Genomic DNA, 55,531 nt, shown 5'->3' with positions numbered 1-55,531 from the left:
TGGCGCGCGTGCACGCCAAGGTCGAGGTGCTCAAGCTGATCAACTGGGAGTTGGCGTCGGCGGCCGACGCCGCCCCGTCGCCGGCGGATGCGTCGGCCGCCAAGGTGTTCGGCACCGAGCTGGCCACCGAGGCCTACCGGCTGCTGATGGAGGTGCTCGGCACCGCCGCGACGGTGCGGCAGGATTCGCCCGGCGCGTTGCTGCGCGGTCGGGTCGAGCGGATGCACCGGGCCTGCCTGATTCTCACCTTCGGCGGCGGCACCAACGAAGTCCAGCGCGACATCATCGGCATGGTGGCGCTGGGTCTGCCCCGAGCCAACCGGTAAAGGATTCTGATGGACTTCTCGACAACCGAAGCGGCGCACGACCTCGGTGATTTGGCCGGCACGATCGTCGACGCCGTCTGCACACCGGAGCACCAACGAGAATTGGACGGCCTGGACCAACGGTTCGACCGCGACCTTCTGCGCAACCTCATCGAGGCCGACATTTTGAGCACCGCGGCTCCGGAGTCGCTGGGCGGCGGCGGGTACGGGGTGTTGGAGCAGACCGCCGTGCTGGTTGCGCTGGGGCGGGGGCTGGCCGCAGTGCCGTATCTGGAGTCGGTGGTGCTGGCCGGTGGCGCGCTGGCCCGGTTCGGCTCGGCGGAACTTCAGCAGCAGTGGGGTGCGCCAGCGGTGAGCGGCGAGAAGATCCTCACCGTGGCGCTGGACGGTGAAATGGGCGACGGGCCGGTGCAGGCCACGCGTTCCGGTGAGGGCTACCGGCTGACCGGAACGCGTACTCAGGTCTTTTACGGGCCGGTTGCCGATGCATTTTTGGTGTCGGTCGAAACCGATTCCGGCACAGCAGTCTTCCTGGTTACTGCTGAAGAGGTATCGGCGACCGCGCTGGAGACCACCGGTCTCGGCAGTGTGGGACACCTGCGGCTCGACGGAGTCGAGGTGGGCGATGCGCGGCGGGTCGGCGGCGACGAGGTGGTCGCTTGGCTTTCCACGCATGCTGCGTTGGGTCGCAGCGCATTTCAGCTCGGTGCGCTGGACCGCGGGCTGCAGTTGACCGCCGAATATGCGCGCACCCGCGAACAATTCGATCGTCCGATCGGCAGCTTCCAGGCGGTCGCCCAGCGGCTGGCGGACGGCTACATCGACGTCAAGGGTTTGCGGTTGACGCTCACTCAGGCAGCATGGCGGCTGGCTGAGGACTTGCCTGCCGACATCGAGGTGGCGACCGCGGCGTTCTGGGCTGCCGACGCGGGACACCGCGTGGCGCACACCATTGTTCACGTACACGGCGGTGTCGGTATCGACATCGACCACCCGGTGCACCGCTACTTCCTGGCGGCCAAAGAGACCGAGTTCGCGCTGGGCAGCGCCACCGGGGCGCTGCGCAAGATAGGTCGTGAACTGGCGGACACGCCTGCGTGACTCACGATCTCCCGACTGTCACCGACCTACTCAAGCCGTTGGTCGACGTCGACGATCGTGGCGTCTACTTCGAAGACTCGTTCACCAGTTGGCGTGAGCACCTTCGGCACGGCGCAGCGGTGGCCGCCGCGTTAGGCGAGCGGCTCGACCCCGTGCGGCCACCCCACGTCGGGGTGCTACTGGAAAACACTCCGTTCTTCTCTGCCCTGCTGGTCGCGGCCGGGCTATCGGGCATCGTGCCAGTCGGACTCAACCCCGTCCGCCGGGGCGCCGCGCTGGGCCGCGACATCGACCACGCCGATTGCCAGTTGGTGCTGGCCGATTCGAAATCCGCTGCGGCACTGGGTGATATGCCGCATATCGACGTTGACTCGACGGCCTGGGCGGACGAGGTGGCCGCACACGCGGATGCACAGGTGCGGTTCCGGTCCGCGACGCCCGCCGATCTGTTCATGCTGATCTTCACCTCCGGCACCAGTGGTGATCCGAAAGCAGTGAAATGCAGTCAGGGCAAGGTCGCGATCGCCGGTGTGACAATGACCGAACGTTTCGGGCTCGGTCGCGATGACCGCTGCTATGTGTCCATGCCGTTGTTCCACTCCAACGCGGTGCTGGTCGGGTGGTCAGTGGCCGTGACGTGCCGCGGCTCAATGGTGTTGCGCCGCAAGTTCTCGGCCTCGGGATTCATTCCCGATATCCGACGCTACGGCGTCACCTACGCCAACTATGTGGGCAAGCCGCTGTCGTATGTGCTCGCCACTCCCGAGCTGCCCGACGACGCCGGCAACCCACTGAAAGTGGTGTACGGCAACGAGGGCGCGCCGGCAGACGTGGAGCAGTTTGCCCGCAGATTCGGCTGTATCGCCGTCGACGGCTTCGGTTCTACCGAGGGCGGAGTCGCGATCGCCCGCACACCGGACACGCCGGAGGGCTCGTTGGGTCCGCTGCCCGACGGCATCGGGATCATCGACGTCGACACCCGTGTCCCCTGCCCGCCCGGAGCGATCGGCGAGTTGGTGAACATCGCCGGCCCGGGCCGGTTCGAGGGTTACTACAACGATCCGGAGGCTGACGCGCAGCGGATGGCCGACGGTGTCTACCACAGCGGTGACTTGGCTTACCGCGACGAGAATGGCTACGTGTATTTTGCTGGGCGGCTCGGTGATTGGTTGCGGGTCGATGGGGAGAACCTCGGCACAGCGCCGATCGAGCGGGTGCTGGCCCGCTACCCGGGGGTCAGCGAGGTCGCGGTGTACGCCGTGCCCGACCCGGCCGTCGGTGACCAGGTGATGGCCGCAGTGGTAATGGCCCCGGGCACGGAATTCGATGCCGACACGTTCCGCGCATTCCTGGCCGAGCAGTCCGATCTGGGGCCCAAGCAGTGGCCGTGCTACGTCCGCATCAGTACGGCGCTGCCGCGCACCGCGACGTTCAAGGTGCTCAAACGCGAGCTCTCGGCCGAGGGGGTCGACTGTGTGGATCCTGTGTGGGCGATCAGGCGCGAGTAGGCGCCACCGAGATCGACTTGGTGTCCAGGTAGCTCTCAATTCCTTCGCGGCCCAATTCCCGCCCGTAGCCGCTGGACTTGACGCCGCCGAACGGCGCGTAGGGGTCCATCGTGTAACCCTGGTTGATACCGAAGGTGCCGGTGCGGATGCGGGCAGCCAACTCCACCCCACGGTCGGGGTCGTCGGTCCATACCGACCCTGCCAGACCGTAATCGGAGTCGTTGGCGATGCGCACCGCGTCGTCGTCGTTGCGGTAGCCGATAACGGTGAGCACTGGTCCGAAGATTTCTTCGCGGGCAATCCGCATGGTGTTGTCGGCGTCGGCGAACAGCGTGGGCCGTACGTACCATCCGCGCTCGACGCCATCCGGCATGCCGATGCCGCCGGTGATCAGCCGGGCACCTTCGGCCTGGCCGGTCTGGATGTAACCGGTCACCCGCTCCTGTTGCCGCCGCGCGACCAGCGGGCCCATCTGGGTCGCGGAATCGGTAGGGTCACCGACGACAATCGTCTGCATCTCGGTCGCCAGTGCGTCGATGAAACCGTCTCTTCGACTGTCCGGCACCAGGATTCGGGTTAACGCGTTGCAAATCTGTCCGCTGTTGGACAGGCTGGCTGACCGGATTCCGGCCGCCACCGCGCCCGGGTCGGCATCGTCGAGGACGATTGCCGCGGATTTGCCGCCAAGCTCCAGGCTCACCTGTTTCAAACCGGCGGCACAGGTTTCGGCTACCCGCCGGCCCGCATCCGTCGATCCGGTGAACGACACCTTGTCCACGCCGGGATGGCCGACCAGGTACTCGCCGATGTCGGCCCCGCCGGGCAACACGCTGACCACACCGGGCGGCAGCTCGAGTTGCTCGATGAGCTCAGCGAGCAGCAGGGCGTCCAGCGGCGATTCCGGCGCCGGCTTGAGTACCACGCAACAACCGGCCAGCAGCGCCGGCACCAGCTTGGTGACGATCAGGAACTGCGGCATGTTCCACGGCACGATCGCGGCGACCACCCCGACCGGTTCGCGGCGAATGTGGATATCGGCGCCGTAGCGGCCGGCCCGAAGCTCGTGCCACGACAGGCTTTCGGCCAGATCACAGAACGCGGCCATCATCATCCACGGCAGTCCGACCTGGGCGCGCTGGGCGAAGCTGATTGGAGCGCCGATCTCAGTGGTGATGAGCTCGGCCATCTCCGAGCGGCGCTCACCGTAGCGTTTGGCCAGTCGCCGCACCGCGGTAATGCGTTCGGCGGGATCGAGCCGCGGCCACGGCCCCTGGTCGAATGCCTCCCGCGCGGCCGCCACGGCAGCGTCGACGTCCGCAGGTCCGGCCGACGCCACGTGCGCGACGGGTGCTTCGGTGGACGGCGAGATCACCTCGATCACGGAATCGCTGCGCGGCGATGACCAGCTCCCGCCGATGAACAGTGCGTCTTGTCGCTGCACACAAACCTCCCCGCGCGCCCCGGAATATCAACTACTTGCGATTGCGGTCTCGAGCATATACGGTCAGCGCTGCAGGCGGGTGGTCGTGAGCGACAGGAGTAGACATGGCTCGTTTCCCCAAGCCGCCGGAAGGCAGCTGGACGCAGCACTACCCGGATCTCGGAACCGGTCCGGTGTCCTACGAGGATTCGATTTCACCGGAGTTCCACGAACTCGAACGGGCGGCGATCTTCAAGCGGGCCTGGCTGAATGTCGGCCGTGCCGAGCAACTTCCGCGCAAAGGCAGCTACTTCACCAAGGAGCTGAAGGTTGCCAACACCTCGATCATCGTGGTGCGCAACATGACCGGTGACATCACAGCGTTCCACAACATTTGCCGCCACCGCGGCAACAAGCTGGTGTGGAACGACATGCCGCGGGAGGAAACCAGCGGCTTTTGCCGCCAGTTCCGGTGCAAGTACCACGCGTGGTGTTACGACCTGGACGGCCACCTGACCCATGTCCCGCAGGAAAACGAGTTCTTCAACCTCGACAAGAACCGTTACGGGCTGGTGCCGGTGCACTGCGACGTATGGGAAGGCTTCATCTTCGTCAACTTCGCCGCCGAACCCGAGCAGTCGCTACGGGAGTTCCTGGGCCCGATGATCACCGACCTAAAGGGCTATCCGTTCGGCCAACTAACGTCGCGGTGGTGCTATCGCTCAGATGTCAAAGCGAACTGGAAGCTTTACCTGGACGCGTTCCAGGAGTTCTATCACGCCCCGGTGCTGCATGCCAACCAGTCACCGACCAAATACTCCAAGGCGGCGGCGGAAGCCGGCTTCGAGGCGCCGCACTACCGCATCGACGGGCCGCACCGGCTGGTGTCGACTTCGGGTGTGCGGGCGTGGGAGATGGATGACGAGATGCGCAAGCCCATCGAAGACATTTGCCGCAGCGGGCTTTTCGGGCCGTGGGACAATCCGGATGTCGGCACGCTGCCGGCCGGCGTCAACCCGGCGAACTGCAACCCGTGGGGACTCGACTCGTTTCAGATCTTCCCCAACTTCGTGATCCTGATCTGGGGACAGGGCTGGTATTTGACCTATCACTACTGGCCGACCTCGTATAACAGCCATGTCTTCGAGGGCACCCTGTACTTCCCGCCGCCGCGCACTCCGCGCGAACGTGTCGCCCAGGAGCTGGCGACGGTGACCTTCAAGGAATTCGGTCTGCAGGACGCCAACACACTGGAGGCCACTCAGTCGATGGTCGAATCGCGTGCGGTTGACCGATTCCTCCTCAACGACCAGGAGGTGCTGCTGCGGCACCTGCACCACGAGACCGCACTGTGGGTCGACGACTACCAGCGCAACTCGGTGGGGGTCTGATGACGGCTCACCTGCCACCCGAATTCGCAGACCTGGAACAGTTTTCCGATTGGTGTCTGGCAAGCGAACCCCGGCGCTACCACAAGCGGCTCACCAGCACGATGGTCCAGATGCAGTCCTTCTACGACGCCATCACACCGCGCGCCGAGGATGCGCTGGCTTATTGCGACATGTTCAGCCTTGACGACATGCCCGACGACGTCATGAACCTGATGTATCTGCTGTACTCGATGATCATGGTGTCCTTCCCGGTCGAATGCTGGAAGCAGCCGCGCATTCCCGACTCGGGCGCATCGACGTTGGATTGCGTCAGCGAACCCGTGCCGTGATCGTTCTGCGAGCCGCCCGCTGGGCGGACGTCGACTCCGGACAGGTGCACTCACCGGCGGTGATCGTGATTGACGATGACCGGATCACCGCGGTCAATCCGCCTGAGCTACCGTCGGATTCGGCGTCCGAGATCGACCTCGGCGATGTGACGCTGCTACCCGGGCTGATGGACATGGAACTCAACCTGCTCATCGGCGGCCCCGGCGGACCGGAAGGGTTGCCGTCGCCGATGCATGGCGTGCAGGACGACCCGGCCTACCGCACCCTGCGCGGCGCGGTAAACGCCCGCACCACCCTGGATGCGGGTTTCACCACAGTGCGCAATCTGGGCCTGATGGTCAAGACCGGCGGTTACCTGCTCGACGTAGCACTGGAACGCGCGATCGATCAGGGCTGGCATGCCGGTCCACGGATCGTGCCGGCCGGGCATGCCGTCACACCCTATGGCGGTCACCTGGATCCGACCGTCTTCCAACGCCTGGCCCCAGGCATCATGCCGCTGTCGGTAGCCGAAGGCATCGCCAATGGTGTACCCGACGTGCGCGCCTGCGTGCGCTACCAGATCCGCCACGGCGCCAAGGTAATCAAGGTGTCGGCCTCAGGCGGCGTCATGTCGCACAGCACCTCGCCGGGCTCGCAGCAGTACTCCGACGAGGAGTTCGCCGCGATCGCAGACGAGGCCCACCGCGCCGGGATCCGGGTGGCCGCCCACGCGATCGGCGACAGCGCGATCCGGGCCTGCATCAACGCCGGCATCGACTGCATCGAACACGGTTTCCTGGCCACCGACGACACCATCCAGATGATGGTCGACCACGGCACCTTCCTGGTTTCAACCACGTATCTCACCGAGGCGCTTGCGGTCGACCGGGTGGCACCCGAGCTTCGCAAGAAGGCCGCCGAGGTATTCCCGCAAGCTAGATCCATGCTGCCCAAGGCAATTGCCGCCGGGGTGCGGATTGCGTGCGGCACCGATGCGCCCGCAATACCGCATGGCCAGAACGCCAAGGAACTCTGCGCACTGGTCGATCGCGGCATGACACCGATGCAGGCGATCCGCGCGGCAGTCGTGACCAGCGCCGAGCTCATCGACGCGGACCACGAGCTCGGCCGGCTGGCGCCTGGCTATCTCGCCGACATCATCGCTGTACCCGGCGACCCGTCCCGCGACATCACCGCCACTTTGGACGTGTCGTTCGTCATGAAAGACGGTCGCGTTTACAAGCAGCCGTTAGTCCGCTGAGGAAAACGAGCATGGAACTCACCGACAATATCTTGTGGCTGCTGAAGCAGGCCTTCCACTTCTCACTCAAAACCGTCAATGATGCGATCAGCAGCCACGGGGTGACCACCGCACAGATCGGCCTGATGCGTCAATTGGCCAATGAACCCGGCCTGTCCGGTGCCGAGCTGGCGCGCCGGCTGCTGATCAGTCCGCAGGGCGTGCAGTTGGCGATCACCGCGCTGGAAAGCCGCGGCCTGGTGGAGCGCAAACAGGACCCGCAGCACGGCCGGATCCTGCAGTCCTATCTCACCGACCAAGGCCGCGCGGTGGTCTCGGCCGTACTCGCCGATGCGCTGGCCGCTCACGAAAGGGTTTTCGGCGTGCTGGATGCAGACGAGCAACAACTGCTGCACGACCTGCTGGCCCGGGTGGTCGAACAGGGCACCGGCAATCCGCTCTACACGGATCATCATGAATCAAGTACTTGATACTAGTCGCAAGTACTTGATATCCTGCTGTGTGATGGAGCAGACGACGAACGACGCTGTCACGGAGGAAGTGACGATTCAGCTTGAGCGGCACACCACCGTAGTCCCGTATCGAGACGGCAACACCGTTCTGCAAACCGCTCGCATGGCTGGGCTGTCGGCGCCGTCGTCGTGTGAAACCGGCTCGTGCGCAACCTGTATGGCTCGCTTGGTGGGGGGCAGCGTGCGGATGCTCAACAACGACGCGTTGAGCGAGGAGGAAGTCGCCGACGGCTGGATACTCACCTGCCAGTCGCTGCCGACCAGTCGTTCGGTGCGGGTGGTCTATGACTAGTCAGCGAGTTGCTGCGGTGACCGGCGGCGCGTCGGGCATGGGTGAAGCCACCTGTCACGAGCTTGGCCGCCGCGGGCACAAGGTCGCCGTTCTCGATCTCAACGGCCAAGCGGCCCAGCGGGTTTGCGACGAGCTGCGAAGCGATGGCGTCACCGCACTGGCGGCGGAGGTGGATGTCACCGATCGCCAAGCGGTCGAGGAGGCGTTCGCCAAGGTACGCAGTGAGCTCGGCCCGGTAGGCGTTTTGGTGACCAGCGCGGGGATGGTGGGTTTCGAGCCGTTCAGCGAGATCACCCCGGAGTCGTGGCAGCGGATCATTGATGTCAACCTCACCGGCACGTTTCACTGCTGCCAGGTGGCGCTGCCCGACATGGTGGCCGCGGGCTGGGGCCGCATCGTGATGATCTCGTCGTCGTCCGCCCAGCGCGGTTCTCCGGGCATGGCCCACTATGCCGCTTCGAAGGGTGCGCTGATCAGCCTGACCAAATCGCTGGCGCGCGAATATGCCGGTGCGGGAATCACGGTCAACAACATCCCGCCGTCAGGCATCGAGACCCCAATGCAGCGCCAATCACAAGCCGACGGAAACCTGCCGTCGAACGAGACGATGGCCGCTCAGATTCCGGTGGGACACCTCGGCACCGGTGATGACATCGCGGCGGCGGTCGGGTTCTTATGCTCGCAGGAGGCGGGATTTATCACCGGACAGGTGCTCGGCGTCAACGGCGGAGCAGTGATGTGACAGGAGATGATTCACGTGGCGAGATGGCCTAAACCAGCGGAGGGCAGCTGGACCGGCCACTACCCCGATCTGGGGACCGGGCCGGTTTCCTTCCGAGATTCCACGTCACCGGAGTTCTATGCGGCCGAACGCGAGGCGATCTTCCAGCGCGCCTGGCTCAACGTCGGCCGCATCGAGGACGTCCCGCGCGTCGGCAGCTACTTCACCAAGGACATCGCGGCAGCAGGCACGTCGATCATCGTGGTCAAAGGCAAAGACAAGGTGGTGCGCGCCTTCCACAACATTTGCCGCCACCGCGGAAATAAGTTGGTGTGGAACGACTTCCCCAATGCGGAAACCAAGGGCGTGTGCCGACAGTTCACCTGTAAATATCACGGCTGGCGCTATGACCTGGACGGTGCGCTGACGTTCGTACAGCAGCCAGGAGAGTTCTTCGATCTCGACACCGACTGCTACGGGCTGCGTTCGGTGCACTGTGACATCTGGAACGGCTTCATCTTCGTCAACTTCGATCCCGAACCGCGGCAAAGTCTGCGGGAGTTTCTCGGACCGATGATCACCGGACTTGACGATTACCCGTTCCATAAGCTCACTGAACGCTACGACTGGGTGGCCGACAACAACAGCAACTGGAAGATCTTCGCCGACGCGTTCCAGGAGTACTACCACGTCCCCGCGTTGCACCCACAACAGGTTCCACCCGCGGTGCGCGACCCCAACGCCGGATTCGAATGCGCCCATTTCCAGATCGACGGGCCACACCGCTTGGTGTCCACCGCCGGCACCCGCCGCTGGCTGATGGCACCGGAGTACATGTATCCGATCGAACGAGCCACTCGCAGTGGTCTTGTCGGGCCCTGGCGGACCCCGGATTTGGGTGACCTGCCCGCCGGGCTCAACCCCGGCGGCATCGATCCATGGGGCATCAGCAACTTCCAGATCTTCCCCAACCTGGAGATCCTGATCTACGGCGGCTGGTACCTGATCTACCGGTATTGGCCGACCTCCCACAACACCCACCGGTTCGAGGCCTACACCGCATTTCACCCCGCTCGCAGCGTGCGTGAGCGCATCGAACATGAGGTCGCCGCCGTGGTGCTCAAAGAGTTCGCGCTGCAAGACGCCGGCATGCTGGGCGGCACCCAGGCCGCACTGGAAACCGGCATCGTCGACGACTTCCCACTCAACGATCAGGAAGTCCTGGTCCGCCACCTGCATAAGGCGGTCGGCGACTGGGTCGCCGAATACCAACGCGAGCACGAACCTGCGGGTGTGGCCCATGTCTGAGCCGCTTCTGCCCAGTGCCTTCGCCGAACTCGAGCCCTACGCCGAAACCTGGTGTCTACCGACGGAATCCGAGCGGTGGGATAGACGAATGGCCAGCAGCATGGCCGACATGCGGGAGTTCTACGACGCCTTTTTCCCGCGGCTGGAAGAGGCAATCGAGTACTGCGACAAGTTCTCGCTCGACGACCTGCCCGACGACGCGCTGCATCTGCTGCAGCTCATCTACTCGCTGATCATGGTCGCCATGTCAGTCGAGGTCATGCATCAAATCAAACCCACCGACGCCGCCGACGCCGTCATGACTCGAATCAGCGAACCGGTGCCGTGAGGAAAGGACAGACGATGAGTCTGCTTGCCATCAATAAGCTCATGACCACGGTGGGCGCCGAGGTCGACGGTATTGATCCCGATCGACTGGCCACCGACGGCACCCTCGGGGAAGCGGTCCTCGACGCGCTGGAAGAAAACGGCGTGCTGGTCTTTCCCAGGCTACACCTGAATCCTGAAGCACAGGTGGCGTTTTGCCGTCGACTTGGCGAGGTCGACTACTCCTCCGATGGGCACCATCGGGTGCCGGGAATCTACCCGATCACCCTGGATGTGTCGAAGAACTCCTCGGCGGCCTATCTACGAGCCACCTTCGACTGGCATATCGACGGCTGCACCCCGATCGGCGACGAATGCCCGCAGAAAGCCACTGTGCTGTCGGCCGTCCACGTCGCCGAACGCGGCGGCGAAACCAAGTTTGCCAGTTCATATGCCGCCTACGACGCGTTGAGCGACGACGAGAAGCAACGTTACGGATCGTTGCGCGTCGTCCACTCCCTGGAAGCCTCGCAGCGGCGTATCACCCCCAATCCCACACCCGAGCAGCTGGCGCGGTGGCGGGCGCGCCGCACCCACGAACACCCTCTGGTGTGGACGCATCACAGCGGCCGCAAGTCGCTGGTGCTCGGCGCCTCTGCCGATTACGTCACGGGCATGGATCTCGGCGAGGGCCGCGAACTGCTGACCGAACTGCTGGACCGCGCCACCGTGCCCGACAAGGTCTACAGCCACCGGTGGTCGGTTGGCGACACGGTGATTTGGGACAACCGGGGCGTACTGCACCGGGCTGCACCCTACGACCCGGACTCACCACGAGAGATGCTGCGCACCACCGTACTCGGCGACGAACCGATCCAGTAGCCCGTCATCCCAGCATTGAGGGCACCATCGCCTCGACGAGGTGCGGCCCTGGTTCGTTAAACGCCGCGCGCAGCGCGTCGGCGAACTCCTCGGCGGTGCCGACCCGCCGCGCCGGCACCCCCATTCCCTCGGCGATCTTGACGAAATCCATTCTTGGGCTGGCCAAGTCGAGCAATTCGCGCGCTTTGGGGCCGGGCGCACCCTCGGCGCCGACGCGTTGCAGTTCGAGCCGCAGAATGTCGTAGGCGCCGTTGCTGTAGATGACGGTGGTGACGTCGAGGTTCTCCCGCGCCTGAGTCCACAGGCCCGAAATGGTGTACATCGCCGAGCCGTCGGATTCCAGGCACAGCACCGGCCGGTCCGGTGCAGCGACCGCAGCGCCCACCGCGGCGGGGATGCCGTAGCCGATCGCTCCCCCGGTTAGGGTGAGCCAATCGTGTGCCGGCGCCCCGGCCGTCGCAGCAGCCAGTGGCAGCCCGGAGGTGTTGGACTCGTCGACCACGATTGCGCGCTCAGGCATCAGTGCACCAATTACGTCGGCGACCGAAACGGCGGTCAACCCGCCCGTGGGCAGTTGCGGGCGCGCTGGCGCGGCAGCCTCAGCGACGGTGCCCGGCGCCACCTCGTCTGCCAACGCGGCCAGCGCGTCGGCAGCTCCGGTGTGGCGCGCGAGCACGTGGACTTCGCAGCCGTCCGGTACCAGGTCGCTGGGCTTGCCTGGATAGGCGAAAAACGACACCGGTGAGGCCGCCCCGGCCAGAATCAAATGCTTGGCGCCGTCGAGTTGGGCGGCAACGGCTTCGGCGAAGTAGGCGATGCGCTCGACCGCCGGAATGCCCGCACCGCGCTCCAGTCGGGTCGGGAAGTTCTCGCAATACCAGCGGGCGCCGGTGGACGAGGCAGCCCGGGCCGCCGCCTCTAGGCCGGGAGCTCGGGTGGCGTCGCCACCGACCAATATCACCGAGGGCTCGCCGGAACGCAGCACCTTGGCTACCAGCTCCACCGCGTCGACGTCGACGGTTGACGTCGTGGGCCGGGCAGGCACCGGATGGCCGGTTTGCGCGACGTCGTTCCACGAAAGGTCCGCCGGCAGAATCAGTGTGGCGACCTGTCCCCCGCTTTGGCTAGCGGCGATAGCCTCGGCGGCATCGGCCGCGACATCGCCATCGGTTCGGCGCAGCCACCCGGATACGCTACCGGCCACCGCGTCGATGTCGGATTCCAGTGGCGCGTCGTACTTTTTGTGATAGGTGGCGTGGTCGCCGACAACGACGACCATTGGCACCCTCGCCCGGCGCGCGTTGTGCAGGTTGGCCAGCCCGTTGCCCAGCCCCGGCCCGAGGTGCAGCAGCACCGCCGCGGGTCGGCCGGCGATGCGCGCATAGCCGTCGGCCGCCCCGGTGGCCACGCCTTCGAACAAGGCCAACACCCCACGCATCCGCGGCACCGCGTCCAGTGCGGCCACGAAATGCATCTCGGAGGTACCGGGGTTGGCGAAGCACACGTCGACCCCGCCGTCGACCAGAGTGTTGATCAGCGCATGGGCACCGTTCACAGACTTACTGTAAACGCATCAAGCCTTTACGTGGTTGGCGTGCCTGTCGTCGGCGGGGCGCTCCTCGGTCTGCTCTTTGGCCCAGCGGTAGTCGGGCTTGCCCGCGGGCGAGCGCTTGACCTCGTCGACAAACCAAAGTGCCCGGGGGACTTTGTATCCCGCGATCTCACTGCGCACGAACCGGTCGAGTTCAGTCAGCGCCGGGCGTGTTCCGGGGCGTGGCTGTACGACGGCGGCCACGCACTGGCCGTAGCGCTCGTCGGGCACTCCGACCACCAGCGCGTCGAACACGTCAGCATGGCCCTTGAGCGCGGCCTCGACTTCCTCGGGGTAGATCTTTTCCCCACCGCTGTTGATCGACACCGAACCGCGGCCCAGCATGGTGACCGTTCCATCGGCCTCCACCTGTGCATAGTCCCCGGGGATCGCGTAACGCACACCGTTGATGGTTTTGAACGTCTCGGCGGTCTTCTTCTCGTCCTTGTAGTAGCCGACCGGGATATTGCCCTTCTTTGCGATGATGCCGCGCACACCCGAGCCGGGCTTCACTTCGTTGCCGTCGTCGTCGAGCACGACAGTGCGATGGTCGATCGCGACCCGTGGGCCGCCGGTGTGCGCTTGGCCTGCGGCGACAATGCTGGTGCCGCCGAAACCGGTCTCCGACGAGCCAATCGAGTCGGTGATGACCCGGTTGGGCAGCAGTTCGAGAAGCTTCTCCTTGATGCTCGGTGAGAACAGCGCCGCGGTGCTGGCCAACAAGAACAGCGATGACAGGTCGTAATCGTTGTCCTTCATGAGCGCGTCCAGTAGTGGGCGGGCCATCGCATCACCGGTGAAGAACAGCAGATTGACCTTGTGGTCGTGGATTGTCCGCCACACTTCGTCGGCATCGAATTCCGGTGCCAGAACGGTGGTTTGACCTGAGAACAGCGACATCCACGTGGCCGACTGAGTGGCGCCGTGGATCATCGGCGGGATCGGATAGCGAATCATCGGCGGATTCGCCGCGGCCTGCTTGGCCAGGTCGTACTCGTCCGTGACGAATTCGCCTGTCGCAAAGTCGGTCCCGCCGAACAGCACGCGGTAGATGTCCTCGTGGCGCCACATCACGCCCTTGGGGAACCCGGTGGTGCCGCCGGTGTAGAGCAGGTAGATGTCGTCGGCGCTGCGCTCACCGAAGTCACGCTCCGGCGAGCCTTCTTCGAGCGCGGAATAAAACTCGACCCCGCCAAAGCGCTGATAGTCGGCGTCTGAGCCGTCCTCGACGACGAGCACCGTCTTGACGTTCGGGGTCTCCGGCAACACGTTGGCGACCCGGTCGGCGTACTGGCGCTCATGGACCACCGCGACCATGTCGGAGTTTTCGAACAGGTACCGCAGCTCACCCTCGACATAGCGGAAGTTGACGTTGACCAGGATGGCGCCGGCCTTCACGATGCCCAGCATCGCGATCACGATCTCATTGCGGTTGCGGCAGTACAGCCCGACCTTGTCGTCCTTTTTGACGCCCTGGTCGATCAGGTAGTGCGCCAACCGGTTGGCCTTGTCCTCCAGTTGCGCGTACGTCAGCTGGTCGTCGCCGCAGATCAAGGCGACGCGGTCAGGCACAGCGTCGATGGCGTGCTCGGCAAGGTCGGCAATATTCAGAGCCACGGACCCAAACTAGAACGTGTTACATTTCTTGACAAGTTTGTGACAGCTGCGCAGAGAGGCAGACACCGGTGAGCGAGGCTCATGCGCTGATTGAACAGCGCGGACACACCCTGATCGTGACGCTGAATCGCCCCGACGCCCGCAATGCGCTCAGCGGCGAAATGATGCAGATCATGGTCGAGGCCTGGGACCGCGTCGACAACGATCCCGACATCCGCTGCTGCATCCTGACCGGAGCAGGCGGCTACTTCTGCGCCGGCATGGACCTCAAGGCCGCCACCGCCAAACCGCCCGGTGAATCGTTCAAAGACGGCAGCTACGACCCGTCGCGCATCGACGCGCTGCTCAAGGGCCGCCGGCTCACCAAACCACTGATCGCCGCGGTCGAAGGCCCGGCCATCGCCGGGGGCACCGAGATCCTGCAGGGCACCGACATCCGGGTCGCCGGCGAAAGCGCCAAATTCGGGATCTCCGAGGCCCGCTGGAGCCTGTACCCGATGGGCGGCTCAGCGGTGCGACTGGTCCGGCAGATCCCCTACACGGTGGCCTGTGACCTGCTGCTGACCGGGCGGCACATCACTGCCGCCGAGGCCAAGGAGATGGGACTGATCGGGCACGTCGTTCCGGACGGGCAGGCGCTGACCAAAGCGTTGGAGATTGCTGAGGTCATTTCGGCCAACGGGCCGCTGGCTGTGCAGGCGATCCTGCGGTCCATCCGGGAAACCGAGGGCCTGGCCGAAAACGACGCATTCAAGATCGACACCCAGATCGGTATCCGGGTGTTCATGTCCGACGATGCCAAAGAAGGGCCGCTGGCCTTCAAAGAGAAGCGCACGCCGCAGTTCGAGAACCGCTGATGGCTTTTGCCCGGGTGCGGTGGCGCTCGCCGGCCGATGCGATCGCTGAATCGTTGCGCACCTGACCAACCCACGTACACCGCGAGCAGATGTGAAAGCCTCGATCTCGCTCGTCAATTGGGACATTGCGTCAGTCCGGCTTGTCCCGGCCGCCCACAAGATCCGATTGGTCTCCGGGCACAACAGCGCCCCCTAGAGTGGTCCCGAACCGCTTTTCGCCGAGGAGGGTGACGTGGAGGGGACGCCCTTCGGCCGCTACCGATTGATCGACGTGGTCGGCCGAGGTGGAATGGGGGAGGTCTGGCGAGCGTTCGACACGCTCACCGATCGCATTGTGGCGATCAAAGTCCTGCCGACCCAGTTACTTGACGACAAGATGTTCGGGGAGAGGTTCCAGCGCGAGGCACGGTCGGCGGCAAGCCTTAGCAACCCCCATGTGGTACCGATCCACGATTTCGGCGAGATAGCGGGACGCGCGTATGTGAGCATGCGTCTGATCGACGGTCACGACCTTAAAACGGTGCTTGCCAGCGGACCATTAGAGCCCCACCGAGCGGTGGGAATCGTCGAACAGATCGCCGCTGCCTTGGATGCCGCACACCGCGTCGGTTTGGTGCATCGCGATGTGAAGCCGTCAAACATTTTGATCGCCGAAGACGATTTCGCCTATCTCATCGACTTTGGCATCGCCAGAGCGTCCGGGGAAGCAGGGTTGACGACCACCGGATCGACGATAGGCACCTGGGAATACATGGCGCCTGAACGACTCCAGCACGGCACAGCGGATACTCGCGCCGATATCTACGCGCTGACCTGCGTGCTGTATCAGGCGCTCACTGGTGAATTGCCCTTCCCGGCCAACAGCCTCGAGCAGGTCGCCGCTGCCCACCTCTTCACGCCACCGCCACGACCTTCAGAGCTGAGAAAGTATATCCCCCCGGCAATGGACCAGGTCATCGCCACAGGCATGGCGAAAATTCCCGACCACCGGTATCCGACCACCAAACACCTGGGGCGGGCCGCTCGGGCGGCCCTCACCGCTCCCGCCGACCGGCAGCCCAGTGGGTCCGACATGCTGACTCTGGCGGCACCCACCGTCAGCGCCGTCGCCGCGCCCACACACCTGGCGCCTGTCCCGCCAGGGCAATTCCCCGGAGCGCAGTTCGGGTCGATCCACGGCCAGCGACCGCTGGTCGATCGGCGAAACCCCAGACCTTGGCTCTGGGTAGCAGGAGTCGCGTTGGCGGTTGTGGTGGCCGTCGTCGCAGGGATTGTCGTCAAAAATCAGCTATCGCCGGCCGGGAGCAACGCGCCACGGTCCGCCTCGATGCCTTCGCTTTCCGAACCTGCGACCGCGTCGAGCGCCGCGCCCCCGGTCCACGAGGATGCGTTGGACGGGCTGCTGCTCAATGCGGATCAGGTGAACCGCGCGATGGCTACGTCCGGGATGACCGAAGGCGAAGTCCGGTCCGCGCTGGCGCATACCCAGGACCGCGTGCAGCCGCCGGAATGTTTGGTGATCGACGCAGTAGCTCAAGACACCCTCTATGCCGGCAGCGGCTACACCGCCGCGCGCGTACAGCTTGTGACTGAACGCGATAACAACGGCAACTACTCCCATGCCCTGTGGCAAGCAGTGGTGTCATATCCCACCGCCGCACAAGCCGCTGCGTTCTACGCGGTCTCGACCCGTCAGTGGGCGGCGTGCCATCGAGAATTCGCCAACCAGCATGGGCCCCTGACGTTGGGACCGCTCTCCGATAGCGATCGGACGCTGAGCATCCGCTTCTCTTCCCAAGAGGGCACGTGGGCACGCGTCCTCACGGTCTCTAACAACATTGTGGTCGACCTGCTCGCCATGGGGGTTAATGAGCCGCCTGGGGTTGCCAACCCCGTTGTAGAAACCTCAGCAATCACGATTGCCCACCAGATCGCCGCTAATGTGCCCAGCTGAGAAGGTCGTATCAGCCCACCGGTGCGCTGGGCGTAAAGACCACCGGCATGGCTTCCGGGCCGACCACGAAGTTGGCGCGGCGCAGTGGCAACGGGTCATCGGATGCCAGCCGCAGATCCGGCAACCGCTCCAATACTCGACGTGTCATCAACGAAAGCTCCAGGCGGGCCAGCTGATTGCCCAGACAGAAATGGGTTCCGAAGCCAAAGGCCAAATGGCTGTTGGGGTCTCGCCGGATGTCAAACTGCCCGGGGTTGTCGAACACCGACTCGTCGAAGTTCGCCGACTCGAACAGCAGCATGATCTTCTCGCCGTCGCGAAGCGAAGTTCCGTGGAACTCGGTGTCGGCGGTCAACTTCCGGCACATGTTCTTCACCGGCGACGTCCAGCGCAGCATCTCCTCGATCGCTCCGGGCAGCAGCGACGGGTCAGCCGCCAGTTGCTCCCACTGGTCGCGGTGGCGCAGCAATTGTTCGGTGCCGCCGGACAACGTGTGCCGGGTCGTCTCGTCGCCGCCGATGAGGATCAGCAGCGTCTCCGAGACGATCTGTTCATCGGTCAACCGCTCACCGTCGACCTCGGCGTGCACCAGCACGCTGGTCAAGTCGTCGGTCGGCTGCTGTCGCCGCGCGGCGATCGTCTTGAGAGTGAGCTCGGTGTAGGCGATGTTGGCGTCGAGTGCCGCCTGGTAGTCGACCTCTTCGACGGTCGAGCTGAGCGCGCACACCAAATCGTCAGACCATTTGAGCAAGGTGGCCCGCAGTTCGGGTAGCACGCCGAGCATGTCTCCGATGACCGCCATCGGCAGCGGCGCGGCCAGGTCCCGGACGAAGTCACACTCGCCGCGTTCGCACACCCCGTCGATCAGCGTGTCGACCAGCCTGGCGATCGATTCTTCCTTGTCGCGCACCCGCTTACGGGTGAACCCGGCGTTGACCAGTTTGCGGCGCAGCAGATGCTCGGGATCGTCCATATCGATCATGTGCGGAAGCGCGTCCACCCCGGGCCGGATCCCGCCCGCGTTGGAGAACAGTTCCGGGTTGCGCTCGGCGTCGATGATGGCCTGATAGGTCGTGGCCGCGGCCAGCCCGTTGCGATCCCGAAACACCGGCTGGTTGGCGCGCATCCAGCGATACGCCTCCCGGGCTTGCCGGCCATCGGCGTAGAAGGTGCCGTCTGTCAAATCGACATCGGGAATCGTGACTGTCATGGACTAACCTCCAGATATGCCTGAATCACAACACACCATCGCCGGAACGGTGCTGACTATGCCGGTGCGGGTCCGAAAGGCAGACGTGCACACGGCGATGTTCTCGGTGGACGCGGAGGCGGCCCAGCGGCTCATCGACTACAGCGGCCTGCAGGTCTGCCAACACCGCCCGGGCCGCGCCGTGGTCAACCTGATGCTGGCTCGCTATATCGACGGCGACCTCGGGCAGTACCACGAATTCGGCACCTGCGTGATGGTCAATCCGCCCGGCTCGCAGGCACGTGGACTGCGCGCCCTCGGCGCTGCGGCGGCGTTCATCCACCACCTGCCGGTCGACCAAGGCTTCACGCTGGAGGCTGGGCGCACCATCTGGGGATTTCCGAAGATCATGGCGGACTTCACCATTCGTGAAGACGGCAACTTCGGGTTCGACGTCAGCGCCGAAGGCTCGCACATCGCGGGCATCGATTTCGGCCGCGGTCTGCCCGTTCCGTCGCTGTTCACGTCGAAACCGCAGGTGCTCAAGACCTACACCTACGCCGAGGGCACTACCCGCGAGGTGCCGTGGGAGATGAAGGTCAGCGGGTTGCGCGGCGGGATCGGCGGGGCGGCCCTGCGGTTGGGCGATCACCCGTACGCCGCGGAATTGGCGTCGCTGGGCCTGCCGAAGCGAGCGATGGTGTCGGGATCGGTCGCCAATGTGGAAATGTCGTTCGGCGACGCCCACGTGCTGGCCTGACCGGGTTCGATTGCCCGGCTCCTCCTCATCGCGCTCCGCGCTCTGCATCGTCACCGGGCTGGTCATCCGGCCAATCTAGAACGTGTTCTAACCCAGCCGCAAGGACTCTGGCGAGCAGACGCAGAATCGCACGATTCGCTGCTCGAACGTGCGAGTTTGCGTCTGCTCGCGGGGGAACTACACCAATGCGGCCAGTTCGCGGACCTGCTCGACGCTGCGCGCCGAGACCACCATCATCGTCACGCCGGCGGCCTCCCAGACCGTGATCTGCTTACGCACGTAGTCGATGTCGCCAACGATCACCGCGTCGTCCACGAGTTCATCGGGAATGACTTTGGCGGCCTCGTCCTTGCGGTTACCGCGAAACAGTGCGGTGACCTCGTCGACGACCTCGGCGTAGCCCATCCGGCGGTAGACGTCAGCGTGGAAGTTGGTGTCCTCGGCACCCATGCCGCCCATGTAGAGCGCCAGGAACGGCTTGATGCCGGCGAACGCCGCGGGGCGATCATCGGTGATGACCACCTGGGCCGTCGCGCAGACCTCGAAATCCTCGCGACTGCGACGGGCCCCCGGGCGGGCGAAACCTTCGTCGAGCCATTCGTTGTACATGTCGGCCAGTCGCGGCGTGTAGAAGATCGGCAGCCAGCCGTCGCATATCTCAGCGGCCAGCGCCACGTTCTTCGGTCCTTCCGCGCCCAACATGATCGGGATGTCGGACCGCAGCGGATGGGTGATGGGTTTGAGCGCTTTGCCCAGACCCGTTGTGCCATCACCCGTTAACGGCAACGGATAGTGCGGGCCGTCGCTGGCGACCGGTTTCTCCCGGGCCCATACCTGCCGGATGATGTCGATGTATTCCCGGGTGCGGGCCAGCGGCTTGGGGAATTTCTGCCCGTACCAGCCTTCGACCACCTGCGGACCAGACACGCCCAACCCCAGCAGGTGGCGCCCGCCGGAAAGATGGTCCAGGGTCAGCGCCGCCATCGCGCACGCGGTCGGGGTGCGCGCAGACAGTTGCACCACCGAGGTGCCCAGCCGCAGCCGGCTCGTCGACGCTCCCCACCAGGCCAGTGGCGTGTAGGCATCCGAGCCCCAGGCCTCCGCGGTGAACACCGCGTCGAATCCGGCGTCTTCGGCCGCCGCGACCAGCTCACCCGCGTTCTCCGGCGGCTGTGCGCCCCAGTAACCCAATTGCAGTCCCAGCTTCATCTCCGGCTCCTTGCTCAGATTCTTAGAACCTGTTCTACTCGTTGCTGTGACCACCAGCCAAAGCAGCCCGGTGCAGATCGACACCGATCAGCGGCCTCTCGCGGCACCTCTGAAGCTGTCCTTCGACTACACCCGTTCAGTCGGACCTACCCTCAGCCAGTTCTTCACCGCCCTGCGTGAGCGACGCATCGTCGGTGTCCGGGGCTCGGACGGCCGGGTTTACGTCCCGCCCGCCGAGTTCGACCCCGTGACTTACGAACGATTGACCGAGATCGTACCGGTGGCCAGTGTCGGGACCGTGCTGTCGTGGACCTGGCAGCCCGAACCTCTGCCGGGGCAGCCGCTGGACCGGCCGTTCGCCTGGGCGCTGATCAAACTCGACGGTGCCGACGTCGGCCTACTACACGCCGTTGATGTTGGATCGTCCGACGCGAGCATTACCGGGGCGCGCGTGCACGCGCACTGGGTCGACGAGCCGGTGGGCGCGATCACCGATATCGCGTACTTCGCGCTCGGCGAACAGACCGAGCCCGTTGCCGAAACGACCGACGACCGTGACCCGGTGACGGTCCAGGAGACGCCCAGCAGCATCGAAATCCAGCACACCGCTTCACTTCCCGAGACCGCGTTCCTGCGCGCCCTCGAAGAGGGCAAGCTGCTCGGCGCCCGCACCGGCAAGGACGGGAAGGTGTATTTCCCGCCGAAGGAAGCAGATCCAGCGACCGGCCGCGAACTCGACAACTTCGTCGAGCTGCCCGACAAGGGCACAGTGACGACGTTCGCGATCATCAACATCCCGTTCGCCGGCCAGCGCATCAAACCGCCGTACGTCGCCGCCTACGTCCTTCTCGACGGCGCCGACATCGCCTTCCTGCACCTGATCCAGGAGATCGACGCCGCCGAGGTGCGGATGGGTATGCGGGTGCAGGCGGTGTGGAAGCCCCAGGAGGAATGGGGCCTCGGCATCGACAACATCGAATACTTCAAGCCGACCGGCGAACCCGACGCCGACTACGACACCTACAAACACCACCTGTAAGAGGGATAACGTGACCGATCGCGATGTAGCTGTCGTCGGATTCGCCCATGCGCCGCATGTGCGCCGCACCGACGGCACCACCAACGGCGTCGAAATGTTGATGCCGTGCTTCCATGCACTTTATGACGAACTCGGTCTTGAGCAGACCGACATCGGCTTCTGGTGCTCTGGGTCGTCGGATTACCTTGCCGGACGGGCGTTTTCGTTTATCTCCGCGATCGACTCGATCGGGGCGGTGCCCCCGATCAACGAGTCGCACGTGGAAATGGACGCCGCGTGGGCGCTTTACGAGGCCTATATCAAGCTGCTGACCGGTGAAGTCGACACCGCGCTGGTCTACGGCTTCGGCAAGTCTTCCGCCGGCACGCTGCGCCGGGTGCTTGCGATGCAGACCGATCCGTACACCGTCGCGCCGCTGTGGCCGGACGCAGTGTCGATGGCCGGGCTGCAGGCCCGTTTCGGCTTGGACGCCGGCAAGTGGACGGCCGAGCAGATGGCGCAGGTGGCGCTGGACTCCTTGGCGGTTGCGGAGCGCACCGATTCGGAGAAGCCTGCCAAGAGCATCGACGAGCTGCTGGCCCGGCCGTTCTTCGCCGATCCTCTTCGGCGCCACGACATTGCGCCGATCACCGACGGCGCGTCGGCGATCGTGCTGGCTGCCGGCGACAAAGCCCGTGAGCTGCGGGAGAACCCCGCCTGGATCACCGGGTTCGAGCACCGTATCGAGACTCCGGTCATCGGCGCCCGGGACCTGACCACCTCGCCGTCAACGCAGGCGTCAGCCAAGGCCGCGACGGGCGGAGATACCAGCTCGATCGAGGTGGCCGAGATCTACGCGCCGTTCACCCATCAGCAATTGCTCCTGACCGAAGCGATCGGCCTGCCGTCGTCGACGAAGGTCAACCCGTCGGGCGGCGCACTGGCCGCCAATCCGATGTTCTCCGCGGGGCTGGAGCGCATCGGCTTTGCGGCACAACACATTTTCGATCGCTCGGCAGGCCGGGTGCTGGCGCACGCGACCAGCGGCCCGGTGTTGCAACAGAACCTCGTCGCCGTGCTGGAAGGGAAATAGGATGGCAGGCCAGCTTGCGGCGGTGCTCGGCACCGGCCAGACGAAGTACGTCGCCAAGCGCCAGGACGTCTCGATGAACGGGCTGGTTCGCGAGGCCATCGACAAGGCATTGTCCGACTCCGGGTCGACCATGGAAGACATCGACGCCGTAGTGGTCGGCAAGGCGCCCGACTTCTTTGAGGGCGTGATGATGCCCGAGCTGTTCATGGCCGACGCCGTCGGCGCGACGGGCAAGCCGCTGATCCGGGTGCACACCGCGGGTTCGGTCGGCGGGTCAACCGGTGTGGTGGCAGCCAGCCTGGTGCAGTCGGGCAAGTACCGGCGGGTGCTGGCGATGGCCTGGGAAAAGCAGTCCGAGTCAAACGCTATGTGGGCGTTGAGCATTCCGGTGCCCTTCACCAAGCCTGTCGGCGCCGGCGCGGGCGGCTACTTCGCTCCGCACGTGCGCTCCTACATCCGCCGATCCGGCGCGCCGACGCACATCGGTGCCCTGGTGGCGGTCAAGGACCGGCTGAACGGCGCCAAGAACCCGCTGGCGCATCTACACCAACCGGACATCACGCTGGACAAGGTGATGTCGTCGCAGATGCTGTGGGATCCCATCCGCTTCGACGAAACCTGCCCGTCGTCCGACGGCGCCTGTGCGGTGGTGATCGGCAACGAGGACGCCGCTGACAAGCGGGTCGCCGACGGCCATCCGGTGGCATGGATCCACGCCACCGCGTTGCGCACCGAACCGCTGGCGTACTCCGGGCGCGACCAGGTCAACCCGCAGGCCGGGCGCGACGCCGCCAAGGCGCTGTGGAAGGCGGCCGGCATCACCAGCCCGATCGACGAAATCGATGCCGCCGAGATCTACGTGCCGTTCTCGTGGTTCGAGCCGATGTGGCTGGAGAACCTCGGGTTTGCCCCCGAAGGCGAGGGCTGGAAGCTCACCGAGGCCGGCGAAACCGCGATCGGCGGGCGGATCCCGCTCAACGCCTCCGGCGGTGTGCTGTCGTCTAACCCGATCGGCGCCTCGGGTTTGATCCGCTTCGCCGAGGCGGCTATCCAGGTGATGGGCAAAGCGGGCGATCACCAAGTACCCAACGCCCGGAAGGCACTCGGACACGCCTACGGCGGCGGCTCGCAGTATTACTCGATGTGGGTGGTGGGGGCAGACAAGCCATGAAATACACCTGCAGCGTCGCGATGGGCCCAATCGACCAGCTGACCGAGCTGGCCAGAACCGCCGAGGAGGTGGGGTTCGACGCGATCGCGCTGCCAGACTCGCTGTTCTACATGGAAAAAGCCGCGGCCGACTATCCCTACACCCCGGACGGCTCGCGGATGTGGGACGAGAACACGCCGTGGGTGGACCCGCTGATCGCCGCCGGTGCGATGGGCGCAGTGACCTCGACACTGCGGTTCTACACCAACGTGATGAAACTCGGCTCCCGCAATCCGCTGCTGCTGGCTCGCCAGGTCGGCTCGGTGGCCAACCTGACCGGCAACCGGTTCGGCTTCGGTGTCGGGATCGGCTGGGCGCCGGAGGAATTCGAGTGGTGCGGGGTGCCCTACAAGCGCCGCGGCGCACGCGTCGATGAAATGATCGAAGTCATCAAACTGGTACTGGGCGGTGGGATGGTCGAATTCCACGGCGAGTTCTACGACTTCGACCGACTGCAGATGAGCCCGGCCCCCAGCCAGCCGGTGCCGTTCTACGTCGGTGGCCACACCGACGTCGCACTCAAGCGCGCGGCGCGCGTCAGCGACGGCTGGACCAGCGCCATGATGACCGCTGACCAACTCGCCGAAACCATCGGCAAGCTCAATGCTTTGCGCACCGAATACGGCCGTGCCGAGCAGCCTTTCGAGTTCCAGGCGGTATGCATCGACAAGTTCGGGGTCGATGGCCACCGCGAGCTTGCCGAGATCGGCGTCACCGACAACATCGTGATTCCTTGGGTGTTCGACGGACTGGGATTCGACGCGCCGCTCGACAAGAAGAAGGATTCGCTGAAGCGTTTCGCCGACACCTATATCCACTCGGGATGGCAACAGTGCGCGCCGGCGACGATGCAGAGCGAAGCGATGAGGAGGAGCGGCGCCAAATGACAGACTCGCCCGCGCACCTGGCCGGTAAGCGTTCCCGCGACGCGGTGATCGCCCGCGACAAGGCGGCCTGGTTGGAGGTTTTCGCTGACGACGCGATCGTCGAAGACCCCATCGGTCCGTCGCACTTCGACCCGGAGGGTAAGGGCCATCGCGGCCGCGACGCCATCTCGGCGTTCTGGGACCAGGCGATCGCCCCGACCGACAAGATCGAGTTCAACTTCGTCGACACCTTCCAGTGCGGCAACGAGGAAGCCAACGTCGGCAACATCGTGATCACCATGGGCGGGTACCGGATCACCACCGATGGCGTCTTCACCTACAAGGCCGACGACGACGGCAAGCTGGTGGCACTGCGCGCGTACTGGGAGGTCGACCGCGCGACGGCGTCAGCGCGCAAAATCTAGAGCGGTTCCAGGCCGGTGAGGTAACGGCGGCCCAGGTCCTGATAGGCCTGCGGGTTGGCCTTCACCCACATCTCGGCCCCGGTGCCCGCGATCGGTCCCTTCACCGTGGCCGGTGCGCCCACCACCAGCACCTCGTCGGGGATCTTCGTGCCACCGAGCACCAGCGCACCGGCTGCGACCATGCTGCGTGCGCCGATCACCGCCCCGTCCAGGACGGTGGCGTGGTTGGCGATCAGCGCCTCAGCCCCGACGTGCACGCCGTGGATGGTGCACATATGCGCCACCGTGGCCCCCGGGCCGATGTCGACCGGGATGCCTGGCGGTGAATGCAGCACCGATCCGTCCTGAACATTGGCGCCCTCGCGCACGACGACCGGCCCGTAGTCGGCGCGCAGTACGGCGTTGAACCACACTGACGCGCCGGCTTCGATCGTCACGTCACCGATCAAGGTCGCGGTGGGCGCAACGAAGGCGGTGGGATCGACCTTCGGCGCGCGGCCTTCGAAGGAAAACAACGGCATCGTTCAGATATACCTCAGAGCGGGTAGGCCCTAGTGACAGCGGCCATGATTGCGCGATCCGATAGAAAAACTGTAACGTGTTCTAGTTAGAAGCTGACAAAGTTGGAGGCGTGGCATGGCTACCGAGACGGCCGGCATTCGCGAGATCGACACAGGCACCCTGCCCGACAGGTACGCCCGGGGTTGGCACTGCTTGGGCCCGGTCAAGGATTTCCTGGACGGGCAGCCCCACGGCATCGAAATCTTCGGCACCCACCTCGTCGTGTTCGCCGACTCGCAGGGCGGTCTGAATGTCCTCGACGGCTATTGCCGGCATATGGGTGGCAACCTGGCGCAGGGCACCATCAAAGGTGATGAACTCGCCTGCCCGTTCCACGACTGGCGCTGGGGCGGCGACGGCAAGTGCAAGCTGGTGCCCTACGCCAAGCGCACGCCGCGGCTGGCCCGCACCCGTGCCTGGACCACCGATGTGCGCGGCGGACTGCTGTTTGTCTGGCACGACCCTGAGGGCAACCCGCCGCCGGACGAGGTACGGATCCCGGAGATCCCGGAGTGGTCCGGCGGCGAGTGGACCGACTGGCGGTGGAACAGCATGGAGATCAACTCCAACTGCCGCGACATCATCGACAACGTCACCGATATGGCGCACTTTTTTTACATCCACTACGGGCTGCCCACGTATTTCAAGAACGTGTTCGAGGGCCACATCGCCTCGCAGTACCTCCACAACGTCGGCCGACCCGACGTGAACGACATGGGCACCACCTACGGGGAGGCGCACCTGGATTCGGAGGCCAGTTACTTCGGACCGTCGTTCATGATCAACTGGCTGCACAACAGTTATGGCGGCTACAAGGCCGAATCCATCCTGATCAACTGCCACTACCCGGTGACGCAGGAGAAGTTTGTCCTGCAGTGGGGTGTGATCGTCGAAAAGCCCAAGGGCATGGACGAATCGATGACCGAGAAGCTCGCCGATGCGATGACCGACGGGGTCAGCAAGGGCTTTTTGCAGGATGTCGAGATCTGGAAACACAAGACCCGCATCGACAATCCGCTGCTGGTCGAGGAGGACGGCGCGGTCTACCAGATGCGACGCTGGTACCAACAGTTCTACGTCGATGCCGCGGAGGTGACCGCGGAGATGACCGATCGCTTCGAGATCGAGGTGGACACCACTGTGGCCAACGAGAAGTGGCACGTCGAAGTGGAAGAGAACCTCAAACGGCAGGCCGAGGAAGAAAAGGCCGACCAGGCGTCGTCATGACCGGCAGCGAGCAGCCGCCCGACGTCGACCAACTTGCCCGGTCGATGTTGGCCCTGCACGGCCCGCACGACGACCACGACCATGCTCCGCCGGGCGGTCCCGCGGGCGGGCAGTGGGCCAAGGCACCCGATTTCGCCAACGACCCCCAACGGGCCGCCGCTATCGCCGAATCCACTCGCGCCGACCGCGAGCGCTATCTCTCGTCGGGCCTGGTGCCGGTGGACTGCCGGTTCTGCCACGCGACCGTTGCCGTCAAGAAGCTCGGACCGGGACACACTGCGGTGCAGTGGAATTCCGAGGCGGCGCAGCGCTGCGCATTCTTCGCCGACCTGCGCGCCGACGGCGGACACAGCAGCCGCGCCCGATCATGCCCGAAGCTGGCCGACAGCATCAAACACGCAGTCGCCGAAGGCTGTCTGGAGGAAGAGTCCAGCGCGCCGGCCCCCGGCGACGGCTAGCGATCACAGCCCGGCGAAGCGTTCCTTGACCGCCTCCGCGGTCAGCCCGTAATCGACCAGTGAATACGTATGTTTGGGCGCGCGGGGGCCGGTCTGGCTTTCGGCGTGGCTGAGTTCCATCGCGCCCCGCGCCTCATCGGTCAGGGTCAAGCCGAAGTGCCGGTACACGCCTTCCGCGGTGCCCACCGGGTCCGCGACGAAATCTGCGTAGTCCACATCGCAGAACTGTGCCGGATCGTACTCAGCCCGTGCCGCATTGAAGCGCTCCAGCCCGCGTGACCACGTATCCATCGAATCGTGCCCGATCTGAGCGCCGGTGTACGTGTTCGACCAACCCTCGGCGGTGTGCTGGGCCAGCGAGCACATCGACGCCATGATCGTCTCGACCGGGCGATGGGTCTGCACCACCAGCGCGTCGGGATAGGTGGCCATCAGCGCGTCCAAGGCGAACAGATGGCTGGGATTCTTGAGCACCCAGCGTTTTCCGGGATCGTTGAGTCCGATCAGCTGAAGGTTTTTGCGGTGCCGTCGATATGCCGGGCCCCAATCTTGGCTCGACAGCCATTTCGCGTAGCTGGGCAGGTGCGCCAGCGTCTCGTAGGACACCGAATGAAATGACTGCCGCAGCAACTGCCAGCATTCCTCCAACTCGTCGGCGGCCATGAAGTGCAGCCCCGTGTAGTCCGGGTTCTCGTTGTGGTGCTGGGTGAACCGGGCGTCGATTTCTCGGTGGATGGGGTTGGAGTCCCAGGTTTCCCGCGGCGGACGCGGCTGCGGGTATTCGGCCAACCACATTTGCAAGCCCTGATGCGCGGGGTCGGCGCCGAGCAGGCGGTGCAGCGCAGTGGTTCCCGTGCGCACCAGCCCGGTGACGAAGATCGGCCGCTCGATCACGACGTCGGCGTGCCCGGGGTATTGCTGCCAGGCGGCTTGGGACAGCAAGCGGGCCACCAGCGCGCCACGCAGAAAGAACCGGTTCATCTTGCTGCCCAGTTCGGTGAGGTCGGCCTCCCGTTGATAGGACTCGAGCAATACGGCCAGTGCTTCCCGATAGTTGTCGTCGTCGGTGCCGAAATCGTCCAGCCCAACCAACTTCGTCGCCGAGGCGTGCAAGTCGTCGACGGTGCCGACGTCGGTTCGCGCGGTCATCAGGCCTTGTACTCTCCGCAGTTGACGTCGAGCGTCTGTCCGGTGATGCCACTGGACAGATCGCTGGCGAAAAACAGGATCGCCGACGCTACCTCGTCTTCGGTGGGCAGCCGCTTCAAGTCGGAGTTCGTGGCGGTGGCGGCGTAAATTTGATCCACCGTCGTCCCGTATTTACCGGCCTGATGCGTGAAGTATCCCTTGAGGGTGTCTCCCCAGATATAGCCTGGCGCAACTGAATTGACCCGAATTCCGTCGTCACCGAGCTCGGTCGCCAGCGACTGGGACATCGCCAGCAACGCGGACTTGGCCATTTTGTAAGCGCCGTATTTGGCCTGCGAGTGCCGAATCACCATCGAATTGACGTTGACGATCGAGCCGTTCGACTCGGCGAGCGCGGGCGTGAATCGCTGGATGAGCCGCAACGCGCCGAGCACAGTGAGTTCGATGGCATCACGGATATGTTGAAACGTGGTGCCGGCCAACGGTTTCATCGACGGCACCCGAAAGGCGTTGTTGATCAACACGTCGACTTTGCCGTAGGCGGCCAGCGAAGCTTCGACCAGGTTAGCCACCTGATCGTCGTCGGTGATGTCGGTGGAGACCGCCACCGCGCGCCGGCCGGTGTCGGTGATCTGCTTGGCGACGTCGTCGAGGCGTTCGACGGTGCGCGCCGCCAACACCAGGTCGGCGCCATCTTCAGCACAGCGCCGGGCCAGCGTGGTGCCGAGAGCAGGGCCCACGCCGCTGATCACCACGACCTTGCCGTCGAGCATTCCTGGCATCACTACCCCAGCATTCTGTTGGCGATTTGGTTTTGGCGCTGGGCGATTCGCGCGCGCCAGCCATCCTCGGTGATTTTGTTGTGCTCGTAATGCGGCAGTGCGGCCGGGACGGCGTCGAAGTCCACGAGCTCGACGCTGGGTCCGTCCGCCTCGGTGAGATGACGTGAGACCCGTTGCCAGCGGAACTGTAGGAATCCGCGAGGGTGCCCCAGTGTTTCGACCCAGTTGGTGACGCCGGGGTTCTGGTCGGCGACGACGATGCGGATCTTGCCGTCGGGATCTGCCTGAGCCTGCGCGGCGTTCAGCGAGGTTTGGTGGTTGATGTAGTCCAGCGAGATGTACCACATGCTGCCCAGCTGGAAGCCGAGATACGGCGCGTCCGTCACCGGCAGCGTGATGATCAGAGCCTGGTTGGGCCGCAGGTCGAAATGCCCGGCGGATGAATACTGAGTCGACAAGCCGCCCGGCGTCAGCCGCGGTGAGACCATGGTGTTAACCGGGATGTTCAGATAGAACCACTGCGGAAACTGGAGCCAGGTCTTTACCCGGTTGACGAGTTGCTTTCCTGCTGTGCTGTAACGCTTTTCGATGGTGGCGCGGGTCAGCGGTGGCGGCGCGGTACCCGCGGTGTCCAGGCGGGTGACCGCCAAGGTGCCGCGCTGCTGCGACCAATCGCCGTAGACCTCGCGAATCACCAGCTGTGCAGGGCCGGTCGGCCGCACCCGCCACTCGAAACTGCCGTCGTCGGCGATCTCGAGCTCACGGTCGTCGAACGCGGCCTGGCTGGCCGGCACATTGTCGTCGGTGTATTCGCCGCCGAGCAATTGGAAGCTCAGGTCCGTCGTGGTGCCGCGGGTGCCGGTGACCAGGTAGTCGTGGTTGGCATGCACCCGGCAGCCGAAGTAAAGGGTGTCCGGATTGTCCAGGCCCATCTTGGTGAACGGACCAGTGCCAGACAGTAGGAATGGATGGTCGCGTTCATAGTCGAACGCCAGGTGTGTGCAGGCGGCAATACAGCCGGCCAGGTATTGCAGTCCTTCGAGCAGGTCGGCTTCGGTCTCGATGTGCGGCGCGGCCACTACGAGTTCCTCGGCCTCGGCGATGGCGTCGATGAGCGGCTGGGAGAACACGCCTAGACGCTAGAACGTGTTCTATTTTTCGTCAATGGGCGAACATTCCGAGGCGTCGGCCGCGGCGTTCAAAGACGAGGCCGACTCACTACGGCGCGCACTGCTGCGACAGATCGATCAGATGCTGCCGCACATCGGGATGCCGGTTCAGGTAGTCGATGGCGCTGCCGTTACCGCCCTCGGCCCGTGATTTGGCTTGCAGCTGCGCGTGGAGGTCAGGATGCCGCTGCAGGTACGAGTCGATGGAGTTACCGACGGTTTGGTCGCACGCGGGTTCCGCGTTGGCTGTGCCCGCCAAGGGCAGCGCGATCACGGCCGCGGCGGCTGCAGTGAGCAGCCCCCCGGCGAGCAGGCCGTGCGGTCTGCGGCGAATGTGGTTAGAAGCGGTCATCGGCTCGGTCCTTTTGTGCGGTATTTCGTCGCTCTATGTCTGCTAATCGAGAATACTCGCGACAGCGTTAGCGCAGCTGGGCCTGGCAGGCCGGGAAATGCACCTGCGCCGGGTGGGTCGGGCTGCAGGGGCTCGGCGCGGAGTGCGCAGCGGGCACCATGGCCACCACCATTGCCCGATGCGGCGCGGGCCAAACATGGATTCGATTGAGCGGCCTGCGTGAAACGACTCGGCCGCCGACGGTTGGCTTGGCATGCGCGTCATAAAGTTATGCGCGACAGGCGATGTGCAACGACGCGCTAGCGGCATCACGTCCGCCGGGTAGGAGGAGGCATGCCGATATCGCCACAAATCTCGCTTCAGCTGCGCACATTCACCGACGATCAGGACCACGCGTGGACTTCGACGCTGGCGTTGGGGCAGGCCATGGATGTTGCGGGCATTGACCGCGTCGTCGTCTCTGACCACGTCGTATTCGGCGAAAACCCGGACGCGTACAGCAACCCGGCGCTGGGGGGGATCGCCGGCGGCCGCCAACCGACGGGCCCCGATGGGCAGTGGCTCGAGCCGCTGACAGTGCTCACCGCGCTGGCGGCGATGACGACCCGCATCCGGCTCGGTACGGCGGTGCTGCTGGCCGCGCTGCGCCGCCCTGCTGTCCTTGCCAAGCAGGTCTCGACCCTGGACGTGTTGTCAGGCGGCCGGGTTGATCTGGGTGTGGGCGTGGGATGGCAGCGCGAGGAGTACGAGGCGGCCGGCTTGCCGTTCGAGCGCCGCGGAAGGCTGCTCGATCACACGCTGGAAGTGTGCAATGCGCTGTGGACAGCGCAGCGCAGTTCCTATCGGTCACCCGAATTGTCGTTCGACAAAATTCACCAGATGCCCAAACCCGTTCAGGTTGGCGGAGTGCCGATCTGGGTTAGTGGCACGGTGAACGACGCCGTCGCACGCCGGTTGAGCAAGTTCGGTCGCGGCTGGATCCCGTGGGGCTCCGCCGTGAGCGATCCTGCGGGAGCCATCACAGCAATGAAGGACAAGATCGCCGACCTCGGTGGTGACCCCGTTGACCTGCAGGTCCTCGGTCATGCGACAACCGTCAAGCGACCCGACCGTTCGGTCGACATAGCTGCGACCGTGGCATCGGCTGCGCCGCTGATCTCGGCCGGTGTGACCGATGTGCGGGTCACCGTGTCGCTGCCGCGTGAGGTCAGCCGCGCGACTGATTTGCTGACCGAACTCGTCGAAGCGTTCCGCGCGGCAACCCGCTAAGTCCTGGCAGCCTCTTCGCGCTTGATCTCCAGCGCGATGTCGATCAGCTGGTCTTCCTGGCCGCCGATGAGTTTCCGCTGGCCGGCCCGGTGCAGCAGTTCGTGGGCGGGCACGCCGTAGCGTTCGGCTTGCCGGACGGCGTGCTTGAGGAAGCTGGAGTACACCCCGGAGTACCCCATGACCAGCGCGTTGCGGTCCAGCAGACATTCGGCGGGCATCGCCGGGCGCACCACGTCTTCGGCGGCGTCGGCGATATCGAAGAAGTCGATGCCGGTCTTGACGCCGATCTTGTCGAACACCCCGATCAGCGCCTCGACCGGCGCGTTGCCGGCGCCGGCGCCGAAGCGCCGCACCGACCCGTCGATCTGCTTGGCCCCGGCACGCACGGCCTCCACGCTGTTGGCCACCCCGAGCCCGAGGTTTTCGTGGCCGTGGAATCCGACCTGAGCGTCGTCGCCGAGTTCGGCGACCAGCGCGGCAACCCGGTCACGCACGCCTTCGAGCACCAGCGCGCCCGCCGAATCGACCACGTAAACACACTGGCAGCCGGCGTCAGCCATGATCCGGGCCTGTTTGGCCAGCTTCTCCGGCGGAATGGTGTGGGCCATCATCAAGAACCCGACGGTTTCCAGACCCAGCTCGCGCGCCAGGCCGAAGTGCTGGATGGATACGTCTGCCTCGGTGCAATGGGTGGCGATCCGGCAGATCGACCCGCCGTTGTTCTGGGCTTCCTTGATGTCCTCTTTGGTACCGACACCGGGCAGCATCAAAAAGGCGATCTTGGCTTCGCTGGCGGTCTCGGCGGCCAGCTTGATCAGCTCTTGCTCGGGGGTTTTGGAGAACCCGTAGTTGAAGCTCGACCCGCCCAGCCCGTCGCCGTGGGTCACCTCGATCACCGGCACGCCGGCCGCGTCCAGCGCCGCGACAATGGCACCGACCTCGTCTTTGGTGAACTGGTGGCGTTTGTGGTGGCTGCCGTCCCTTAGCGAGGTGTCCGTGATTCGGACGTCCCAGATGCTGTCGGTCATCGCGCGCCTCCTGCCGTGGCAGACAGTGATTCCTTGGCGATTTCCTCGCCGACCTTGGTCGCGGCAGCGGTCATGATGTCGAGGTTGCCGGCGTAGGGCGGCAGGTAATCACCGGCGCCCGACACTTCCAGGGATGTCGAGACCAGCGCCTGCCCGCCGGAGTTCATCGACGGGTCGTCGAACTGCGGTTCGTTGAGCAACCGGTAGCCGGGCACATAGGTCTGGACCTCGGCCACCACGTCGCGAATGGACTGCGCGATCGCGTCACGGTCGGCGTCTTCGGGGATGGCGCAGAAGATGGTGTCGCGCATGATCATCGGCGGATCTGCGGGGTTGAGGATGATGATTGCCTTGCCGCGCTTGGCACCGCCGATCGTCTCCACCCCCTTGGACGTGGTCTTGGTGAACTCGTCGATGTTGGCCCGGGTGCCCGGCCCGGCCGACACTGACGCCACCGACGCCACGATCTCGGCATAAGGCACGTCCACCACCCGCGACACCGCGTACACGATCGGGATGGTGGCCTGCCCGCCGCAGGTGATCATGTTGACGTTGGGGGCGTCCAGGTGCTCGCGCAGGTTCGCCGGGGGAATCACCGCCGGCCCGACGGCGGCCGGGGTCAGATCGATGGCCCGAATCCCGGCCTCGGCATAGCGCGGGGCCGCGTCGCGGTGCACATAAGCGCTGGTGGCCTCGAACACCAGGTCGGGCTTTTCGTCCTGCGCCAGCAGCCAGTCCACTCCTTCGTGGGTGGTCTCCAGGCCCAGTTTGCGGGCCCGGGCCAGACCCTCGGACTCCGGATCGATGCCGACCATCCAGCGCGGCTCCAGCCATTCCGAGCGCAGAAGCTTGTACAGCAGGTCGGTGCTGATGTTGCCCGATCCGACGATGGCGACGGTTGCCTTGGACGGCATGTTTGCTCCTCTTATTCGAACGTCAGCCGGACGGACCCCAGTCCGGCAAAATCGGCGACGAAATCGTCGCCCGGCCGCGCATCGATGGCCCGGGTGCATGAGCCGGGCAGCACGATGTCCCCGGCTCGCAGGCGCACCCCGAAACTTTCCACCTTGCGCGCCAGCCACGCCACCGCGGTGACCGGGTTGCCCAGCACCGCGTCGCTGCGGCCCTTGGCCACCACTTCCCCGCTTCGGGTCAATACCGCGTCGATCGTTCTGATGTCGATGTCGGCCGGCGACACCCGCGCCTGGCCCAACACAAAGCCGGCTGACGAGGCGTTATCGGCGATGGTGTCGCACAGCTTGATCTGCCAGTTGGTGATGCGGGTGTCGATCAACTCGATCGACGGCACAAACGCCTCGGTGGCGGCCAGCACGTCGTTCTCGGTGCAGCCGGCCCCGGGAAGGTCGGCGGCCAGGATGAATCCCACTTCGACCTCCACCCGCGGGTAGAGATAATTCGCCGCGGTGACGGGCTGATCTTCGAATACCTGCATCTCGTCGAGCAGGTGGCCGTAGTCCGGTTCGTCGACGCCCATCATCTGCTGCATCGCCAGCGACGACAGCCCCACCTTGTGGCCCACAATCCGGGCCCCCTCGGCCACCCGCTGGCGGATGTTGATCAGCTGGATTTCATAGGCGTCCACGACGTCGATCTCCGGGTGGGCGGCCGTCAACGGCGAAATCGACTCACGACTCCGCTCAGCCTGCGCCAGGTCGGCGGCCAGCTCGTCACGGGTGGCAACCGAGATCATTGACCGAAGTCCCCTCGTCGGTGTGACCGGGGCGGTAGCGCCCAGCCAGGGCAATTCTATAACGTGTTCTACATGACAGCTCAGGAGTACGACGTCGTCGTAGTCGGCAGCGGTGGCGCGGGCATGGTTGCTGCCCTCACCGCCGCTCACCGGGGTCTCTCGACACTAGTCGTCGAGAAGGCAGCACACTACGGTGGTTCGACCGCTCGCTCGGGAGGCGGCGTCTGGATTCCCAACAACGAGGTCCTCAAGCGCGACGGCGTCACCGACACCACCGAAGCGGCACGCAAATACCTGCACGGAATCATCGGCGACGTCGGCGAGCCCGAACGCATCGACACCTATCTGCAGCGCGGACCCGAGATGCTGTCGTTCGTTCTCGAGCACACACCGCTGAAAATGTGTTGGGTACCGGCCTACTCCGACTATTACCCGGAGGCGCCGGGCGGGCGCCCCGGCGGCCGTTCCATCGAGCCAAAGCCGTTCAACGCCAACAAGCTCGGACCTGATCTGCCCGGGCTGGAGCCGCCGTACGGCAAGGTTCCACTCAATGTCGTTGTGATGCAGCAGGACTACGTCCGACTGAACCAACTGAAGCGACACCCGCGCGGCGTGCTGCGCAGCCTGAAAGTCGGTGCCCGCACGATGTGGGCCAAGGCGACCGGCAAGAACCTCGTCGGGATGGGGCGCGCGCTGATCGGACCGCTGCGAATCGGATTGCAGCAGGCCGGTGTTCCGGTGCTTCTCAACACCGCTTTGACGGATCTCTATGTCGAGGACGGTGTGGTGCGCGGGGTGTATGTCGTCGACAGCGCTTCCGACGCTGCGGAGCCGACGCTGATCATGGCGCGGCGCGGCGTGATCCTGGCAAGCGGCGGCTTCGAGCACAACGAGCAGATGCGGGTGAAGTACCAACGAGCGCCGATCACCACCGAGTGGACGGTAGGCGCCAAGGCGAACACCGGTGACGGCATCCTCGCGGCCGAAAAGCTTGGCGCGACATTGGAACTGATGGAAGACGCCTGGTGGGGACCGACGGTGCCGCTGGTCGGCGCACCATGGTTTGCGTTGTCGGAGCGCAACTCCCCCGGGTCGATCATCGTCAACATGTCGGGCAAGCGGTTCATGAACGAATCGATGCCCTACGTCGAGGCCTGCCATCACATGTACGGCGGAGAGCACGGCCAGGGACCCGGGCCGGGCGAGAACATTCCGGCGTGGCTGGTGTTCGACCAGCAATACCGCGACCGCTATATCTTCGCGGGACTGCAGCCTGGACAACGTATTCCACGCAAGTGGATGGAATCCGGCGTGATCATCCAGGCCGACACCCTAGAGCAGCTCGCCGAGAAGACGGGCCTACCCGTCGACGAGTTCACCGCGACCGTGCAGTGCTTCAACGGCTTTGCGCGCTCCGGCGTCGACGAGGACTACGGCCGCGGGGAGAGCGCCTACGACCGCTACTACGGCGACCCGACCAACAAGCCCAATCCCAACCTCGGCGAGATCAGCCACCCGCCCTACTACGCGGCCAAGATGGTCCCCGGCGATCTGGGCACCAAGGGCGGTATCCGTACCGACGTACACGGCCGCGCGCTGCGCGACGACGGCAGCGTCATCGATGGGCTGTACGCGGCGGGCAACGTCAGCGCCCCGGTGATGGGCCATACCTATCCCGGGCCGGGCGGCACCATCGGGCCCGCGATGACATTCGGCTACCTGGCGGCGCTGCACATCGCAGGGGAGAATTAAAGATGCCAATCAACCCCGAAGTCGCGCTTGCTGCCGAGTTGGACCCGATCGAATTCTCCTGGAGCAGCAGCGATGTGCAGCTCTACCACTTGGGTTTGGGCGCCGGCGCCGACCCGATGGATCCCCGCGAGCTTCGCTATCTGATCGACGACACACCGCAGGTACTGCCGACGTTCGGCAACGTGGCCGCCACCTTCCACGCCACCAAACCGCCGACCGTGCAGTTTCCCGGCATCGACATCGAGCTGAGCAAGGTGCTGCACGCCAGCGAACAAGTTTCGGCGCCGGCACCGTTGCCGCCGTCCGGTTCGGCGCGCGCCGTCACCCGGTTCACCGATATCTGGGACAAGGGCAAGGCCGCGGTGATCTGGTCCGAAACCGCGGTGACAGCACCGGATGGCACCCTGCTGTGGACGCAACGGCGGTCGATCTTCGCCCGCGGCGAAGGCGGATTCGGCGGTGAGCGGGGGCAGTCGACGTCGACGGCCGCACCGGATCGGGCGCCCGACGTCGAGCTGAAGATACCGATCCTGCCGCAGCAGGCGCTGCTATACCGGCTGTGCGGAGACCGCAATCCGCTGCACTCGGATCCCGAATTCGCCGCGGCCGCAGGGTTTGAGCGTCCTATCCTGCACGGCCTCTGCACGTATGGCATGACGTGTAAGGCCATCGTCGATGCGCTGCTGGACGCCGACGTCGCGGCCGTCGGCTCCTATAGCGCCCGCTTCGCCGGTGTGGCGTTTCCCGGCGAGACGTTGCGAGCCGACGTCTGGAAGGAAGACGGGCGCATGCTGGCCAGCGTGGTCGCGCCGTCGCGGGAGAACGCCGTCGTGCTGTCTGGTGTGGAACTGGTCCCGGCGTAATCCCGCTATTCCGCCGACTGTGAAGTTAGGTTCACGCTGACGCTCGAGAGTGAGACTAACTTCACGCTCGGCGGACTAATGCTGCGCGGACACGGCGAATGATGTCCATTTCCCGATCGCCGGCCAGTACCCGGATAACGATCCAGCCGCAGCGTTGGAGCCTCTCGTGGCGCTTCACGTCCCACCTGTAGCGGACGCGATCCTTGCGATGTTGTTCGCCGTCGTACTCGACTGCCACCTTCACTTCGGGCCAGCCCATATCGAGATAGGCGAATGCCTCGCCCCAGTTGTTGTAGACCGGGATTTGGGTCTGCGGCCTGGGTAGCCCCGCTTGAATCAAGATGACGCGCAGCCAGCTTTCCTTCGGCGATTCCGCACCGGCATCGACCAGATCCAGTGATACCCGTGCGCGCGCAATCCCCCGCCGACCGTCGTAGCGCTGCATGATTGTCTGTACCTCTACATCTTTGAGCTCGGCGGCGCGTGCCAACGCGTCGAGGCCGGCCACCCCTGGGATTGTGGGATGCCAGCAGGCCAGATCGACCGCAGTCCTCGCTGGGGTAGTGACGAGCACACCGCCCACTGTCTGGATCTCGTCGGGCTGCGGGCGATCGCTTCGCACCTGCAGCCCCGGCAGCCGATGCCGGTTGTCGTGGATAAGTTCAGCGGGCTGTGCGGCGTCCACCCATTCGCTGCCATGCAACGCCGCTGCGGAGAAGCCGGCGACGACGCCGCGCCGTCGCGACCATAACCACGCCGCCGTAGCACGGTCGGCAGCCGTGATCTCGATGTCGTTGGCGATGTAGACATCGCGGAACAGCCGGGTATGACGCGTGGTCAGCTGGCGCTTGGTCACAGTGCCCGCCGAGATGGCCTCGCTGGCGATGAATGGTCCCGCCATGGCGGCAGCGTGTCATGGGTGGCACGGCGCGTCACTTCACCCGTCGAACGTGAAGTTAGGTTCACACTCGGCGGCCAACGTGAACCTAAGTTCACGCTCGCGGGCAGAGGAGGGCGTCGACTAGCCCAGGATCAAGCCCGACGTCGGCACGCCGGTGCCGGCGGTGACGAGCACATGCTCGACGTCGGGCACCGGGTTCACTGACGTTCCTCGCAGTTGCCGTACGCCTTCGGCGATTCCGTTCATGCCGTGGATGTAGGCTTCGCCGAGCTGACCACCGTGTGTGTTGATCGGCAGCCGCCCGCCGATCTCGATTGCCCCGTCGGCGATGAAGTCCTTGGCCTCGCCCCAGCCGCAGAATCCCAACTCCTCCAATTGGATCAGCGTGAACGGGGTGAAGTGGTCATACAACACCGCGGTTTGGATGTCGGTGGGCTTTAGCCCGGACTGCTGCCAGAGTTGCTTGCCGACGAGCCCCATCTCCGGTAAGCCGTCGAGCTCGGGCCGGTAATAGCTGACCATCGAATACTGGTCCGGACTCGACCCCTGGGCCGCGGCCTCGATGACGGCGGGCCGGTTCTTCAGATCCTTGGCCCGCTCCACCGATGTGACGACGAGGGCCACCGCACCGTCGGTCTCCTGGCAGCAGTCAAGCAGCCGCAGCGGTTCGGCGATCCACCGTGAATTCTGGTGATCCTCGATCGTGATCGGCTTCTCGTAGAAGTACGCCTTCGGGTTTTTGGCAGCGTGCTTGCGATCGGCGACCGAGATCGCCCCGAAGTCGCGGCTGGTCGCGCCGGACAGGTGCATGTAGCGCTTGGCGATCATTGCAACCTGTGCGGCGGGCGTGGAAAGACCATGCGGATACGAGAACGAGTTGTCGACCCCGGTCGAGTCCGCGTTTTCCACCAGCCGGGTCTGCACCTGCCCGAACCGCATGCCCGATCGTTCGTTGAAAGCCCGATACGCCACAACGCAATCCGCGACGCCGGTTGCCACTGCGATGGCTGCCTGCTGGATCGTGGCGCACGCCGCGCCCCCACCATGATGGATTTTGGAGAAGAACTTCAGCTCCCCGATTCCGGTGGCCCGTGCAATCGCGACCTCGGTGTTGGAGTCCATCGTGAAGGTGACCATGCCGTCGACGTCGGCCGGTGTAAGGCCCGCGTCGTCAAGCGCGTCGAGCACGGACTCGGCGGCCAACCGCAACTCGCTGCGCCCCGAGTCCTTGGAGAAATCGGTGGCGCCGATGCCGGCAATCGCGGCCCTACCCGAGCGGGGGTACCTCCCGCTTGCGGGGGACATCAGGCATCTCCGATCGTCAATGTCGCATTCGCGATGACGTGGTCGCCAAGGCTGTTGCTGCCCACGATCTTCAACGTGATCAAGCCGTCCTCGATGGCGGTCACCTCGCCCTTGAACGTCACCGTGTCGTAGGAGTACCACGGCACACCCAGCCGCAGCCCGATCGACTTGATGATCGCAGTCGGTCCGGCCCAGTCGGTGATGTAACGCTGCACCAAACCGGTATCGGTCAGGATGTTGACGAAGATGTCCTTGGATCCCTTGGCTTGCGCCTTGTCCCGATCGTGGTGCACGTCCTGATAGTCGCGGGTGGCGATCGCCGTCGAGACGATGAAGGTCGGATCGCCGTACAGCTTGAGCTCTGGCAGCATCGTGCCGACCTCGACTGCCGGCGCGCTCATGCGTCCGGCTCCCACGCGTACAGCGTCCACGCCGGACCCACGTCGTTGGCGGGAAAGTCGATATACGTTGCGTGTACAGGCATTCCGATCTCCACCGATGCGGGGTCCACGTTGCGAAGCTCGCCGAGCATCCGCACGCCTTCTTCGAGTTCGACGAGCGCGATGACGAATGGCAATGTGCGGCCGGGCACCTTCGGGGCGTGATGCACTACGAAGCTGAACACCGTGCCCTTGCCACTGGCAACGACGTAGTCGATCGACACCTGTTTGTCCTGCCAGATCGCCGGTACCGGCGGATGGTGCAGGCTGCCGTCGCCCCGCTTCTGGATACGTAACTCATGGGCGTTGACGCCATCCCAGAAGAACTTGGTATCCCGCGAGGACGCCGGCCGCATCATCTTGTCGGCCTCGAGGTCCTCGGGCACCGGCGCAGCAGCAGACTGCTGGTCGCGCGGAATGAACTTCAAGATCCGCCAATTCATTTCGGCGACATCCTCGTCGCCCACCTGCCAGGCGATGTGCTGGTTGATGAAATAGCCCTCGCCCAGCGCGGTCTGCTTGGGGCCGACGACATCAGTCAGCTCGGCGGTCACGCTGACCTCCTCGCCGGGACGGAGATAGCGGTGGTAGGTCTGCTCGCAGTTGGTCGCGACCACTCCGACGTAGCCGGCATTGTCGAACAGCTCGATGATCTTGCCGAGTGGGTCGTCGTCCGGACGAGACCCACCGAGCCCCATCATGGTCCAGACCTGGATCATTGCCGGCGGCGCGACAACGCCCGGATGGCCGGCCGCTTTGGCGGCCGCCTCGTCGGTGTAGATCGGGTTCTGGTCGCCGATGGCATCGACCCAGTGGTGAATCATGGGCTGGTTCACCGGATCCCGGCCCAGCCGCGGCTTGCTCTTGCCCGCCGCCTTCACTTGTTCGACGGCAGCTTGCAGATCCCTCATCGCGGGACCCTCGGGACTTTGAGCCCAGCGGCAGCGATCATCTCTCGCATGACCTCGTTGACGCCGCCGCCGAAGGTGATCACCAGATTGCGCTTGGTCTGGGAATCCAGCCACTCCAGCAGCTCGGCGGTCTCCGGCTCGGCGGGGTTGCCGTACTTGCCGACGATCTCCTCGGCAAGTCGGCCCACATACTGAACCCGCTCGGTGCCAAACACTTTCGTCGCCGCGGCGTCGGCCACGTTGATGTCCTCGCCTGCGGCGGCCACCTGCCAATTAAGTAACTCGTTGATCCGCCAGATCGAATGGATTTCGCCGAGTGCGCGTTTGACGTCGTCGTGATCGATCGGGGTGGCACCGTCGCTGCCGGGCTTGGACGCCCACGCGTGCACCCGGTCGTAGATGGTGGCGAAGCGGCCGGCCGGGCCCAGCATCACCCGCTCGTTGTTGAGCTGGGTGGTAATCAGCCGCCAGCCGCCGTTCTCCTCGCCGACCAGCATGTCCGCCGGCACCCGGACGTCGTTGTAGTAGGTGGCGTTGGTGTGGTGGGCACCGTCCGCCAGGATCATCGGCGTCCACGAGTAGCCGGGATCTTTGGTGTCGACGATCAGGATCGAAATCCCTTTGTGCTTCACGGCCTCCGGATCGGTACGGCAGGCCAGCCAGATGTAGTCCGCGTCATGGGCACCAGTGGTGAAGACCTTTTGACCGTTGACGATGTACTCGTCGCCGTGGCGCACCGCGGTGGTCCGCAGCGACGCGAGGTCGGTGCCGGCTTCCGGCTCGGTGTAGCCGATCGCGAAGTGCACCTCACCGGCCAGGATCGCCGGCAGGAACTTCTTCTTCTGCATCTCGCTGCCATACACCTGCAGGGTGGGGCCCACCGTCTGCAGTGTCACGGCAGGCAACGGCACGTCGGCTCGATGAGCTTCGTTGACGAAGATCTGCTGCTCGATCGGGCCGAAACCCAGGCCGCCGAACTCTTTTGGCCAGCCGACGCCGAGCTTGCGGTCCTGACCCATCCGCCGGATCACTGCTCGGTAAGCCTCGTTGTGCCGGTCCGATTCCATCGCCTTGGCTTCATCCGAGGAAATGAGATTCGAAAAGTACTGCCGCAGTTCGGCTTGCAGCTGCCGCTGCTCCGGCGTCAGGTCGATGAACATTGCGCTCCCACCAGGTCGAGACGATGCGACGGCCCGCCCAGCAGCCGGGTCAGGTCTTTGATCGTGGAGTAGTAGCGGTGCATCGGGTAGTCGATGTCCATCCCCATCCCGCCGTGCAAGTGGTGGCAGATTTGCATCACCGGCGGCGCCTGCGATGCAATCCAGTAGCCGAGCACGTCGAGGTCGTCGGCGGCGTCGCGGCCTTCGGCCAACCGCCAGACCACCGATGTCGCCGCCAAATCGATGGTCCGCGAGGCGATGTAAACCTCGGCGAGCTGAGCGGCCACCGTCTGGAAGGTCGACAGCGGCTTACCGAATTGCTCGCGACTGCCCACGTAGTCGGCGGTCAGCCGAAGCGCGCCGGCGACCAGTCCGGCCGTGTAGGCGCCGATCATCGCCAACGCCAGCTGGTTGACCCGGTGGGCGCTGGCGCCGTCCAGCACGCCGTTTACCTCGACGTCGGCGAATGTCACCACGTACTCGTCGGATCCGTTGGACGTCGGCGTTTTCACCGCCTGCACACCGTCGGCGTCGGACGCGACCACCGCGACTCCGCTGTCAGCGGTGACCAGAATCCACTGGGCCTGTTCGGCATACGGGACCGCGACTTTAATTCCGGAGAGCCGGTTGTCGGCAAGCGTGGTGGCGGGCCGCTCCGGCAGTGCGGCGCCGGGCTCGTTCAGCGCGGCGGTGAGCAGCGACCCGTTGGCCAGCCCGGCGAGGTAGCGGTCCTGCTGATCGTCGGAGGCCAGGTCCAGCAGCGGCACCGCGCCGAGTCCGAGGGTGGCCAGCGCCGGCCCGACGACGCCGTGGCGACCGATCTCGGTCAGTGCCGTCGCCACCTCGGGCAGACCGACACCGTCGCCGCCGAGACGTTCCGGCACCGGCAGCGCGGTCACTCCGCCTGCGACTAACGCGTCAAAACTGTTGTCCCGGTCCAGCACCGAGGTGACCACATCGGCGACAGCCTGTTGTGCCGGGTCCGGACTGAAATCCACCCGAATCCTCCTTGATTCACTTACCCGCAGTCTGCGATCAGTGCGCGACAGGGCACTTTCCGCTGTAGTCGACCTGCCAGTGCTTGATGCCGTTGAGCCACCCCGACCGTAGCCGCTCCGGTTGCGCCAGCGGCAGCATGTCCGGTGCATGGTCGGCTACCGCGTTGAAGATCAGGTCGATCGTCAACCGGGCCAGGTGGGTGCCGATGCAGTAGTGCGCGCCGGTCCCACCGAAGCCCACATGCGGATTGGGGTCACGCAGAATGTTGAAGGTGAACGGGTCGTCGAAGACTTCGTCGTCGAAGTTGGCGGAGCGGTAGAACATCACCACTCGCTGCCCCTTCTTGATTTGCACACCGGACAACTCATAGTCCTCCAGCGCAGTGCGCTGGAAACAGGTGACGGGCGTTGCCCAGCGGACGATTTCGTCCGCGGTGGTCGTCGGGCGCTCTTTTTTGAACAGCTCCCACTGGTCGGGGTGCTCGGAGAACGCGATCATGCCGTGGGTGATCGAGTTGCGAGTGGTCTCGTTGCCGGCGACCGCCAGCATCACCACGAAAAACCCGAACTCGTCGTCGGAGAGTTTCTCGCCCTCGATGTCGGCGTTGATCAGCGTCGTGACGATGTCTTCACCGGGATTTTCTGTCTTGGCGGCGGCCAGTTGCATGGCGTACTGGATCAGCTCGACCGACGACATCTGCGGGTCGATGTCGGCGTATTCGGGGTCTTCGCTGCCGGTCATCTCGTTGGACCAGCGGAACAGCTTGTCGCGGTCTTCCAACGGAACGCCGAGCAGACCGGCGATGGCCTGTAGCGGCAGCTCGCACGACACCTGCTCGACGAAATCGCCGGTCCCGGCCGCCGCGGCCGCTTTGACGATGTTTTGCGCGCGTTCGTTGAGCTCGTCACGCAGGCGCTCGATGTTCCGCGGAGTAAAGCCGCGGGAGATGATGCGGCGCAGCCGGGTGTGGTGCGGTGCGTCCATGTTGAGCATGACGAACCGCTGAACCTCGATGTTCTCCCGGGTCATCTCGTCTTCGAACCGCGGAATCACGCAGTTCTCGTAACTGGAGAAGACCTCGCTGCGCAGCGACACCTCCTTGACGTCCTTGTGCTTGGTGATCGCCCAATAGCCGCCGTCGTTGAAGCCACCACCCTTGCCGGGAGCCTGCTCGATCCAGTGGATCGGCGCGAGGCGACGCAACTCGGCGAACTCATCGACCGGAAGACCCTCGACATTGATGTCAGGGTTGAGGAAATCGAACCCTGCGGGCAGATTGGGGGTTGGCATGCGTGCGCTCCTCAATGCAACGTGTTCTAGTGCCAGTAAAACACGGCTTCACCGCAGACAAAAGGCGGGAACGCATCCTCGCTTGTCAGAGTAATGAAACGTGTTCTAGCCTGGCCGCATGGGTAATCCTGTCATTGTTGAAGCCACCCGCAGCCCGATCGGTAAGCGCAACGGATGGTTGTCGGGGCTGCACGCCACCGAGCTACTGGGTGCGGTGCAAAAGGCGCTGGTCGATAAGGCCGGCATCGACGCGGCCGATGTGGAACAGGTCATCGGCGGGTGCGTGACCCAGTACGGCGAGCAGTCAAACAACATCACCCGGGTGGGCTGGTTGACGGCGGGTCTGCCGGAGCACGTGGGGGCCACCACCGTGGACTGCCAGTGCGGCAGTGGGCAACAGGCCAACCACCTGGTGGCGGGATTGATCGCCGCCGGCGCCATCGACATCGGGATCGCCTGCGGCATCGAGGCGATGAGCAGGGTCGGGCTGGGTGCCAACGCCGGCCCGGACCGCGGCGCCATCCGGGCCGAATCGTGGGACATCGACATGCCCAACCAGTTCGAGGCCGCCGAGCGCATTGCCAAGCGGCGCGGCATCACCCGAGAGGACATCGACGAGTTCGGCTTGGCCTCGCAGCGCCATGCCAAGCAGGCCTGGGACGAGGGCCGCTTCGACCGCGAGATCTCACCCATCGAAGCACCGATGCTCGACGAGCAGAAGCAGCCAACCGCCGAGCGGCACATGGTTGGCCGTGACCAGGGTTTGCGGGACACCACGCTGGAAGGCCTCGCCCAGTTGAAGCCGGTGCTCGACGGCGGTATCCACACCGCGGGCACGTCGTCGCAGATCTCCGACGGTGCCGCGGCGGTGCTGTGGATGGACGAGGAAAAAGCGAAAGCCATCGGTTTGAGGCCGCGGGCCCGAATCGTCAGCCAAGCACTCGTCGGCGCGGAGCCCTACTACCACCTGGACGGCCCGGTGCAGTCCACCGCGAAGGTGCTGGAGAAGGCCGGCATGAAGATGGGCGACATCGACCTCGTCGAGATCAACGAGGCATTCGCGTCGGTCGTGCTGTCCTGGGCGCGGGTACACAATCCCGACATGGCCCGGGTCAACGTCAACGGCGGCGCCATTGCGCTGGGGCATCCGGTGGGTTGCACCGGCAGCCGATTGATCACCACCGCGCTGCACGAACTGGAGCGCACCGACCAGAGCACCGCGCTGATCACGATGTGCGCCGGTGGCGCCCTGTCGACCGGCACCATCATCGAGCGGATTTAGGTGAGTCAGGTTTCCGACGCCGAGCGGATCGCAGCCGCGCAGTCGTATATCGACGCACTGGCCACCCACCGCGCAGACGGTGTTCCGTTCGCGCCGAACTGCGTCCGGATCGAGGCCGGTCTCAAGACCGGCTTTTCCGGAAACCACCTGCGGCGCAGCCTCAATCGCGGTGCGCAGTACCGGGTGATCGCAGCGACCACCACCCCGGAGTTCAGCGTCGACGGCGATCAGGTGCGGGCGCGGTTCGACGTGATCACCAAGCCGTCGTTCGCGGGCCGCCGGGTGTGCGCGCACGTCGACGAGACGTTTCTCATCCCGGATGGCACGATCCATCACATCCGGGCTCACCTTCGCCCGTTCATTCGACGTTAGGTAACACCGCCGATGGCCAATCCACCGCGCGCCCTCAACTCTGCCCGCACCGGCACGTTCATCAAATGGATGTCGCGGGTCAACTCGTGGCTGTATAAGGCGACCGGCGGCAAAGTCGGTGGCAAGTTCCTGCAGGGCGCGCCGGTGGCGCTGTTGACCACCACCGGCCGCAAGACCGGGCAGCCGCGGGTCAGCCCCCTGCTGTTCCTGCGCGACGGTGACCGCGTGGTGCTGGTGGCGTCGCAGGGCGGCCGCACCAACAACCCGATGTGGTACCTGAACCTCCAGGCCAACCCGCAAGTGCAGGTGCAGATCAAAAAGGAAGTACTCCGCCTGACGGCGCGCGACGCCACCGACGACGAGCGCGCACAGTACTGGCCGCGGCTTGTCGAGATGTACTCCTCGTTTGACGACTACCAGTCCTGGACCGACCGGGTTATACCGGTCGTCATCTGCGACCCGTAACTTCTATTCTGGGCTGCGTGACACAGCAACGCTGGATTCGCAACTCACGGTTCCTGGCCCTGTTGCTCAAATACTTCGCCCGCGGCCACATTTGGGTGTACCGCCGCACCAATGGCCGACTCGGTGCGAAATTGTTGTGGTTTCCGGCGGCGCTGCTGACCACGACCGGCCGCAAATCGGGCGAGCCGCGGACCACGCCGACGCTGTACCTGCGCGACGGCGATCGGGTGATCGTGCCGGCGTCTTTCGGTGGCCGCGCCGAGAACCCGACTTGGTATCTCAATCTGCAAACCAACCCGATCGTCGAGGTGCAGATCCGCGCCGAGCGGCTACAACTTGCCGCCCGCGACGCCACCGACGAGGAGCGGGACCGCTACTGGCCGCCGCTCACCAGGATTTATCCGCCCTACCGCGGATACCGCGACGCCACCGACCGGGTGATCCCGTTGGTGGTCTGCGAACCCGCATAGCGCACCATTGACGGCGGATCAGCCGGGCAGCCTACCGACTTGGCGCAGCCCGGAAAAAGTGTCGGCCAACGTCTCGCGCGGGTCGCGGTAAGTGATGCCGAGGTCTTGCTCGCTCGGTGTGTCATCTGACGGCGGCATCTGCGTGTAGTACTGCATTGCCGCCTCGCTGATCGGCGTATCGAAGGGCAGATACCCGCCGACAGCGTCGAATGCCCGGCCGATGCCGCGCAACAGAATGTCCGGCAGCGGGTATGTCCGAAGTGGGCGCCCCGCCGCCGAACCGATCATCGATGCCAAGTCGCCGATCGCGACGCGTTGGCCCCCTGCCATGTATCGGCGCGGGCCCCTGCCGGGCGTGAGCAGCGCAGCGTGCAGCGCCGCGAGATCGCGAACGTCGACGATGGTCCAGGCGGCGCCGCGCCCGGGCAGGCCGCGCATCTGAATCGCCGCCTGCACGCCGTCGGCTGCCTCGCCGAACTGGCTCCCGGCAGGTGGGCCGAGCACCATTCCCGGATAGGTGATGGCCACCGGCGCTCCCGACTCCTGCAGCGACCGCGCATAGGTCTCCACCGCCGCCTTGGACCGGCCATAGCCGTCGGTTCCGCCGACGACCGGGAGTTGGGCGCGGAGCATCTTGAGCCCCGGCCGGAACAGCGCAGTAAAACTCGACACATGCACGACCGGGTCCAGGCCGCGCTCCACCGCCGCGCCGAGCACATGCCGACCGCCGTCGAGGTTCGTCCGCAGCATCACATCAGCCTGGTGTGGGTCAGTGGAAACCATTGCAGCGCAGTGGATCGCCGCGTCGCAGCCGTCTAAAGCCACGCCAGTCGCCTCGGCGTCGGCAATGTCGCCGACGACGTAGTCTGTGGCGTCTACGCCAAGCAATGCGACGCTCGTCGTCAGCCGCGCCGGGTCGCGGACAAGGAACCGCACCCGATGACCGGCATCAGCCACGGCCTTCGCCGTCCAAGCGCCGACGAAACCGGTTCCACCGGTCACCAGAACTTTCACCGCTTGCTGCTCTCAGGCTCCGTAGACCGGGACCGGTGGCCGCGATTTGGCCAACAGGTCGGTGACTACCGGCCCGAGTTCGGCCGGATCCCACATCGCGCCCTTGTCGACCTGCGGGCCGTGCGCCCACCCTTCGGCGACGCGGATCTTGCCGCCCTCGACTTCGAAGACCTTGCCGGTCACATCCTTTGACTCGGCACTACCCAGCCACACCACCAACGGCGAGATGTTCTCCGGCGCCATCGCGTCGAAATCGTCGCCCTGGGTTGCCATCATCTCCGCGAAGACCGTCTCGGTCATCCGGGTGCGGGCCGACGGCGCGATCGCGTTGACGGTGACGCCATACCGACCCATCTCGGCGGCGCCGATGAGCGTCATGGCCGCGATGCCGGCCTTTGCGGCACTGTAGTTCCCTTGGCCGACGCTGCCCTGCAGGCCCGCACCGGAACTGGTGTTGATGATCCGCGCGTCAACGGTTTTGCCCTCTTTGGACAGTCCGCGCCAGTACGACGCGGCGTGGCGCATCGTGGCGAAGTGTCCTTTGAGGTGCACGGCGATAACGGCATCGAACTCTTCCTCGCTGGTGTTGGCCATCATCCGGTCCCGCACGATGCCGGCGTTGTTGACCAGAACGTCCAGGCCACCGAATGTCTCGACCGCGGTCTGAACCAGGGCGGCCGCCTGGTCCCAGTCGGCAACGTTGGATCCGTTGGCGACGGCTTCGCCGCCGGCTGCGGTGATCTCGTCGACCACGCTCTGCGCTGCGCTGCCGCCGCCCGCCGGCGAGCCGTCCAGCCCAACCCCGATGTCGTTGACCACAACACGCGCACCCTCGGCCGCGAAGGCCAGCGCATGCGCGCGGCCGATACCACCGCCCGCTCCGGTGACGATGACCACTCGGCCGTCGACCAAACCCATATCGTTGACTCCTCTACTTGATCGCATTCGTTGTGGCCAGATAATGCGGCGGCTCGCCGCCACCATGCACTTCCAACGCGGCACCGCTGATGTAGGAGGCCGCGTCCGACGCCAGAAATGCCGCAGCCCAGCCGATATCGTCCGGCTTGGCAAGGCGGCCGAGCGGCACATTCTTCGAAATCGCCGCAATCGACTCGGCGTCGCCGTAGAACAAGTCGGCCTGCTCGGTTTCCACCATGCCGACCACCAACGCGTTCACCCGGACCTTCGGCGCCCATTCCACCGCCAACGTCTGGGTGAGACTTTCCACACCCGCCTTGGCCGCACCGTAGGCGGCGGTGCCCGGAGTCGGTCGCCTGCCGCTGACACTGGCGATGTTGACGATCGAACCGCCGCCCGGCTGATGCTGCATCTTGTCGTTTGCGTGTTGTGAAACCGACAGCGCACCAATGAGGTTGAGTTCGATGATCTTGCGGTTGAATTTGGCGCTGGAATCCGCGGTGAGCACGTACGGCGAGCCGCCGGCATTGTTGACGACGACGTCCAAGCTACCGTGCCGGTCGACGACGGCGTCGATCATCGCCTTGACGGCGTCGTCGTCGCGGATATCGCACGAGTGGAACTCATAGGGCAGTCCCTCGACCTCGCGCCGCGCACAGGTGACCACCGTCGCGCCCTGCCCGGCGAAAACCGCGCTGATACCGGCGCCCACTCCGCGGACGCCGCCGGTAACCAGCACCACCCGCCCGGCCAGGCCCAGATTGATCGCTGGGTCTCCTTCGGCGCGGGTCACTGTGCTAGCGTACCAAGCAAGTGCTTGCTTAGGTAGCCGACCCCAGGGAGTGCCAATTGACGATCACATCCGCCGTCAAAGAACCGGGCATCGTCGCGGTCACCGTCGACTTCCCCCCGGTCAACGCCATTCCATCGAGCGGCTGGTTTGAACTCGCCGACGCGCTGACCGCCGCCGGCAACGGCCCCGATACCCACGCAGTGGTCCTACGGGCCGAGGGCCGCGGCTTCAACGCCGGCGTCGACATCAAGGAGATGCAGCGCACGGAGGGATTCACCGCGCTGATCGATGCCAACCGCGGTTGCTTCGCCGCGTTCCGCGCGGTCTACGAATGTGCGGTCCCGGTGATCGCGGCGGTCAACGGCTTCTGCGTCGGCGGCGGCATCGGGCTGGTCGGCAACGCCGACGTCATCGTCGCGTCGGACGATGCCACGTTCGGTCTACCGGAGGTGGAGCGCGGCGCGTTGGGCGCGGCCACCCACCTGTCCCGATTGGTGCCGCAGCACATGATGCGGCGGCTGTTCTTCACCGCGGCCACCGTCGATGCCGCCACCCTGCACCATTTCGGCTCGGTGCATGAAGTGGTGCCGCGAGATCAGTTGGACGAGGCCGCGTTACGGGTCGCGCGTGACATCGCGGCCAAGGACACCCGGGTGATCCGGGCCGCCAAGGAAGCGCTGAACCTCATCGACGTGCAGCGAGTCAACTCCAGTTACCGTATGGAGCAAGGCTTTACCTTCGAACTCAACCTCGCGGGCGTCGCCGACGAGCACCGCGACGCGTTCGCCGGCACGGAAAAGGGCAAGAAGTGAGCGACAAGCGGACCACCTTCGACGACGCCGTCGCGCAGTTGCGCAGTGGGATGACCATCGGGATCGGCGGCTGGGGGTCGCGGCGCAAGCCGATGGCCTTCGTTCGTGCGATCCTGCGTTCGGATGTCAAGGATTTGACCGTCGTCAGCTACGGCGGCCCAGACATCGGATTGCTGTGCTCAGCAGGCAAAGTGCGCCGCGTCTACTACGGCTTCGTCTCGCTGGACTCGCCACCGTTCTATGACCCGTGGTTCGCCAAGGCGCGCACCAGCGGCGCGATCGAGGCCCGGGAAATGGACGAGGGCATGCTGCGCTGTGGGCTACAGGCAGCGGCGCAGCGGCTACCGTTCCTGCCGATTCGCGCCGGGCTGGGCAGTTCGGTGCTCGACTTCTTCGAGGGTGAACTGGCCACGGTCCGCTCGCCGTATCCGTCGCCGGACGGGCGGCACGAGACGCTGATCGCGATGCCGGCACTGCGACTGGACGCCGCATTCGTACACCTGAATCTCGGTGATGTCCAAGGCAATGCCGCCTACACCGGTATCGATCCGTACTTCGACGACTTGTATCTGATGGCCGCCGAGAAGCGCTACCTGTCCGTGGAGCGGCTGGTCTCGACCGAGGAGCTGGTCAAGGCAGTACCGCCGCAGGCGCTGCTGGTGAACAGGATGATGGTCGACGCTGTTGTGGAAGCCCCCGGCGGCGCCCACTTCACCACCGCTGCACCCGATTACGGACGCGACGAGAAATTCCAACGGCACTACGCCGAGGCCGCTGCGTCGGAGGAGAGCTGGCAACAGTTCGTCACCACTTATCTGTCCGGCAGTGAAGCCGACTATCAGACGGCCGTGCGTAAGTTCGAGGAGTCCGCATGATCACCCGAGCCGAAGTTTGCGTGATGGCCTGCGCCGAGCTGTTCCGCGACGCCGGCGAGATCATGATCAGCCCGATGACCACCGTGGCCTCGGTCGGTGCGAGGCTGGCCCGGTTGACGTTCTCCCCCGATATCCTGATTACCGACGGAGAGGCACAACTTTTGGCGGACACCCCGACGCTGGGCGCCACCGGCGCCGTCGAGGGCTGGATGCCGTTCGGTCGGGTGTTCGAGACGCTGGCCTGGGGCCGCCGGCATGTGGTCATGGGTGCCAATCAGGTTGACCGCTATGGCAATCAGAACCTGTCCGCGTTCGGCCCGCTACAGCAGCCGACCCGGCAGATGTTCGGCGTCCGCGGCGCACCCGGCAACACGATCAACCACGCCACCAGCTACTGGGTCGGCAACCACTCCAAGCGGGTGTTCTGCGACTCCGTCGACGTAGTGTCGGGGATCGGCTACGACAAAGTCGACCCGGACAACGCGGCGTTCCGGTTCGTCAACGTGCACCGGGTGATCTCCAATCTCGGCGTGTTCGATTTCGGCGGTCCTGACCACACGATGCGGGCACTGACCCTGCACCCGGGCGTATCCGCTGAGGATGTGCAGGAGGCCACCTCGTTTGAGGTACACGGCTTGTCTGACGCGCAAGAGACTCCGCCGCCGGGCGAGGACGAGCTGCGGTTGATCCGCGAGGTCATCGATCCGAAGTCGTTGCGCGACAAGGAGGTGCGGTCATGATTATTCCGCCTCCTCGCCCCCGCAAGCGGGAGGTACCCCCGCATCGCTCTTGTGCTCTGCAATTTCGGCGGTGGCTATGAGGCTGCGAACGCCGCTGACCGAGCTGGTCGGCGTTCAGCACCCGGTCGTGCAAACCGGGATGGGCTGGGTAGCCGGGGCGCGACTGGTCTCGGCCACCGCGAACGCCGGCGGCCTGGGTATCTTGGCATCGGCGACGATGACCGTCGACGAGTTGGCGATTGCGATCGGGAAAGTCAAGGCCGCCACCGACAAACCGTTCGGTGTCAACATCCGCGCCGATGCTGCTGACGCCGGCGACCGGGTGGATCTGATGATCCGCGAGAGCGTGAAAGTGGCGTCGTTCGCGTTGGCGCCCAAGCAGGAACTGATCAACCGGCTCAAAGACGCTGGCTCAGTGGTGATTCCGTCGGTTGGCGCCGCCAAGCACGCCCGCAAGGTGGCCTCCTGGGGTGCCGACGCGGTGATTGTGCAGGGCGGCGAGGGCGGCGGGCATACGGGCCCGGTTGCGACGACGCTGCTGCTGCCGTCGGTGCTGGACGCGGTGAACATCCCGGTGATCGCAGCCGGCGGCTTTTTCGACGGCCGCGGGCTGGCCGCGGCGCTGAGTTACGGCGCGGCCGGGGTGGCGATGGGCACCCGGTTTCTGCTCACCTCGGATTCCACCGTTCCCGACGCGGTCAAACAGCGCTATCTGGAGTCCGCGTTGAACGGGACGGTGGTCACCACCCGTGTCGACGGCATGCCACACCGCGTGCTGCGTACAGGGCTGGTCGAGAAGCTGGAAAGCGGCTCGCGGGCAAGGGGTTTTACCGCCGCGATACGCAACGCCGGCAGATTCAAGAAGATGTCGCAGATGACGTGGCCATCGATGATCCGTGACGGCCTGGCGATGCGCCACGGTAAGGATCTGACGTGGTCGCAGGTGGTGATGGCCGCCAACACCCCGATGTTGCTGAAAGCCGGACTGGTGGAAGGCAACACCGATGCCGGCGTACTGGCCTCCGGTCAGGTGGCCGGCATCCTCGAGGATCTGCCGTCGTGCGCGGAGCTGATCCAGACGATCGTGGCCGACGCCGTCAAACACCTGCAGGCGGCATCCACGCTGGTGGAGTAGCCGTGCGCGCCGGGTCCGGCCTTCGAGCCACCTGCACCACCTCGTCGATCAGTCGTGTCGGATAGACCGGCACCGCGACAGCGGGATCGTCGAGGCAGCAGCCATCATCGAGGGCGAAAGCCTGTTTACCGATGGGTGATTGAATAACTGCGCGTCCGGTGCGATCGCCGGTAAGGCCGCGTGACAGCACCGCGGCGCGCGAGAACGGGTCGATGTTGCCGATGGCATGCAGCGAACCGTCGTCGAGCCGAAACAGCGCCACCTGCGATCCGTCGTCGAGCAGCACGGCGACCCCGCGGCCTGGGATGAGGTAGTCGTAGTCGCACGCTGAGGTCCAGCTCTCCTTACTGGACACCGGCAGCACCGCTCACGGAGTCGCCCGTCCCACCACGAGCGGGCGGACGATCCGCGGCACGCCGCGCCACACGGTGTCGTCGGCTGCGACCCTAAAGCCGCAGGCGCGCATCAGCTCGATGGTCTGCCGGTTGCAGCAGCAGCCGCCTGCGAAGCGACGCCATGGTTGGAGCAGGCTGTCTTGGCACGCCGCGAGGAACCGAGAGCCCGCCCGCACGTGTTCGATGAACAGCAACTGCCCGTCCGGCCGGAGCACGCGTGCGATCTCACGAAGCGCGCGTGCTGGATCGTCGACGGTGCAAAGGACGAGCGTCGAGACGACGGTGTCCACGGACGCGTCGGCCAGCGGCAGCCGCTCCGCAGATGCGTCGACGATCCGCGCGATGCGCGCGTGCCGCTGCAGACGACGCGCGAGCCGTTGGCGCATTCCCGGCTCGGGCTCGGCGAGCACGAGCTCGGTGAGACCGTCGGGATAGTGCGCGATGTTCAGCCCAGTGCCGGCGCCGATTTCGACGACGCGTCCGCGGGCGCCGCCCAGGAGCGTCCTGCGCCGGCGGCGCATGCCTGCTATCTCACCCAGCGAGAGAAGCGGGTCGTACATCAGCGCGAATATCCGCAGCCACGTTGCAGATTGCGTACCCGCCGGGAGCTCGGTGTTTGATTCGGTGCTCGCGATGTCCGTCATCCAGCGAACGTACGAGTGGTCGCATCGTGGGCGCATCGCTCAACGCGGCCATCTTCCGCAGATGGCCCCTTTCGGCTATCTCACAGCAGCCCGAGATGCGCCGCCTCCGCGACGGCGGCCGTCCGTGAGGTGCGACCCATCTTGCGACGGATGTTCGCGACATGGCGGTGAACGGTATGCGGGCTCAAGACGAGCTGCTCTGCGATCTCGCGATCGCTGAGGCCGCGCGCGACGCAGGCGAGGATCTCACGCTCGCGACTGGACAGCAGGACAGACTCTTGCTCGCTCGTTTGATGCGCCGGCGACTGCACCGGACCCAGCGCTTCGCGGCAGGCGCGCACAACGGAATCGACGTCACCGAGCCAGGGAAAATGCGCGCTGCCCTGCAGGGGGATGAACGTCGCATCTGGGATCGCGGCGGCGACCTCACGCCCGAGCCGGTAAGGGACGGCGCGATCGTCGCGGCGATGCACGACCCATACCGGCGGACGGACGACCGGAAGCTGTGCGCGGACATCGAGGCGATAGACGAGATCCAGCAAAGCTGCAGCGGTCTCGGCACTCGCCGCCTCCCGCTGGAACCGCGCGAAGCGTTCCTGCTCCGCAGAGTCGGCACCTCCGAGGAATAAGTCACTCAGCAGGCGCGACCCCAGTCCCCAATGCGCGCGTACGGCCGCAAGGATCGCGGTCCCGACGCCTGGTGCCGTAATCGCCGCGCCATCGGGATAGGACCCGTAGAGCACCAGGCGCTCGACGCGCTCGGGGAACGCTGCGGCAAACGCGATCGCGGTGCAGCTTCCGGATGAGCCGCCGAACAGCGACACCCGTTCGAGCCCAAGCTCGTCGAGAAGCGCGCACAGCGTCGCGACTTCCGCGTCGAGATTCAGATCCGACTCTTGCACCGTGCGGTCCGACATGCCGACGCCGAGTCGGTCGTAGCGGATTAGTGCGTAGCCAGCCGCGACTTCTTCCCAGAATCGCCGAAAACCCGCGCTCTGCCAGTCGAGTTCGAGGTGACTCAGCCACCACGCGGGAGCCACGAGCGGTGGGCCGTCCCCGCGTATCTCATACGCCACGCGGCGGGCGCCGCGGGGGAGGAAGCGAATCGCGGACTCAGCCAGCATCGCATGAGTGTACGACCAGCGCCTTTATGCCGCGAC

General features: G+C 65.2%; 58 protein-coding genes and 1 pseudogene (1 of these 59 cut by a window edge). 33 read left to right on the top strand and 26 right to left on the bottom strand.

Translation table 11 applies throughout. The annotated features are described in order from the left end of the window. The 3 genes in view from AC5Y42_RS17390 to fadD17 are tightly spaced (at most 9 nt apart) and all read left to right on the top strand, a layout consistent with a single transcriptional unit that may run on beyond the window. On the top strand, positions 1–326 hold the 3' end of the coding sequence (locus AC5Y42_RS17390; protein ID WP_499899841.1) for an acyl-CoA dehydrogenase family protein. 856 nt of this gene lie to the left of the window's left edge; only the last 326 of its 1,182 coding nucleotides appear in the window; its start codon lies off the left edge, out of view; its stop codon occupies positions 324–326. A 9-nt stretch (positions 327–335) separates the two neighbouring features. Next, positions 336–1,427 (top strand): acyl-CoA dehydrogenase family protein, encoded by a 1,092-nt coding sequence (locus AC5Y42_RS17385; protein WP_499899840.1) that lies wholly within the window; start codon positions 336–338, stop codon positions 1,425–1,427. Continuing rightward, positions 1,424–2,935 carry a long-chain-fatty-acid--CoA ligase FadD17 gene (gene fadD17, locus AC5Y42_RS17380; RefSeq protein ID WP_499899839.1) on the top strand — a complete coding sequence of 504 codons (1,512 nt, stop codon included), beginning with the start codon at positions 1,424–1,426 and terminating at the stop codon, positions 2,933–2,935. The genes AC5Y42_RS17385 and fadD17 overlap by 4 nt, the downstream gene beginning before the upstream one ends. On the opposite strand, the gene AC5Y42_RS17375 is transcribed toward fadD17, so the two are convergent. After that, a complete protein-coding gene (locus tag AC5Y42_RS17375; protein WP_499899838.1) occupies positions 2,922–4,376 on the bottom strand; it encodes an aldehyde dehydrogenase in 1,455 nt (484 codons plus the stop codon). The genes fadD17 and AC5Y42_RS17375 overlap by 14 nt on opposite strands. A 104-nt stretch (positions 4,377–4,480) precedes the next feature. On the opposite strand from AC5Y42_RS17375, the gene AC5Y42_RS17370 reads away from it, so the two are divergent. From AC5Y42_RS17370 to AC5Y42_RS17330, 9 genes and pseudogenes are all read left to right on the top strand, one after another. After that, complete coding sequence (locus AC5Y42_RS17370) at positions 4,481–5,746, top strand: aromatic ring-hydroxylating oxygenase subunit alpha (RefSeq protein ID WP_499899837.1); 1,266 nt, start codon at positions 4,481–4,483, stop codon at positions 5,744–5,746. Next, a complete protein-coding gene (locus AC5Y42_RS17365) occupies positions 5,746–6,075 on the top strand; it encodes a hypothetical protein (RefSeq protein WP_499899836.1) in 330 nt (109 codons plus the stop codon). Before AC5Y42_RS17370 ends, AC5Y42_RS17365 begins: the two co-directional genes overlap by 1 nt. Further along, positions 6,072–7,319: a metal-dependent hydrolase family protein gene (locus tag AC5Y42_RS17360; protein WP_499899835.1), complete on the top strand. Its 1,248-nt coding sequence runs from the start codon at positions 6,072–6,074 to the stop codon at positions 7,317–7,319. The genes AC5Y42_RS17365 and AC5Y42_RS17360 overlap by 4 nt, the downstream gene beginning before the upstream one ends. A gap of 11 nt (positions 7,320–7,330) precedes the next feature. Continuing rightward, positions 7,331–7,789: a MarR family winged helix-turn-helix transcriptional regulator gene (locus AC5Y42_RS17355; protein WP_499899834.1), complete on the top strand. Its 459-nt coding sequence runs from the start codon at positions 7,331–7,333 to the stop codon at positions 7,787–7,789. A 67-nt stretch (positions 7,790–7,856) separates the two neighbouring features. Beyond that, a pseudogene (locus AC5Y42_RS17350) lies at positions 7,857–8,123 on the top strand (2Fe-2S iron-sulfur cluster-binding protein); the annotation flags it as partial. Then, the gene (locus tag AC5Y42_RS17345) at positions 8,116–8,865 is read left to right on the top strand and encodes an SDR family NAD(P)-dependent oxidoreductase (protein ID WP_499899833.1); all 750 of its coding nucleotides are present in this window, start codon (positions 8,116–8,118) and stop codon (positions 8,863–8,865) included. The pseudogene AC5Y42_RS17350 and the gene AC5Y42_RS17345, both read left to right, overlap by 8 nt. A gap of 15 nt (positions 8,866–8,880) precedes the next feature. After that, positions 8,881–10,152, top strand: coding sequence for an aromatic ring-hydroxylating oxygenase subunit alpha (locus AC5Y42_RS17340; protein WP_499899832.1), 1,272 nt, complete (start codon positions 8,881–8,883; stop codon positions 10,150–10,152). Then, complete coding sequence (locus tag AC5Y42_RS17335) at positions 10,145–10,480, top strand: hypothetical protein (protein ID WP_499899831.1); 336 nt, start codon at positions 10,145–10,147, stop codon at positions 10,478–10,480. Before AC5Y42_RS17340 ends, AC5Y42_RS17335 begins: the two co-directional genes overlap by 8 nt. Before the next feature lie 14 nt (positions 10,481–10,494). Continuing rightward, positions 10,495–11,340 (top strand): TauD/TfdA dioxygenase family protein, encoded by an 846-nt coding sequence (locus AC5Y42_RS17330; RefSeq protein ID WP_499899830.1) that lies wholly within the window; start codon positions 10,495–10,497, stop codon positions 11,338–11,340. 4 nt (positions 11,341–11,344) lie between these two features. Here the strand turns inward: AC5Y42_RS17330 and AC5Y42_RS17325 are convergent, their stop codons facing one another. Then, positions 11,345–12,895: an acetolactate synthase large subunit gene (locus AC5Y42_RS17325; RefSeq protein WP_499899829.1), complete on the bottom strand. Its 1,551-nt coding sequence runs from the start codon at positions 12,893–12,895 to the stop codon at positions 11,345–11,347. Positions 12,896–12,913: 18 nt separating this feature from the next. Further along, complete coding sequence (locus AC5Y42_RS17320; RefSeq protein ID WP_499899828.1) at positions 12,914–14,548, bottom strand: acyl-CoA synthetase; 1,635 nt, start codon at positions 14,546–14,548, stop codon at positions 12,914–12,916. 68 nt (positions 14,549–14,616) lie between these two features. Here AC5Y42_RS17320 and AC5Y42_RS17315 point away from each other — a divergent pair, with 68 nt between their 5' ends. Continuing rightward, complete coding sequence (locus AC5Y42_RS17315) at positions 14,617–15,405, top strand: crotonase/enoyl-CoA hydratase family protein (RefSeq protein WP_499899827.1); 789 nt, start codon at positions 14,617–14,619, stop codon at positions 15,403–15,405. A gap of 232 nt (positions 15,406–15,637) precedes the next feature. After that, positions 15,638–17,359, top strand: coding sequence for a serine/threonine-protein kinase PknH/PknJ (locus AC5Y42_RS17310; RefSeq protein ID WP_499899826.1), 1,722 nt, complete (start codon positions 15,638–15,640; stop codon positions 17,357–17,359). Between the two features lie 10 nt (positions 17,360–17,369). Here the strand turns inward: AC5Y42_RS17310 and AC5Y42_RS17305 are convergent, their stop codons facing one another. Continuing rightward, positions 17,370–18,569, bottom strand: coding sequence for a cytochrome P450 (locus AC5Y42_RS17305; protein ID WP_499899825.1), 1,200 nt, complete (start codon positions 18,567–18,569; stop codon positions 17,370–17,372). Positions 18,570–18,585: 16 nt separating this feature from the next. Between AC5Y42_RS17305 and AC5Y42_RS17300 the strand changes: the two genes are divergently transcribed. Further along, the gene (locus tag AC5Y42_RS17300) at positions 18,586–19,308 is read left to right on the top strand and encodes an acetoacetate decarboxylase family protein (RefSeq protein WP_499899824.1); all 723 of its coding nucleotides are present in this window, start codon (positions 18,586–18,588) and stop codon (positions 19,306–19,308) included. Between the two features lie 177 nt (positions 19,309–19,485). Here the strand turns inward: AC5Y42_RS17300 and AC5Y42_RS17295 are convergent, their stop codons facing one another. Continuing rightward, positions 19,486–20,517: an LLM class F420-dependent oxidoreductase gene (locus AC5Y42_RS17295; protein ID WP_499899823.1), complete on the bottom strand. Its 1,032-nt coding sequence runs from the start codon at positions 20,515–20,517 to the stop codon at positions 19,486–19,488. A 46-nt stretch (positions 20,518–20,563) separates the two neighbouring features. Between AC5Y42_RS17295 and AC5Y42_RS17290 the strand changes: the two genes are divergently transcribed. Genes AC5Y42_RS17290 through AC5Y42_RS17270 form a run of 5 tightly spaced genes read left to right on the top strand, consistent with a single transcriptional unit; the run spans position 20,564 to position 25,129 of the window. Continuing rightward, positions 20,564–21,556, top strand: a complete 993-nt coding sequence (locus AC5Y42_RS17290; protein WP_499899822.1) for a Zn-ribbon domain-containing OB-fold protein — start codon at positions 20,564–20,566, stop codon at positions 21,554–21,556. Between the two features lie 10 nt (positions 21,557–21,566). After that, on the top strand, positions 21,567–22,628 hold the full coding sequence (locus tag AC5Y42_RS17285) for a thiolase family protein (protein ID WP_499899821.1): 1,062 nt from the start codon (positions 21,567–21,569) through the stop codon (positions 22,626–22,628). A gap of 1 nt (position 22,629) precedes the next feature. Further along, complete coding sequence (locus AC5Y42_RS17280; protein WP_499899820.1) at positions 22,630–23,799, top strand: thiolase family protein; 1,170 nt, start codon at positions 22,630–22,632, stop codon at positions 23,797–23,799. Further along, positions 23,796–24,725 carry a TIGR03619 family F420-dependent LLM class oxidoreductase gene (locus AC5Y42_RS17275; protein ID WP_499899819.1) on the top strand — a complete coding sequence of 310 codons (930 nt, stop codon included), beginning with the start codon at positions 23,796–23,798 and terminating at the stop codon, positions 24,723–24,725. Before AC5Y42_RS17280 ends, AC5Y42_RS17275 begins: the two co-directional genes overlap by 4 nt. Next, positions 24,722–25,129, top strand: a complete 408-nt coding sequence (locus tag AC5Y42_RS17270) for a nuclear transport factor 2 family protein (protein WP_499899818.1) — start codon at positions 24,722–24,724, stop codon at positions 25,127–25,129. The genes AC5Y42_RS17275 and AC5Y42_RS17270 overlap by 4 nt, the downstream gene beginning before the upstream one ends. Here the strand turns inward: AC5Y42_RS17270 and AC5Y42_RS17265 are convergent. Further along, a complete protein-coding gene (locus tag AC5Y42_RS17265; RefSeq protein ID WP_065012951.1) occupies positions 25,126–25,650 on the bottom strand; it encodes a gamma carbonic anhydrase family protein in 525 nt (174 codons plus the stop codon). The genes AC5Y42_RS17270 and AC5Y42_RS17265 overlap by 4 nt on opposite strands. A 115-nt stretch (positions 25,651–25,765) precedes the next feature. On the opposite strand from AC5Y42_RS17265, the gene AC5Y42_RS17260 reads away from it, so the two are divergent. Next, a complete protein-coding gene (locus AC5Y42_RS17260) occupies positions 25,766–26,917 on the top strand; it encodes a 3-ketosteroid-9-alpha-monooxygenase, oxygenase component (RefSeq protein ID WP_499899817.1) in 1,152 nt (383 codons plus the stop codon). Then, positions 26,914–27,375, top strand: coding sequence for a hypothetical protein (locus AC5Y42_RS17255; RefSeq protein WP_499899816.1), 462 nt, complete (start codon positions 26,914–26,916; stop codon positions 27,373–27,375). Before AC5Y42_RS17260 ends, AC5Y42_RS17255 begins: the two co-directional genes overlap by 4 nt. 3 nt (positions 27,376–27,378) lie before the next feature. Here AC5Y42_RS17255 and AC5Y42_RS17250 read toward each other — a convergent pair whose 3' ends face one another. From AC5Y42_RS17250 to AC5Y42_RS17235, 4 genes are all read right to left on the bottom strand, one after another. Then, positions 27,379–28,524 carry a sulfotransferase family protein gene (locus tag AC5Y42_RS17250; protein WP_499899815.1) on the bottom strand — a complete coding sequence of 382 codons (1,146 nt, stop codon included), beginning with the start codon at positions 28,522–28,524 and terminating at the stop codon, positions 27,379–27,381. After that, positions 28,524–29,306: an SDR family oxidoreductase gene (locus AC5Y42_RS17245; RefSeq protein ID WP_499899814.1), complete on the bottom strand. Its 783-nt coding sequence runs from the start codon at positions 29,304–29,306 to the stop codon at positions 28,524–28,526. Before AC5Y42_RS17245 ends, AC5Y42_RS17250 begins: the two co-directional genes overlap by 1 nt. A 2-nt stretch (positions 29,307–29,308) precedes the next feature. Then, a complete protein-coding gene (locus AC5Y42_RS17240) occupies positions 29,309–30,436 on the bottom strand; it encodes a hypothetical protein (RefSeq protein WP_499899813.1) in 1,128 nt (375 codons plus the stop codon). Between the two features lie 88 nt (positions 30,437–30,524). Then, a complete protein-coding gene (locus tag AC5Y42_RS17235) occupies positions 30,525–30,827 on the bottom strand; it encodes a hypothetical protein (RefSeq protein WP_499899812.1) in 303 nt (100 codons plus the stop codon). Positions 30,828–31,160: 333 nt separating this feature from the next. Between AC5Y42_RS17235 and AC5Y42_RS17230 the strand changes: the two genes are divergently transcribed. After that, positions 31,161–32,096 carry a TIGR03619 family F420-dependent LLM class oxidoreductase gene (locus tag AC5Y42_RS17230; RefSeq protein WP_499899811.1) on the top strand — a complete coding sequence of 312 codons (936 nt, stop codon included), beginning with the start codon at positions 31,161–31,163 and terminating at the stop codon, positions 32,094–32,096. On the opposite strand, the gene dmpG is transcribed toward AC5Y42_RS17230, so the two are convergent. The 3 genes from dmpG to AC5Y42_RS17215 are packed head-to-tail and all read right to left on the bottom strand — an operon-like array spanning position 32,093 to position 34,835. Further along, positions 32,093–33,124 (bottom strand): 4-hydroxy-2-oxovalerate aldolase, encoded by a 1,032-nt coding sequence (gene dmpG / locus AC5Y42_RS17225; protein WP_499899810.1) that lies wholly within the window; start codon positions 33,122–33,124, stop codon positions 32,093–32,095. The genes AC5Y42_RS17230 and dmpG overlap by 4 nt on opposite strands. Beyond that, positions 33,121–34,038, bottom strand: a complete 918-nt coding sequence (locus AC5Y42_RS17220) for an acetaldehyde dehydrogenase (acetylating) (protein ID WP_499899809.1) — start codon at positions 34,036–34,038, stop codon at positions 33,121–33,123. Before AC5Y42_RS17220 ends, dmpG begins: the two co-directional genes overlap by 4 nt. 11 nt (positions 34,039–34,049) lie before the next feature. Then, positions 34,050–34,835: a 2-keto-4-pentenoate hydratase gene (locus AC5Y42_RS17215; protein WP_499899808.1), complete on the bottom strand. Its 786-nt coding sequence runs from the start codon at positions 34,833–34,835 to the stop codon at positions 34,050–34,052. A gap of 72 nt (positions 34,836–34,907) precedes the next feature. Between AC5Y42_RS17215 and kstD the strand changes: the two genes are divergently transcribed. Beyond that, positions 34,908–36,587 carry a 3-oxosteroid 1-dehydrogenase gene (gene kstD / locus AC5Y42_RS17210; protein WP_499899807.1) on the top strand — a complete coding sequence of 560 codons (1,680 nt, stop codon included), beginning with the start codon at positions 34,908–34,910 and terminating at the stop codon, positions 36,585–36,587. A 2-nt stretch (positions 36,588–36,589) separates the two neighbouring features. Next, a complete protein-coding gene (gene chsH3 / locus AC5Y42_RS17205; RefSeq protein WP_499899806.1) occupies positions 36,590–37,450 on the top strand; it encodes an enoyl-CoA hydratase ChsH3 in 861 nt (286 codons plus the stop codon). Between the two features lie 61 nt (positions 37,451–37,511). On the opposite strand, the gene AC5Y42_RS17200 is transcribed toward chsH3, so the two are convergent. The 7 genes from AC5Y42_RS17200 to AC5Y42_RS17170 form a co-directional block, all read right to left on the bottom strand. Beyond that, complete coding sequence (locus AC5Y42_RS17200; RefSeq protein WP_499899805.1) at positions 37,512–38,351, bottom strand: type IV toxin-antitoxin system AbiEi family antitoxin; 840 nt, start codon at positions 38,349–38,351, stop codon at positions 37,512–37,514. Between the two features lie 120 nt (positions 38,352–38,471). After that, complete coding sequence (gene ltp2 / locus AC5Y42_RS17195; protein WP_499899804.1) at positions 38,472–39,656, bottom strand: 17-hydroxy-3-oxo-4-pregnene-20-carboxyl-CoA lyase; 1,185 nt, start codon at positions 39,654–39,656, stop codon at positions 38,472–38,474. Then, positions 39,656–40,057 carry a MaoC family dehydratase gene (locus AC5Y42_RS17190; RefSeq protein WP_499899803.1) on the bottom strand — a complete coding sequence of 134 codons (402 nt, stop codon included), beginning with the start codon at positions 40,055–40,057 and terminating at the stop codon, positions 39,656–39,658. Before AC5Y42_RS17190 ends, ltp2 begins: the two co-directional genes overlap by 1 nt. Next, a complete protein-coding gene (locus AC5Y42_RS17185; RefSeq protein ID WP_499899802.1) occupies positions 40,054–41,007 on the bottom strand; it encodes a bifunctional MaoC family dehydratase N-terminal/OB-fold nucleic acid binding domain-containing protein in 954 nt (317 codons plus the stop codon). Before AC5Y42_RS17185 ends, AC5Y42_RS17190 begins: the two co-directional genes overlap by 4 nt. Then, positions 41,004–42,167 carry an acyl-CoA dehydrogenase FadE29 gene (gene fadE29, locus AC5Y42_RS17180; protein ID WP_499899801.1) on the bottom strand — a complete coding sequence of 388 codons (1,164 nt, stop codon included), beginning with the start codon at positions 42,165–42,167 and terminating at the stop codon, positions 41,004–41,006. The genes AC5Y42_RS17185 and fadE29 overlap by 4 nt, the downstream gene beginning before the upstream one ends. After that, complete coding sequence (locus AC5Y42_RS17175; protein WP_499899800.1) at positions 42,152–43,165, bottom strand: acyl-CoA dehydrogenase family protein; 1,014 nt, start codon at positions 43,163–43,165, stop codon at positions 42,152–42,154. The genes fadE29 and AC5Y42_RS17175 overlap by 16 nt, the downstream gene beginning before the upstream one ends. 37 nt (positions 43,166–43,202) lie before the next feature. Next, positions 43,203–44,456 (bottom strand): cytochrome P450, encoded by a 1,254-nt coding sequence (locus tag AC5Y42_RS17170; RefSeq protein ID WP_499899799.1) that lies wholly within the window; start codon positions 44,454–44,456, stop codon positions 43,203–43,205. A gap of 118 nt (positions 44,457–44,574) precedes the next feature. Here AC5Y42_RS17170 and AC5Y42_RS17165 point away from each other — a divergent pair, with 118 nt between their 5' ends. From AC5Y42_RS17165 to AC5Y42_RS17150, 4 genes are read left to right on the top strand one after another with little or no spacing between them, the layout of a single operon-like run. Further along, a complete protein-coding gene (locus tag AC5Y42_RS17165; protein WP_499899798.1) occupies positions 44,575–45,738 on the top strand; it encodes a steroid 3-ketoacyl-CoA thiolase in 1,164 nt (387 codons plus the stop codon). Beyond that, on the top strand, positions 45,739–46,110 hold the full coding sequence (locus AC5Y42_RS17160; RefSeq protein WP_499899797.1) for a DUF8021 domain-containing protein: 372 nt from the start codon (positions 45,739–45,741) through the stop codon (positions 46,108–46,110). 12 nt (positions 46,111–46,122) lie between these two features. Further along, the gene (locus AC5Y42_RS17155; RefSeq protein WP_499899796.1) at positions 46,123–46,575 is read left to right on the top strand and encodes a nitroreductase family deazaflavin-dependent oxidoreductase; all 453 of its coding nucleotides are present in this window, start codon (positions 46,123–46,125) and stop codon (positions 46,573–46,575) included. A gap of 17 nt (positions 46,576–46,592) precedes the next feature. Beyond that, positions 46,593–47,045, top strand: a complete 453-nt coding sequence (locus AC5Y42_RS17150; RefSeq protein WP_499899795.1) for a nitroreductase family deazaflavin-dependent oxidoreductase — start codon at positions 46,593–46,595, stop codon at positions 47,043–47,045. 18 nt (positions 47,046–47,063) lie between these two features. On the opposite strand, the gene AC5Y42_RS17145 is transcribed toward AC5Y42_RS17150, so the two are convergent. Genes AC5Y42_RS17145 through AC5Y42_RS17135 form a run of 3 tightly spaced genes read right to left on the bottom strand, consistent with a single transcriptional unit; the run spans position 47,064 to position 49,743 of the window. Beyond that, positions 47,064–48,059, bottom strand: coding sequence for an NAD-dependent epimerase/dehydratase family protein (locus tag AC5Y42_RS17145; RefSeq protein WP_499899794.1), 996 nt, complete (start codon positions 48,057–48,059; stop codon positions 47,064–47,066). Between the two features lie 12 nt (positions 48,060–48,071). Next, a complete protein-coding gene (locus tag AC5Y42_RS17140; protein ID WP_499899793.1) occupies positions 48,072–48,977 on the bottom strand; it encodes an SDR family oxidoreductase in 906 nt (301 codons plus the stop codon). A gap of 13 nt (positions 48,978–48,990) precedes the next feature. Beyond that, positions 48,991–49,743 carry an SDR family oxidoreductase gene (locus AC5Y42_RS17135; protein ID WP_499899905.1) on the bottom strand — a complete coding sequence of 251 codons (753 nt, stop codon included), beginning with the start codon at positions 49,741–49,743 and terminating at the stop codon, positions 48,991–48,993. A gap of 83 nt (positions 49,744–49,826) precedes the next feature. On the opposite strand from AC5Y42_RS17135, the gene echA20 reads away from it, so the two are divergent. The 4 genes from echA20 (at position 49,827) to ipdC (ending at position 53,332) form a co-directional block, all read left to right on the top strand. Next, positions 49,827–50,582, top strand: coding sequence for a (7aS)-7a-methyl-1,5-dioxo-2,3,5,6,7,7a-hexahydro-1H-indene-carboxyl-CoA hydrolase (gene echA20 / locus AC5Y42_RS17130; protein WP_499899792.1), 756 nt, complete (start codon positions 49,827–49,829; stop codon positions 50,580–50,582). Further along, positions 50,579–51,457: a cholesterol ring-cleaving hydrolase subunit IpdA gene (gene ipdA / locus AC5Y42_RS17125; protein WP_499899791.1), complete on the top strand. Its 879-nt coding sequence runs from the start codon at positions 50,579–50,581 to the stop codon at positions 51,455–51,457. The genes echA20 and ipdA overlap by 4 nt, the downstream gene beginning before the upstream one ends. Continuing rightward, positions 51,454–52,197, top strand: a complete 744-nt coding sequence (ipdB, locus tag AC5Y42_RS17120; RefSeq protein WP_499899790.1) for a cholesterol ring-cleaving hydrolase subunit IpdB — start codon at positions 51,454–51,456, stop codon at positions 52,195–52,197. Before ipdA ends, ipdB begins: the two co-directional genes overlap by 4 nt. 70 nt (positions 52,198–52,267) lie before the next feature. Further along, positions 52,268–53,332 carry a (3aS,4S,5R,7aS)-5-hydroxy-7a-methyl-1-oxo-octahydro-1H-indene-4-carboxyl-CoA dehydrogenase gene (ipdC, locus tag AC5Y42_RS17115; RefSeq protein WP_499899789.1) on the top strand — a complete coding sequence of 355 codons (1,065 nt, stop codon included), beginning with the start codon at positions 52,268–52,270 and terminating at the stop codon, positions 53,330–53,332. Here ipdC and nirD read toward each other — a convergent pair. The 3 genes from nirD to AC5Y42_RS17100 form a co-directional block, all read right to left on the bottom strand. Continuing rightward, a complete protein-coding gene (nirD, locus tag AC5Y42_RS17110) occupies positions 53,295–53,687 on the bottom strand; it encodes a nitrite reductase small subunit NirD (RefSeq protein ID WP_499899788.1) in 393 nt (130 codons plus the stop codon). The two genes, ipdC and nirD, sit on opposite strands and share 38 nt — an antisense overlap. 12 nt (positions 53,688–53,699) lie before the next feature. Beyond that, the gene (locus AC5Y42_RS17105; protein ID WP_499899787.1) at positions 53,700–54,371 is read right to left on the bottom strand and encodes a class I SAM-dependent methyltransferase; all 672 of its coding nucleotides are present in this window, start codon (positions 54,369–54,371) and stop codon (positions 53,700–53,702) included. A gap of 80 nt (positions 54,372–54,451) precedes the next feature. Beyond that, positions 54,452–55,495, bottom strand: a complete 1,044-nt coding sequence (locus tag AC5Y42_RS17100; RefSeq protein WP_499899786.1) for an alpha/beta fold hydrolase — start codon at positions 55,493–55,495, stop codon at positions 54,452–54,454. Between the last annotated feature and the right edge of the window lie 36 nt (positions 55,496–55,531).

This window comes from Mycobacterium sp. NGS48 (assembly GCF_059812585.1).
This window is presented reverse-complemented; position numbering and strand designations above follow the sequence as displayed.

What these genes read in the sequence shown, in the direction of transcription:
- AC5Y42_RS17385 (WP_499899840.1), top strand. Translation starts at nt 336, where the DNA reads ATGGACTTCTCGACAACCGAAGCGGCGCACGACCTCGGTGATTTGGCC.
- AC5Y42_RS17370 (WP_499899837.1), top strand. Translation starts at nt 4,481, where the DNA reads ATGGCTCGTTTCCCCAAGCCGCCGGAAGGCAGCTGGACGCAGCACTAC.
- AC5Y42_RS17365 (WP_499899836.1), top strand. Translation starts at nt 5,746, where the DNA reads ATGACGGCTCACCTGCCACCCGAATTCGCAGACCTGGAACAGTTTTCC.
- AC5Y42_RS17355 (WP_499899834.1), top strand. Translation starts at nt 7,331, where the DNA reads ATGGAACTCACCGACAATATCTTGTGGCTGCTGAAGCAGGCCTTCCAC.
- AC5Y42_RS17345 (WP_499899833.1), top strand. Translation starts at nt 8,116, where the DNA reads ATGACTAGTCAGCGAGTTGCTGCGGTGACCGGCGGCGCGTCGGGCATG.
- AC5Y42_RS17335 (WP_499899831.1), top strand. Translation starts at nt 10,145, where the DNA reads ATGTCTGAGCCGCTTCTGCCCAGTGCCTTCGCCGAACTCGAGCCCTAC.
- AC5Y42_RS17330 (WP_499899830.1), top strand. Translation starts at nt 10,495, where the DNA reads ATGAGTCTGCTTGCCATCAATAAGCTCATGACCACGGTGGGCGCCGAG.
- AC5Y42_RS17305 (WP_499899825.1), bottom strand. Translation starts at nt 18,569, where the DNA reads ATGACAGTCACGATTCCCGATGTCGATTTGACAGACGGCACCTTCTAC.
- AC5Y42_RS17300 (WP_499899824.1), top strand. Translation starts at nt 18,586, where the DNA reads ATGCCTGAATCACAACACACCATCGCCGGAACGGTGCTGACTATGCCG.
- AC5Y42_RS17295 (WP_499899823.1), bottom strand. Translation starts at nt 20,517, where the DNA reads ATGAAGCTGGGACTGCAATTGGGTTACTGGGGCGCACAGCCGCCGGAG.
- AC5Y42_RS17280 (WP_499899820.1), top strand. Translation starts at nt 22,630, where the DNA reads ATGGCAGGCCAGCTTGCGGCGGTGCTCGGCACCGGCCAGACGAAGTAC.
- AC5Y42_RS17275 (WP_499899819.1), top strand. Translation starts at nt 23,796, where the DNA reads ATGAAATACACCTGCAGCGTCGCGATGGGCCCAATCGACCAGCTGACC.
- AC5Y42_RS17270 (WP_499899818.1), top strand. Translation starts at nt 24,722, where the DNA reads ATGACAGACTCGCCCGCGCACCTGGCCGGTAAGCGTTCCCGCGACGCG.
- AC5Y42_RS17265 (WP_065012951.1), bottom strand. Translation starts at nt 25,650, where the DNA reads ATGCCGTTGTTTTCCTTCGAAGGCCGCGCGCCGAAGGTCGATCCCACC.
- AC5Y42_RS17260 (WP_499899817.1), top strand. Translation starts at nt 25,766, where the DNA reads ATGGCTACCGAGACGGCCGGCATTCGCGAGATCGACACAGGCACCCTG.
- AC5Y42_RS17255 (WP_499899816.1), top strand. Translation starts at nt 26,914, where the DNA reads ATGACCGGCAGCGAGCAGCCGCCCGACGTCGACCAACTTGCCCGGTCG.
- AC5Y42_RS17250 (WP_499899815.1), bottom strand. Translation starts at nt 28,524, where the DNA reads ATGACCGCGCGAACCGACGTCGGCACCGTCGACGACTTGCACGCCTCG.
- AC5Y42_RS17245 (WP_499899814.1), bottom strand. Translation starts at nt 29,306, where the DNA reads ATGCCAGGAATGCTCGACGGCAAGGTCGTGGTGATCAGCGGCGTGGGC.
- AC5Y42_RS17235 (WP_499899812.1), bottom strand. Translation starts at nt 30,827, where the DNA reads ATGACCGCTTCTAACCACATTCGCCGCAGACCGCACGGCCTGCTCGCC.
- AC5Y42_RS17230 (WP_499899811.1), top strand. Translation starts at nt 31,161, where the DNA reads ATGCCGATATCGCCACAAATCTCGCTTCAGCTGCGCACATTCACCGAC.
- dmpG (WP_499899810.1), bottom strand. Translation starts at nt 33,124, where the DNA reads ATGACCGACAGCATCTGGGACGTCCGAATCACGGACACCTCGCTAAGG.
- AC5Y42_RS17220 (WP_499899809.1), bottom strand. Translation starts at nt 34,038, where the DNA reads ATGCCGTCCAAGGCAACCGTCGCCATCGTCGGATCGGGCAACATCAGC.
- AC5Y42_RS17215 (WP_499899808.1), bottom strand. Translation starts at nt 34,835, where the DNA reads ATGATCTCGGTTGCCACCCGTGACGAGCTGGCCGCCGACCTGGCGCAG.
- kstD (WP_499899807.1), top strand. Translation starts at nt 34,908, where the DNA reads ATGACAGCTCAGGAGTACGACGTCGTCGTAGTCGGCAGCGGTGGCGCG.
- chsH3 (WP_499899806.1), top strand. Translation starts at nt 36,590, where the DNA reads ATGCCAATCAACCCCGAAGTCGCGCTTGCTGCCGAGTTGGACCCGATC.
- AC5Y42_RS17200 (WP_499899805.1), bottom strand. Translation starts at nt 38,351, where the DNA reads ATGGCGGGACCATTCATCGCCAGCGAGGCCATCTCGGCGGGCACTGTG.
- ltp2 (WP_499899804.1), bottom strand. Translation starts at nt 39,656, where the DNA reads ATGTCCCCCGCAAGCGGGAGGTACCCCCGCTCGGGTAGGGCCGCGATT.
- AC5Y42_RS17190 (WP_499899803.1), bottom strand. Translation starts at nt 40,057, where the DNA reads ATGAGCGCGCCGGCAGTCGAGGTCGGCACGATGCTGCCAGAGCTCAAG.
- AC5Y42_RS17185 (WP_499899802.1), bottom strand. Translation starts at nt 41,007, where the DNA reads ATGAGGGATCTGCAAGCTGCCGTCGAACAAGTGAAGGCGGCGGGCAAG.
- fadE29 (WP_499899801.1), bottom strand. Translation starts at nt 42,167, where the DNA reads ATGTTCATCGACCTGACGCCGGAGCAGCGGCAGCTGCAAGCCGAACTG.
- AC5Y42_RS17170 (WP_499899799.1), bottom strand. Translation starts at nt 44,456, where the DNA reads ATGCCAACCCCCAATCTGCCCGCAGGGTTCGATTTCCTCAACCCTGAC.
- AC5Y42_RS17165 (WP_499899798.1), top strand. Translation starts at nt 44,575, where the DNA reads ATGGGTAATCCTGTCATTGTTGAAGCCACCCGCAGCCCGATCGGTAAG.
- AC5Y42_RS17155 (WP_499899796.1), top strand. Translation starts at nt 46,123, where the DNA reads ATGGCCAATCCACCGCGCGCCCTCAACTCTGCCCGCACCGGCACGTTC.
- AC5Y42_RS17140 (WP_499899793.1), bottom strand. Translation starts at nt 48,977, where the DNA reads ATGGGTTTGGTCGACGGCCGAGTGGTCATCGTCACCGGAGCGGGCGGT.
- ipdB (WP_499899790.1), top strand. Translation starts at nt 51,454, where the DNA reads ATGATCACCCGAGCCGAAGTTTGCGTGATGGCCTGCGCCGAGCTGTTC.
- AC5Y42_RS17105 (WP_499899787.1), bottom strand. Translation starts at nt 54,371, where the DNA reads ATGACGGACATCGCGAGCACCGAATCAAACACCGAGCTCCCGGCGGGT.
- AC5Y42_RS17100 (WP_499899786.1), bottom strand. Translation starts at nt 55,495, where the DNA reads ATGCTGGCTGAGTCCGCGATTCGCTTCCTCCCCCGCGGCGCCCGCCGC.